Raw genomic sequence first — 57,113 nt, 5'->3', positions numbered from 1 at the left:
GCGGTAAGGCTTATCCAAGTTGTTACCCAGTGGATCCACCAGGAAAAGGGCGTTGTAAGTGGACGTGTCCTGCTTTTCATCGGCCTTGGGATCTTTGGAATAGGCCCCGGTGATCAATGGACGGCCCAGCGGCTGCAGCCCCGAAATCAGGATCTGTGCGTGTTTGCGGTCCAAAAGATGCTGATCCAGATAATCGGGGAAGGCCGTTTCCGGCCAGATCAGGATGTCGGTCTGTGGATACTTTTGCATAGCAGCAAAAGACAGATCCAGGAACTTGCGGGTGATGACTTCCTGATAAGCGCGGCCCTGTTCGGCATAGATCTTTTCCAGATTGCCGATATTGGCCTGAACCACAGTGGCCTTGGTTTCGCCGTCAAACTTGTTCCAGGCTTTGCCGTGCCAGAAGCCCCAGCCCACCAAAGCAGCAAAAGTCAGTGCCAGCAATGACAGGTGACTTAAGGCTTTTTTGACAAAGCTTTGTTTCAGCCACACGTAACCCATCCAGGCGTTGAAAAGCAACACCACCGCGGAAAGCCCGTGGAAGCCGACCAGATCCGCCAGGTGATACATCGGAATTTTCGACCAGATCAGAGTGTAGCCAAGATGCCACTCAAAGATCACCGGCCAGGTTCGTTCCAAAAGGGCATGCAAAAGAGCGATCGTAAACAGGGTCTGCCCGCCGGAAAGCTTGAATCTCAGGCGCAGCCAGGTTCCCGCCGCCACGGCCACCGGGATATACAAATGCATAAACGCACAAAAAAGCAGCAGCGCCAGATAAGACACGGCCCACGGAAGCTGACCGAATTCATGCGCGGTGTAGGCGATCCAGTGAAAACCAATCAAGGTCAGAATGAATTGTGTAACCCATCCGGCCCAGAAAGATTTCTTCACCGACGAGGATTCTTCGGTCACGTAAATCCACAGAGGCGTGTAGCAGAAGATCAGCGCCCAAGGAGGAAACGGAATGTAACTTGTGCCGACGAGAATTCCGGAGAGAATCGCCCAACGAAAATCGTAGGCTTTATGCTTGAAAAATTGAAACCATCTCTTCATCATGGTATTAGTAACATAAAGAGTGAGTGAGTCCACGTGAAATTGAAGATCAGATGCCCATCATGCGCGAAATTGTACGAGGTTGAAAACGACGACATCCAGACGGAGTCGCCGCTGTTTCAGTGCATTTCCTGCGAGGGTCGTTTCAGTTTCGAATATCCTCCTCAAGATCCGGCGAATGTGATCTGTTTTGCAGTTTCTCTTGAGGCTGAAGAGGCATCAACTGCCGAATCCGCTCCAGAATTGGAGAAAAGTGAGCTTGCTCTTGCTGCTAAGCGACAAGAAGATCATGTGATGGAGCCGGGGGCTCATGAGATGAAGGGCTGCCCAAAGTGTGGGGCATTGAACGGTCGTCGTGCGAAAGAGTGTTACTCTTGCCACGTGATCTTTGAAAAGCTGGAAGGCCTGCCTAAGGATCCTTCCCTGAAAGCTCAGCCAAGCCTTGTGCGCAAGTGGAAGAACCTGGTTGAAAACTTCGACAATGAATCCCTGCATGACGAGTTCATCCGTTCTTGTCATGAACTGGATGCTTTGCGTTTTGCTATTTTGAAGTACGAAGACCTAAAGACCGCTCAAGGTGGCGATCCTCAATGTGATCAGATGATCGCGCGTATCAACTCTTTGATGATGGTGGGGTTGAGCCAAAAACCTACGGCAAAAGATTCAGCGATGAAGCCGAAGTGGAACAAGTACATGTACTGGGGTCCGTTTGGTCTGAGCGCGCTGTTGATCCTGTTGGGCATGATCAACCTGGGGCACCGCAACCTGATCGGGGTGGGCGTGGCGCTAGCGTGTATGGCGGCGGGTTTGATCGTCATGATCAAAGGCAAAATCTCCGCCTCCGATTTCCTGGATTAAAAAAACAAAAGGCTCCCATCGGGAGCCTTTTTAGTTTTTCTTTATCAATTAATTAAAGACAATAGTTGTTTTCGTTGAAGTAGCGGCGGCACAGCGATGTTCCGTTTTGGCAGTCTGATGGCGTGTTGGATGTGTAGGATCCTGTGCGGGAGCAGTTTTTGGTGCCGCCGTCTTTGATCTCAGCCACGAATTCGCCAGAGGCTGTGACTTTGCCGTTGGATGTGATTTTGTATCTGACAGTGTTTGTGCCTGGATCCAGAAGCGGGCGTTGCAGCAAGGTTGCAATCCACAGGTTGATGGATTTCTTGCTTTGGCCTTTGGCGCTGTCGTAATCAACAGTTTTGGTTCTTTGTGATCCGTCCTGGTGCAGAGCTGTCAGCGTGACCGAGTCACCTTTAATGCCCGCCGGGCCGACGAAATAGTCGTATTCTCCCGCTGTCAGAATTTCTTCGCGGCAGATGAAAGAGCCGTGGGATGGACCGCCTGGGTTGTTCCCGAAGCAGTGGACGACGATTCGTCCTTGAGCAAGAACAGCTGTTTTTTGATTTCCGTTTTTGAAGCCGACTTCGGCGTGGGCAGACAGACCTAGCAAGAAAATGAATACTGAAATTACCGATTTCATAAAGTTCCCCCTGTGCAATCAAGTCTGGCACGATCCAGACTTGAATTGCAAGGCAGGAGCGACTTTTACGGCACAGGGCAAAGATTGTCTTTTTGGCAGTGTATGATTCTGTCGCGCAACTGGGTCATTTCATCCAAGTTGTGCTCTAGCTCCACATCAAAGCCCACAGCTTTTCCGCCTTTTTGCGATACAGAGATGAATTCACGCACATACTGGAATTTGTCGTAAGCGTACTTTTCCCCGGTGGAGGTGTTGATGAACTCCAGGGGAGCCCCCGAACCCAAATGAGTCAGGAAGCGTTTGCGTTGTTGTTTGGCTTTGGTCAGGCCGTTTTTCAGGTTGCTGTAACATTTTACTTCGCCCACCATCGCAACTTTCTGAGTGTTGTGATCCATCAAAACCATGTCCAGTTCGCCCACGGTGCGACCTTTCAGGTTGTAGGCAATGCCCACGATCACTTCATATTGGGGAGCAGGGTATTTTTCCGAAAATTCAGCACGCGCGACTTCCTCGCACACGGCTCCTGGATCACGATAATGACGGGCCTGATTGCGGATTTTTTCGAATGTTCCATCTAGGTCTGCAAAGGCAGAAGCGGATGAAAGCAATAACAGCAGAACGACAACAAACTTATTCATGGAATGCCCCCGAATGGCGGCAAGTGTGCCACAGGGTGGGACTGAATCCCAGTGGTGGATGGGACCTGGGAAAAACCGACAGGCCTGTCCAGATTGTTGACAGTGAAAGACATAAAAAAAGGAGCCTCGTGGGCTCCTTTTTAGGCGGGAAGGGAGATATTAGAACCCTTCGGTTTCCTGTTTTGTACCGAGTTTGCTTGGGCGAACTTTGGTGCCCATGGCATCGATCAGAGACCGGCCAAAGTGACTCATCTCTTTGGCGGTGGCATCAACGCCGTCTTCAGCCGCGCGGGAGTTTTTGTCATTGGGATCCCCACTGAAGCTTTTCATATTGGCGGTGTTCACCGCGATCACACCCGTGGCACCCACGCCCTGATCCAGGATGGTCAGTGCTTTATACAGATTCAACTGACGGGATGTGCGGGTCTTGGAAGCCAGTTGTGACTGGGCATCGCCCGTAGCCAGGATGTATTTTTTCACGTCACTGGCAGAGAAAGACTGTTTGTGCGCCATCACCAAAGCAGCTGCACCTGTCACAAATGCGGTGGCTTGCGAGGTGCCGGTCATATAACCGTAAGAGTTCCCCGGTAGGCAGGACAGAATGTTCTGGCCGGGAGCTGCGATATCCACAGTCTCGACACCATAATTGGACGAAGCCAAGACTTGCGTGCTGGGGTCGATTGCCGTGACTGAGATGATGTTGCTCAGTTTATAATCGGCCGGGTAGTAGTGATGCTGATCCGAGTTGGATCTTTCATTCCCCGCAGCGGCGACAAAAAGGATTCCCTTTTTTTCGGCTTCGGCGATGGCATCGTGTTCTTCCTGTGAAAACTCAGTCCCACCACCGGAATAGTTGATGATGTGCGCGCCCATTTTCACTGCATAGCGAATGGAAGCCACTGTGTTTTTCAAGTTGTCCGTGCCCGGAACTTTCGGGTCATAGTATTTTAGAATCATCAGGCTGACTTCCGGAGCAATCCCGGTGATGCCTTTGCCGTTTCCGGCCTCTGCGCCGATGATGCCGGCGATATGAGTGCCGTGTCCGTGGTTGTCATCCAGTTTTGGATTGTTGGAAACAAAGTTCCAGCCATAGACGTCATCCACAAAACCATTGCCGTCATCGTCAATGCCGTTGGTGGCTTTGTCGCGGCCCATGGAATCTTTGCCGGTTTCACCCGGGTTGCGCCAAAGGTTGCCCGCCAAGTCTTCGTGTTTGATGTCGATACCCGTGTCGATCACGGCAATCACGATGTCACGACTGCCTTTGGTGACGGACCATGCGCGAGCCGCATCGGATTTTTTCAAACCCCAGGCCTGGCTGATGGCGGGATCGTTGAAAAGCGCACTCGGTTCATCAATGACCTTGTCAGTCTGAGAGGTGATGAAGGATTTTTCCAGAGCGCGTGTGCTGTCTTTTTTGGAGCTTTGAGAGCGGGAAGGGGAATGTTCTTCTGTGGAGTACAGGTATAGACCCAGTCCCCCAAAGAACACCAAACCGGTACAGCCAGCTGCAATAATCATCTTGCGAGAAAACATGAGGTATGCCCCTTTCGCCACAAACACTTATCGGTATTTAGCTCGGCAGCATAAGGTGGAATTGACAGGGTCTCAAAGTGATACAACTATTCATCAAGTTTGATTTCAAAGGCATCAGCATCCCAGGCCAGAAGCAGGGTGCTGTCGTTCCGCCGATAGAGCTCCAACCCGTTACCGCTGCGGACGAAGTCGGGCCCCCCGGGGTTCAGATCGCTGTGCTGTTGCAGGTCTCCGCCCTTGGTGGCGGAGATTGAATAAAGTTTGTCATTGGATCCGCTAAAGCCCAGGAAGAACAGTCTGTCTCCCAGGATGACCATTTCATCGACATCTTCCATGTCAGTTTCGGCACGAAGATCGCTGCCATCAGAAGCTGTGGAGTAAATTTTGCTTCCGCCTTCTTCGCCGTTTTGGATGATAAAGAACAGACGGTCTCCGGCACTGGCAACTTCGTTTTTCTTCCAGTTATAGCCGTTCCCTTCTGGGCGCAAATCTGCCAGGATTGTGAACTGGTTTTGGGTTGTGTCGAATAGAAAAAGACTGTTTCGGTCGTCTGAAAGGGATTCGTCCATTTTAGCCAGTACCGAGCTTCCTGCGTACAGGACTCCAAAGCTGTAGTTGTCGGCAAACGCGGTGATCTTGGTGATTTGTGAGTGATCGTCACTGACCCAGTGCAGTCCGGATTCAGTGTTCGAAGACCAGTTGACGTAAAGCCGTCCGTTAATGGAATGGATTGAGCCGACATCTGAGTTTGCGGTGTTGCGTGTTGGAAAACGTGAAATGGAAAGATTGTTTCCATTTGTATCGGTTTCCAGGAAGAACAGCTTTCCAGCTCCGGCAGAAGTGGAGGCTGTACGTGCGGTGAAGTACAGCCTTCCGTTATGCACGGTCAATCCACCCACGTCGTCGCTTCCGGTTGTTATGAAGTTTGTGACCTGTTCAACATTTGTGGCATCCAGGTTCATGCGAAAAAGTTTGAAGCGACTGGAACCAGAATAAAGGGTGAAATAAATCTTGTTTCTGTATTCGACAAATCTATAGGAACCAAACATGGGAATGTCATCCAGCGTGGGGTTGACATTTGCGACAAGACGGAAATAAGTCATGGCTTTATCTGAAACATAAAGGCCCATTCGGTCGACTGTTGGTTTGTAACCAGCATAAAAGACCAGATCGATATTCGGCATTACGGCGATTGCCTTTAGGAAGTCATAGTTTGTGGCGCGGCTGTAAACCAGCTGAACTGAGCTGTCGGATTGGCGTAAGTAAGATTTGGACGAGGAGTAGTCCGCAGCGCCGATTGAAATAAGGTCCATCTGATAGGGACCTCCGGATTCCCGAGCTTCGGATTGGCTTCCCACCTTTTTTCCTGCGCTTCCAAGCTGCAATTGGGTGATTTGGTATCTTGCCATCGACAAGTCAAAGGTCTGTCCGTTGTTAAATTGAATGGAAAGTGTGCCCGTCGTGATGTCTTGCAGGGACACCGACACGGATGTCGCGGAGCAAGTGCTGTTTGGCATCGGAGACAAAAATGTGCAAGCCGTTGCAGGTGAGGGTGTAGTGATGTCTCCGGCAGTTGGGGAGAAGGCTACTTCCCCCGCAGGGTTGAAGTTTGGTATCGGTGCGCTCAGTGCAGGTTGGGGCGCATCGTGGTAAGGATGTCGGATGAAAGGTTTGATATCCGTCAACTCGGCAGGGGCCGCTATCGTCGTAACGTCACCAAGACCTTTGGCAGTTGCGGTGGTTATGGCTGCAGGCGACGCCGAAGGAGCGAACAACGGTGAGTCGTTGACGGTAATGGGTGTGATTCCTTCATAAGTGGTGTGGATCAGCTTGCCTTCAAAGTTTAAGGAAAACAGTGTCGGTGGTGCTGTGTTATCCATTTGTGAAAGCTTGAAATTCTGCAAAGAGGCATCCAAGGAGCAGCCACAAAGCGAAACCAAAAAGAGTAATGCCAAAACGATACAAAGTTTACTCATACTATACTTTTCGACGATTGAACGGCTTGTCTTGAATAAAATTCATTTTTTTATGAAAACTTGATCGTTTTTTGAGTGCGTGTTTCAAAATGATATTTGTATGTGAATGGACTGTAATTATACAAAGAGCCCTTCTTCGTAGCAGCAGTAGAATTAAAGCCAGCCCTGTCTAAACCGAAGAGAAGAACATGAAAAAGTTTAGAATGTTTCTGACCTTCAGCGCTTTGTTCCTGATCTCGTGCAATCAGACTGTGGAGTCAGGTGAGCTGGATTTAGGAAGCTTGAGCGAAGACGCCACCTTCCACAGTCAAACCGAAACCGGAACCTCTTCCGGCAGCGAATTTCATTACGTTAAAATGGACCTGAAAGCCAACGGGGACTTCGAGCAAACCGAAGCTTTGTTTGACCAGACGGGGTCTGGAACCAGTTGCCTTCTTAAAGGCACTTGGGCTGTTGAGCCGGGCACCGTGGATTCGGAAGTTGGCAACGAGCTTGTCGTCACGGTGACAGAGCTGAATGGCGGCGCTGTGGCGCTTGAAAAGCGTTACGACCTGCGCGAGCTGAGCTATCAGAGTCTGAAATACAAATGGAACGAAAATTCGGACCTGTTGGATCTGACCAACACCTTGTATGCAGACTATCCCGAATACACAGCCGCTCAAGCCGGTCTTGTGACCGACACTTTCTGCAATCGCTAGTTTTGAAGAGTGATCATTAAAACAAAAAAGCCACCTTGTCGGGTGGCTTTTTTGTTTGAGTTTATCTGGAAAGCTTTAGCAATTCTTCCGGGAACAGCGAGCCTTTGTCCTGATGAAGCAGTCTTTGATAGAAGACGTAATTTCGCATTGTCAGTTTGATGTAAGATCGGGTCTCTTCGTACGGAACCTCTTCAATGAATTCCACGGAATCATCACGGTAGCGGGTTTTCAGCCAGCCGCGGATGGCGCTGTCGTTGGCATTGTAACCGGACACTGCCAAAATGTACTGATCCTTATACTTGCGCATCAGATTCTTCAATTCATAGGCCCCCAGCGGGACGTTGATTTCAGGCTTGTACAGGTCCAGAGCCTCGCCATAAGGCAGACCGTTTTGTTTGGCTAGCTGCTTTGCTACGCTGGGCAGAAGCTGCATCAGGCCGAAGGCATCCACGGGGCTGCGCGCTTCTGGGTTGAAGGCGGATTCCTGACGGATGATCGAGAAAATGAATTCCTGCGGAATTCCGCTTTTTTTGGAAGCAGCAGCAATGATATCGCCATACGCCTGCGGGAACAGCAGATCCGGATGGTCATTTAGCAAACGATCCTTCACCTGAGGTTCCAGCGCCCCAATCGCCGAGAACAGCGGCAGGTAAAGACCGGAGCGGGCATAGCCGGAAGACACTGCAAGCCAAGTCTTTTCAGAAGTGACATTGCGTTTTTTCAGATCGTCCACGGCGATGTTCAGGATTTTTTCCGCGAACGGTTTTTCGTTCACGGCAATCAGCCACTCCGTCGTCAAACGGGTTTGTGCATCCAGTTCTTCAACTGAAAACAGGCTCAATCCCTGCAGTTCGTTCACATCCACTTTCAGTGGCGGGAATTCCCAGCCCAGTTCGCGGTAGGCCAATACGCCATAGTAACCCAGAGGATCTTCTTTGATCAGGGTTTGCAGTTCAACTTGCGCCTCGGGAGCTTGATCCAGCTTCTTCAGCGTGCGCGCCAGCCAGAATCGGGCGCGCGCCTTGTCGGAAGAATCCTTCACCAGATCCTTCATCTGCTCAAGGCTGCTTTTCGCCTCGGGCCATTGGGAAAGCTTGTAGTAGTTCCAGGATTTCAGCCACGCGATCTTGTCACGCAAGCCCGCAAAGCTGACAGGCTGCTGATAGCTGGCTTCAAAGTATTCCAAGGCTTTCTTGAAATCTCCTTTTTCTTCGTCGATGCGACCCAGGATGAAATAAACCTCATCCATCGGATAGGACCCACGAAGCAGGCGGTGAGTTTCATTCAATACTTTCACCGCACGGGACGTTTGGTCTTCGGTCCACAAAGTTTTTGCAAACAGAACTTGAGAGTCATGGAAGCGGGCAATCGAACGGCGGTCTTTTTTGTTTTTCTGGAACTGAGTCTTGGACCAATTCACAACATCGGCCGTCGCATTGATGTATTCCGTGCGACGCTGAGCCACTTTGTAAGTCTGACGGATGTTTTTCAAAGCCTGGAACTGTTCATCCGCAGTGGCTTCTTTCGCCGCCAGAATTTTCTTATAGGTCGCCAGAGCCTGATCAAATTCACGGTGGAAACGATAGTCCGAGGCCACAGCGCTGAGGTCTTTGTACGCCGGAAGCGGGTTCAGGCGCGGAGAGTTTTTATAAAGCTGGGTTTGAATGCTTTGAATGTCCTCTTTCAATTCGAGCTTCTGCGCGATCAAAAGGGCTTTCATGTAGTATTCTTCTTTTTTCTTTTTATTGGATTCAGCGCGGGCTTTTTCGATATACGCCGGCAGGTCGTCCTGAAGTTCTTCAGAAGCCAAAGCCTCTTTCAGTTTGATGTCGATGTAAAGTTCGCGGTACCACGGCGCCACGTTTGCAGGCAGTTCTGCCAGGGTGTTGATGCGCTCACAGGACTCATAGGCACGCAGCAAAGCCAGATCATGCAGCGGGAACTCCGGGATCAGGGAAAGGCGGGTGAAGCCCGCGCAGGCCTCTTGGGGCTGCTTATCTTTTTTGGCCATGGAAACGGTGTAGGTCTTCCACCACAGAATATTATTTTCGTTAGAGCCGACTTCCAGTTTTTCCAGATCAGAAATTGGAGCAGATCTCCACTTTGCCATAAAGTTTGGCAATGGCGGAGTCAGGCGCTTGTCGATACGGGAATCAAAACGCGAGGTGGTCGCGCAACCAAGAATCACAGAGAAGAATGTCAGGGCTAGTACTATACGAGGCATACCAACAAGGGTATGCCCATTCAGAGGAAGAAACAACCCCGCAGGGCGGAAAGCCATTCTAAAGTAGGCTTTCCGCTGCACGCGGTCTTGCAGGTCGTCTTAGAAGCGACCGCGCTGAAGAGCTTCGATACGAACTTCCAGAGGAGGGTGAGTCATGAACAATTTGGCGATTCCACCTTTGTCGCGGTTGGAAATCATCAAAGTCGCAGTCTGACCTTCTTCCGGTGGAATTGGCAGATCATACACGGAACGCAGTTTTTGCAAAGCTGCGACCATGCTGTCGCGGGAGGAATACTTCGCGCCGCCGGCATCCGCACGGAATTCGCGCTGACGAGAGAAGTAGTTCACCACGATAGAACCCAACATTGTGAAGGCGATATCGCCCAGGATCGTCACGGCAAAGCGCACGATCTCGCGGTATTTTTCATCCACGTTGGCAGCCACAAGGCCCGCCAGAATACGAGAGAAGAACATCGCAAAGGCATTCACGATACCCTGGATCAGAGTCATGGTCACCATGTCACCGTTGGCGATGTGGGCCACTTCGTGAGCCAGAACGCCGTCGACTTCTTTTTCATTCATTCTCTGCAAAAGTCCGGTGGAAACCGCAACCAGAGAATTCTTTTTGGAAGGACCTGTCGCAAAAGCGTTGATGTCCACGGATTCGTAGATACCAACCTCTGGCATTTTAGGCAGTTGAGCGCGTCTAGCGAACTCATGAACTTTGTTTACCAAGTTGCGAAGTTCCGGATTTGGATTGTTGGCGTCGATGATTTTCACGCCATGGAACATCTTCGCCATCCACTTGGACATGAACAGGGAGATGAACGCGCCACCCATACCCCAAACGGCACAGAAAGCCATCAGGAACGGAATGTAAGAGTTAAGTCCCGCCATGCCCAGGAAGCGGCTGACGATAGACCAAACAATCCCGATCGTGACGATCACAAGGACGTTCGTTAATACAAATAGACCAATACGTTTCAAAAATGCCATTTATGCACTCCTTCTAGAGTCACCATTAATAATGATAACTCTAAAAGGAATGTCAATGCCATCACGTTGTGACAGGTTGTTTTTGATTTTTTTGACCGCTTCCGCCAGTGGGGGTGGTGCTAAAATGGAACTTGAGCAAATCCTTTTCGAGTTCAACACTTACGCGTCCACCGTCAACAAGACGGCCGAAAAGAAGTTCGTCCACCAAGGCTTTCTTCAGGTTTTCGTCCACGCAACGAGCCAAAGGACGCGCTCCGTAAACCTTGTCATAGCCCTTTTTCATTAGCCACTTAATCACATCTTGAGAAACGTTCAGTTCCACTTTTTTCTCAAGCAAAGTCATTTTCAGCTCGTCCACAAATTTCTGAGTGATACGGATGACCATATCTTCAGAAAGATCGCGGAAGGCCACCACGGCATCCAGACGGTTGATGAATTCTGGCGCAAACGCTTTTTTGATCGCATCCATGGACAAAGACCCACGGTTTTCATCGATCAAACCAATGGTGCCACGGGACGTTTCAAGGGCACCGGCGTTGGAAGTCATCACCAGAACCACGTTCTTGAAGTCAGCCACGCGACCATTGCTGTCGGTCAAACGACCCGCATCCATCACTTGCAGCAAAATGTTGGTAATGTCCGGGTGCGCTTTTTCAATTTCGTCCAGCAACAGAACACAATAAGGATGTTTGTTCACGGCTTCCGTCAACAAACCACCTTCTTCATAACCCACGTATCCCGGAGGCGCGCCGACCATACGGGCGACGGCGTGCTTTTCCATGTACTCACTCATATCAAAGCGTTCAAAGTGAACACCCATGATGGTCGCCAGCTGACGGCAGACTTCGGTTTTACCGACACCCGTAGGGCCGGTGAACAGGAAGCTTCCGATCGGTTTGTTCGGACGGCCCAGGCCGCTGCGCGCGTACTTGATGTTCGCAACCAGGCGGTCAATGGCTTCGTCCTGACCAAAGATAAGGGCTTTGAGTTTTTTATCCAGATCACGCAGCTGCGTTTTTTCACTTGAAGAAATGCTTGCCACCGGAAGGCCGGTCATTTTTGCAATGACCTCTTCGATTTCAGGGACGCCAATTTTGATATCTTCCGCGTTTTCATATTTCAGGCGGAAGTATGCCCCAGCTTCGTCCAAAACGTCGATGGCTTTGTCCGGAAGCAGTTTTCCGTGAATATGTTTCTGGGAAAGTTCCACAGAGGCTTGAATGGCTTCATCTGAATAAGAGACCTGGTGGAACTCTTCATAGGATTTGCGCAAGCCTTTCAGGATTTTCACGCAGTCTTCTTTGGACGGTTCGTGAATGTCGATTTTTTGGAATCGGCGATTCAGCGCACGGTCCTTTTCAAAGTACTGGCGGTATTCCGTGTGGGTCGTGGAGCCAATACAGCTGATATCCCCGCTGGCCAAGGCCGGCTTCAACAGATTCGAAGCATCCATCGAACCCCCACTGGTCGCACCGGCACCCACAATCGTGTGGATTTCATCGATGAACAAGATGGCGTTCGGATGTTTTTCGATCTCTTTGACGACGGCTTTCAAGCGTCCTTCAAAGTCACCGCGGAATTTGGTGCCCGCAAGCAGGCCGCCCAGATCTAAAGAGTAAATAACGGCATTTTTCAGTTTTTCAGGAACCTGGTTTTGCACGATCTTTTGCGCCAAACCTTCCGCGATGGCGGTTTTACCCACGCCGGGTTCGCCGATCAAAAGCGGATTGTTTTTCGTGCGACGGCAAAGCACTTGAATGGTTCTTTCAATGACATCTTCACGGCCAATCAAAGGGTCTAACTTTCCTTGTTTGGCGCGTTCGTTCAAGTTGACGCAGAAACTTTCAAGCGGGGAGCCGCGGGTTTCATCTGCGCCTTCAGCCTGGTATTCGGCCGATCTTGGTGCGGAGGCCGACGGGATGTCGTGATCTTTTCCGTCTTTGGTGATCCCGTGAGAGATAAAGTTGATGATGTCAAACTGGGTCAACCCTTGGCGAGCCAGAGCAAAAGCTGCGTGGGAATCCTGTTCATAGAACAAAGACACCAACAGGCTTCCTTCAGAAATCTGATTGCGTCCGGCGCTTTTCATCTGAATTGCCGCACGCTGAATCAGTCGATGGCAGGCGAGGGTGAACTCAGGGGTCCAGGATTCAAAACCTCCATAGGATCCCAATTGTTCATCGGTAATTTGGGGGATGCCGACCTTCAGGTGATCGCGCAGATCCTGTTTTAGTTTCTGCACATTGACTGCGCAGGCTTCCAGAATTTCCACCATCACGGGGGATTCTGACAGGATGAGGAGTATGTGCTCCAGAGTCACAAATTCGTGTCGGTTGCGTTTGGCGAGTTCCGTGGCTTCGGCGAGCTTGCGCTCAAGTTCTCGGCTCATCATGCTTCCTCCTCCAGTGTGCTCTTTAGGGGGTACTGATTGAGTTGCGCGAATTGGTTGACCTGCATCACCTTCATCTCGGCAATCTCAAGGCTGAAGACCCCTGCGACACCTGCACCCTTCTTATGAACATCTAACATTATTTCAGTGGCTTGCTCTTCTGTTTTCGCAAAAAAGCGACGCAATACAAGGACGACAAAGTCCATGGGCGTGTAGTCATCGTTGAGTAGGATCACCTTATACATCTTCGGAGTGTCTAGTTTTGGGACAAGCTGGACGCCCGCTTCCCCCTCGGGAGATGCAAAAGGATAGTTGCTGTTGCTGTCTTTTTTATTGTTACCCATGTGTTTATTCTACCTTATGACTCAATTTGAGCACTCTTTCGTGTCTGGCAAGTCTAGCAGAGTGAAAAAAGCTGGTTATAGGTCGAGAGTGCTACGTGTCCCTTACATAATAAACATGAAACAAATTACTCAGTCTTATTCGAGACAGGACCTTGATTTCACCATTCGAATTTGACACACTTATGTGGGTAAACAGTTAGTAAAAGAACCATGGAGGTCTTTAAATGTTTTCAGTTAACAGAAAATCTCAAAGCGGTTTCTCGCTTGTAGAGTTGATGGTCGTTGTTGCGATCATTGGTATCCTGGCGTCCATCGCCATTCCGTCTATCAACAAGTACATGGCGAAAGCTCGTCAGTCTGAGGCGAAGACAAACTTGTCTTCTCTTTACACTGCAGAGAAGGCTTTCTATGCTGAATACAATACGTTTGATAGTCGCTTCTCTGCAGTAGCGTATACTCCAGAAGGGCAGTTGAGATATAATATCGGATTCAATGCTGCTGGTATAATTGCCAATGCCGCGAATGGTTTCAATACAACAATTACCAATGCCAACTTTAAAGCCGCTGGTGCTGGTGCTGCTGCTTATTGCGGAGTAAATGGTGCCTTCCAAAATGGTTGTACAGTATTGCGTGGAGCGACTGGGGCGAATAACCCTGATATCGCAGCAGGTATCTGTACAGCAGGTGGTGGCTCTGCTCATCCTGCGGCTTGTACGACGGCAGCAGCAACGTTCCGAGCTGGAGCTGCTGCAGTAATTCAATCGGGTGCTGTGGGTGAAGACCACTGGTCCATTGATGACTCTAAAGTTATTAGAAATACTAGAAATGGTATCTTGTAATTCTACGAAGTATTCTTTTTTGTCTTTTAGGAAGATCCCAAGTCTTGTGCTTGGGATCTTTTCTTTTTCTCTTCTCGTGATTTCTTTGCGGAATTTTCCGCCTCAATCTCTAAATCAAGGTGCTTACATTGCCCCGCCGCCGATGCTTGAGCGGATGTCTTTCGGATATTCTGAAGTGATCGCCGATGTGCTATGGATACGAACGATTCAGGATCTGGATTATTGTGAAAAAAGTGTCGGGGAAAATATCTGTGTGGGAGACTCTTGGTTGTACAAGATGCTCGATACTATAACTGAGTTGTCTCCGAAGTTCCGAATTGCCTATGCGGCTGGTGGATTGGCTCTAACAGTTATTATTAGTGATATCGACGGCGCTACCAAGATTTTTGAGAAAGGGGTTAAGGAGCTTCCCCAAGATTGGCCAATTGCCTATCGTGCAGCTTATCACTACATGTATGAAGTAAAAGACAATAAAAGAGCAGCCGATCTTTTGGTTCAAGCAGGGAAGAATGGCGGCCCTCCTTGGTTTCTTACTCTAGCCGGTCGTTTGTATTCAGATGCAGGCAATCTAGAGCTTGCAGAGTCCGTTCTTCAGGACATGATCAACACTGAGCAAGATCCGGTTTTGATCAAACGCCTTCAAGACAAAATTCAGTCAATAAAACAGAAGTAGACCATTCTACTATCTAGAAATTTTGTATTACATTGCTATGACTTCACACTCGTATAAACATATAAAAGATTATAAATCTAATGATGTTTTATATTGGGGGGCGGGATTCATGAAGATTATAATGATGTTAGTGATGATATTAGGGGCAGGAGATTGGGCGCAGTCTGCTTCGTGCGAGCAAGAAAGGGCAGAGGCAATTAAGTCTTTTCATGAGTTGTCTTGTACCAGTGATCCGGTTTGTCAGGAGAGTCCTGGCTACAAATCCTGTATGTACTATTCCGCTCCGATGATAGTTAGGTACGATGAGGTCAATGAAAAGGTCTACTGCACATATACGTGGACATATGACTTGTGGGATTCTCAAAACAATCCGCCGAGCTTTCCGCCTGTGCATGATTCGGGTGCCGGTGAAGTGGGGATTCATGTCTCTCCATGTATAAGTGAGCCATTAGCCTATCCACGTCGCACCTCGGCTTCTGGTGGCGGTGGAGGGCGGGGTGATAGCGGTCCGCCGGGAGCATGCCAAAAAAGTGGCTCCATTGTAGATGTTGAAAATCAGACTTTGACTGAGGAAGTTCCGGTAACGGGTACTTTTCCAATGGTGTATCACTCTGCTTATCAAAAAGGTATTTCGAGTGACTTCAAGATCCGATTTATTATATCGGAAAGCACTCCTCGTGACTATATACAATCATTCAATGTGGTGCTGAAGAGGGGGGCGGCTACCGTTGATTCTGCTTCCTTCTTAAATAGTGTTGCGAACCAAACATACGAGTACACTTGGAATGGCTTAAATGCCTCTGGGACTGCGCCGGCGATATCTGCAGAGTTTATGCTGCGAGTTTCGGAGGTTTCTCCAGCGGGAAGTTATCCAAATGATTATACGATCGTTCTCAGTCATTGGAATGCGAAAGAACTGGGACTTGGGGGATGGATTCCTAAGCCCTTAAAGAGATATGACTCAACGTCGAAGCGCTTATATAATGCAATGGGGGGATATCAACTGGTCGTCGCGCAAGCTTATGGAAGTGGAAGTTGGCTCGTGCCGGACTCGAATGGTCAGGTTGTTTACATCTTCAATTCCGAAGGACGCCATCTTTACACGAAGACAGGACTTCTTGGTGGCGATATCTTTTCTTTCCAGTATAACGTGAACGGACAGTTAACTTCAATTTTAGAACCATTTGGGCGAGTAACGACTTTCAATCGAAATGCTTCAGGGGAACTTATCTCCATTACAGCTCCTAATGGGCAGAACTCTCCAATTAATCTTGATGCTAATGGTTTCATTGACTCAATTGTAAGCCCTAGTAGTGATACATATGAAATGTCGTATTATAGTTCTGAAGGGCTACTAAAGACCTTTGAAAAGCCTAATGGCGAGTTAAGTACTTTTGAATACGATTCAAATGGCATGATCACCAAAGACATTCATTCTGGTGGGTACTTCTTTACACTTGTGAAGAATTTGAATTCTAACTTTGCCTATGATGTTTCAACCGTAAGCTCTTTGGGCCGGGTGGCTCAGGTCCAAACGACGGTTGGCTCGGACGGGACTGTTGCCCGTACTACAATTTCTGAAAAAGGCCTTGTTGGATCTAGCTCCTTTGTTCCGTCCTCTTTGTCCGCGACGCGTAGCGATTCGAATGGAGGAAGTAGTCGAAGTGCAGTGTCTGTGGATGATCAGCGCTTTGGAAGTGCGGTACGTTTTCCTCAAAGTGAAATTATTAGCCTTTACGGCGGTACTTCTAGTAGAAATATTGACCGCACGCAGAATATATCTTTATCAGATCCTAGCAATCCATTTTCTATTACGGCATGGCAGGAAGCTAGTCAGCTGTCAGGAACAAACACTCAGTCAACGACGGTGTTCAATCCATCCACCCAGCGGTTCACGACGACGACTTATCTTGGAAAGACGTCTGAATGGGGAATCGATACCTACGAACGTATGATTTCTTCAAAAGTTGGTAGTCTTAATCAGGTTAGTTTTATTTATACGAATGAAAATTTGACTTCCATAACTCAGGGGACTCGCACGACCTCTTTGGGATACAATACACTCGGACTGATTGAGAGTATATCCAATCCGCTCAGTCAAACTACGTCATATGTTTATAATTCGGCGAACCGAGTTGTATCGCAAGTCTTGCCTGACAGCCGTGTCGTTGGTTTTTCATATGATGGAGTTGGGAATTTGACATCTGTGATTCCCCCGGGGCGACCTGGACATGTTCTTGCGATTAATGCCCATGGTTTGATGGGAGCGTATGAGCCGCCAGGGTTGAGTGGGGTTTCAGTGGTGAATACCACTTACACGTATAATCTCGATAAACAACTTATGGGGATTGTTCGGCCTGATGGAAGCTTTGTAAACTACAACTACAATGCAGCTACAGGTGTATTGGAAAGTGTCGAAACTCCTGCGGGTTTCTACTATCACAGCATGGATACCGTGGTAGGTCTGCCCTCCTATATCAGCGATCCTTTCGGTAATGGCACACAAATAGGCTACTTCGGTAGAAATCCAGCGTCCTATACGGTATCTAATGCAACCGGTAATTTCTATTATACTCCAACTTTCGGTGCGGGAAATCGACTGGAATCTGACACGGTTGCAGGGCCAATGGGGGCGGCTTCGACTATTGCCTACCTTTATAACGACGACGAAGACCTAAGAAAAGCTGGCGACGTCAACCTAACCTACAACGTTCCTAACGGGCAGTTGACGGGAACGACGATGGGTTCAGGAACCACAGGCTTCACCGATACCTACACTTACAACAACTACGGCGAAGTGACGGGCTATCAAGCAAAACGCGGAACCACGGTCATCTATGATTTGACCCTGAACCGCGATGCTATGGGGCGCATTGACGGCAAAACCCAGGTGATGAACGCGGTCACCGACAATTACGTTTATACCTTTGATAGCACCGGTCGCTTGACTCAAACTAATAAGAACTCTGCGACAGTTGCCACTTACAGCTATGACAGCAATAGCAACCGCAACGGCGGAACCATCGGAGCACAACCAACCACAGCTACTTACGACGACCAGGACCGCCTGCTGACCTATAACACCTTGTTGTTCACCTACAACGCAAACGGTGACTTGCTGACCAAAACCAACAGCGTCACAAGTACGACGACCCAATACGTTTACGACGTGTTCGGCAATCTGACTCAAGTGACCCTGCCATCGGGGGCCGTGATCACCTACGAGATCGATGCCTTGAACCGCAGAACTGGGAAGCTCGTAAACGGAGTCGTGCAGAAACGCTGGATCTATATGGATCAGTACAGAATCGCAGCCGAACTGAACGCGGCGGGGACTATTACAAAGCGTTTCATCTATGGTTCAAAAGGAAATATTCCTGATTACATGATCGCATCCGGAGTGAAATACAGAATCATTTCCGATCACCTCGGATCACCACGTCTAGTGGTCAAACAATCCGATGGTGCAGTAATCCAAAGAATGGACCACGATGAATATGGTAGAGTGATTACTGACACCAATCCAGGCTATCTTCCGTTTGGTTTTGCTGGGGGACTGTACGATCATCAAACGAGCCTAGTAAGGTTTGGAGCTCGTGATTACGATTCAGAAGTTGGGCGGTGGACGTCAAAAGATCCGATTCAGTTCGAGGGCGGCGATACAAATTTGTTCGGGTATGTCACTGGGGATCCTGTTAATTGGATAGACACAACAGGTTTGCATGCAGTTTGTGATGGTGTAAATTGTCCAGTTCCCAGCCGAATTGTTCCCGGTGGTGTCGGAGTGATTTCGGGTAGTATCGGTTCTACATTAGCCGAGCTTTGTAATCCTTCAAGTAAGAAAGAAAAAACTTGTGAGCAACTAAGAGATGAAGGGTATAGGATTTGTGCAGAACGATATCGTGAAGTACATGATGGAAGTCAGGGGAAGTGCTTCCAACAGGTGACTAATGACTATATTCGTTGTATGAAAATGAAATGATAAAAACCAGTTGTTCTTCTATCCATGGCCAGCATATCGTTACTTTCTTTGTCGGTGGGACCAAAGGGCTTGCCGGCACTTATTTATTCTCCGAATCGACTTTATTGTTCGGACAAGAGAATTTGGGAGTAAATCTAGTTGAAATTGAGGATTCAGAGTTTGAAGGGGCAATTTTGGGGCAGAGCCCTCAGATAATTAGTTTACTGAAGAAGCTTGGCGAGCAAGGTTCTGAGAGCTTAAGTGCAATAGAAGTTTTGATTTCGGACGAGCAAGTGGATTTGGTTGTCGAGTTTGATAAAAAGTGGATTCATCCGTTTCGTGTAGTTCTTCTGCGGGACGTAATTGAAGGAAGCTATGGATTTACCCTGGAGGTGCGAGAGTTTGAAGCTCCGACTGGTATGTATGGTTTGAAGCCTGAGTCCGCGTCATTTATACGGGTGAAGGTGGGGAAAGAGTTTCTGCAAAATAGATCTAGGGTATTAAGTCCGCATTTGATTAATCATTTTGATGATAGTCGATACGTGGATACACAAATTCCATTCTTTCTTTTGATGTCTCTGCTAGCAGGAAGTGCTGAGCTTTCGGGCTCAGCAGGGAAAAAAGAGTAGTCGTTGCTCAGTAGCGATCTCCGACTGCAAGTTTGTAGCCGCATTTTTATCTGGATTCTTTTTCTGGCGATAACACACGCTTTATTAAGCAGCTCCAATCTTACTTTAAGCTTTATCCCAGCGCGCTGAAGTTGATCCTGTAAAGACAAGCCGATAAGCATTTTCGGTGAATATCCCAGTTTCTTTGCAAATGTTAGGGCTCTTTCCGATGAAACGAACTTATGACCTTGTGCAAGCTGTGAAAGATGGGCACTAGTGATGCCAATTTTTTTGGCCATTTCGTCGGAAAGGCGAATGGTTTGCAGGGTCGCGCCAAAGCTCGCAGGTTCGCCGATGCTTTTATCCAGAAATTTAAGCGCATCACTTCTTTTAGTACTCATGTTTATTTACCTCTAGGACTTCCACGAATTCAACAGTGCCATCAGTACGCAGAATATAGATGGCCCGAAAGCCTTGTTCGGTCGAATGGATCGTTGCCCAACAGCCGCCCCACGGACACCACGTCTAGACGCCCCGCGCACCCGAAAAACTCCCTTCAGGGCCCTTGGCGCGGAGCTTAGCCCTTGCGTAAGTTCCGCAGCCGAGCCCCTGTCCCCCTGCGCCAGCCACCCCAAAACAAGAACGAGCGAGGACTGTCCGAAGCGAAAGGGCTAAGCTCCGCGCCAAGGGACCGTCTGCCGAGGAAGTTTTTTCGAGGAAGCCTTGACGGGCGTGGTTTTGACACCCTATTTTGTCATATTCATCACGAAAAATAGCGCACAACGTTAGGTTCCATAAACTATGGCTGGCAAAAGAGATTACTACGAAATTCTGGGCGTCGAAAAAGGCGCTGATCAGGACACCATCAAAAAAGCTTATCGCAAACTGGCGATGCAGTTCCATCCGGACAAAAACCCCGGCAACAAAGAGGCCGAGGAAAAGTTCAAGGAAGCCGCAGGGGCTTATGAAGTTCTGAGCGACGCACAAAAACGCGCGCAGTATGATCGTTTTGGTCATGACGCCTTCACTCGTGGTGGTGGCGGTGGTGGTTTCACGGATGCAGAAGACATCTTCTCGCACTTCGGGGATATCTTTGGCGACTTCTTTGGTGGCGGCATGGGCGGCCAGCAAAGACAGCGCAGAAACCGCAATGAACCGCGCCGCGGCTCCGATTTGCGCTACGTGACCGAGATCACGTTGAAAGACGTTATCACCGGCATTGAAAAAGAAATCGAATTTGATACCGACAAAAACTGCGACGAGTGCAAAGGCACCGGTGCAGAAAAAGGCTCGCAAGTCAGCACTTGCGGCACGTGCGGAGGTTCCGGCCAGGTCGTGCGCCAGCAGGGCTTCTTCGCGATGGCTTCGACATGCCCAACCTGTCATGGCCAGGGCACCGTGATCAAAAATCCGTGCAAGCCGTGCAAAGGCAAAGGCCGTGTGGCTGAACACCGCAAGATTCGTCTGAACATCCCGGCAGGGGTGGACACGGGCACACGTCTGCGTGTGGCGACGGAGGGTGAGGGCGGTTACATGGGTGGTCCTCCGGGCGACCTGTATGTTGAAATCCGCGTGAAACAACACAACAACTTCGAACGTCGCAACGAAGATCTTTTCGCCGAGCTGTCACTGCCTTACGTGCAGATGCTTCTGGGCGCAGAAATCGAAGTGCCGACCGTCACAGGCAAAGCCAAGCTGGAAGTTCCTAAAGGCACTCACCACGGTGACAACGTGAAGCTTGTTGGTGAGGGATTGCCTTCTCTAAGAGGCAACCGCCGCGGTGATATCTACTTCACTGTGAACGTGCAGTTCCCAGAGAAATTACATAAAGACGAAGAGAAGCTTTTGCGAGAAATTGCTAAGGCACGCGGTCTGAATGTGACCTCGGAAGGTGGCTTCTTCGGCAAGAAGAAATAGGATCCCGCAAAAAATTGCGGCCCCGGCGCAGAAGGGTTACGCCAGGGCCTAGAGGGGTCTTGTTTTTGTTTTGTTTTAAGAGAGGAGCGAGGTCACATCATGCCTTCAGCTGCCTCATAACACGAGTTAAAACCCTGTAAGACATTGAAATTATTCATTAAATAATTGTCATAAAAAAGTGAGCCCACCAGCTTGACGAAATCACGGGCGGACACACATTTAAATTGCTGAAAACAGCTAATTTTAAGGAGATTTAGGTATGGGTAAAATTATTGGTATCGACTTAGGAACGACGAACTCATGCGTCGCGATTATGGAAGGCGGCGAGCCTAAAGTTCTCGTGAACGAAGAGGGCGCTCGTACCACTCCTTCAGTTGTCGCTTACACCAAAGACGGTGACCGCTTGGTTGGCCAAATTGCCAAACGTCAGGCTGTAACCAATCCAGAGAACACGATCTATTCTGCGAAACGTTTCATCGGCCGCAGATTTGAAGAGATTCAAGAAGAGATCAAATTGGTTCCTTACACTGTTGTTGCCAAAGGCAATGACTGTGCGTTCAAGGTTCAGGGCAAAACCGCTTCTCCGGAAGAGATCGGTGCCGCTGTTCTTGCGAAACTGAAAAAAGTGGCAGAAGACTATTTGGGTGAACCGGTTACAGAAGCGGTTGTCACCGTTCCAGCTTACTTCAACGATGCGCAAAGACAGGCGACAAAAGATGCCGGTCGTATCGCGGGTCTGGAAGTAAAACGTATCATCAATGAGCCGACAGCGGCGGCATTGGCATACGGTATGGATAAAAAGAAAGACGAAAAAATCGTTATCTACGATTTCGGTGGTGGTACGTTCGACGTTTCCATCCTTGAAGTGGGTGACGGTGTTGTTGAAGTTCGCGCAACCAATGGTGACACTCACCTGGGTGGTGACAACTTCGATACAGTGATCCTTGAGTGGCTGATCACTGAGTTCAAAAAAGATCAGGCTATTGATCTTAAGAACGACAAAATGGCTTTGCAGCGTCTGAAAGAGGCGGCTGAAAAAGCGAAGATCGAACTTTCTTCCGCTCAGGAAACTGAAATCAATCTTCCGTTCATCACGGCGGACCAGTCCGGTCCTAAGCACTTGCAGACTCGTCTGTCTCGCGCGAAGTTTGACCAGATGACTGAAGATCTTGTGAAACGCTCCATGGAGCCTTGCCGTAAAGCTTTGGCCGATTCCGGTTTGAAAGCTTCTGAAATCGACGAGGTTGTCCTGGTGGGTGGTTCCACTCGTATCCCTGCGATCCAGAAAGCCGTTAAAGACTTCTTCGGTAAAGAGCCAAACCGCTCTGTGAATCCGGATGAAGTTGTGGCGATCGGTGCCGCAGTTCAGGGTGGCGTTCTTGCGGGTGACGTGAAAGACGTTCTTCTGCTGGACGTGACTCCACTCAGCCTGGGTATTGAAACCCTGGGTGGCGTGATGACGACTTTGATCGAAAGAAACACGGCGATTCCTTCCAAGAAATCCCAAGTGTTCTCGACTGCCGCTGACAATCAACCTGCTGTGGACATCCACGTCCTTCAGGGTGAGCGAAAAATGGCTGGCGATAACAAAACTCTGGGCCGTTTCGAACTGGTAGGCATCCCACCAGCTCCACGTGGTGTTCCGCAAGTTGAAGTGACATTCGACATCGACGCCAACGGTATCTTGCACGTATCTGCTAAAGACATGTCTTCCGGCAAGTCCCAGCAGATCAAGATCACGGCTCAGTCCGGTATGTCTGAGGACGAGATCAAACGTGCGGTGGCGGACGCTGAAGGTCACGCAGAGGAAGATAAACGCAAGGCCGAGGCTGCAACACAAAGAAACAACCTCGACAACCTGGTTTATCAGACTGAAAAACTGATCAAGGATTCCGGTGCTCAGTTGCCAGAATCTGAAGTGAAGTCTGCGAACGAAGCGGTTGCTGAAGCCAAAAAGATCCTTGAAAACAAATCTGCCTCTGGCGATGAGTTGAAAGGGGCCTTCGAAAGACTTCAGAACCTGACGCACAAACTGACTTCCGAGCTTTACAAAAAGCAAGGGGCTCAGCCAGGTGCTGAAGGTCAGCAGGCTGACGCAGCTGACGGCGGCGATGCTTCTGCGAATAAAGGCGGCGACGATGTGATCGACGCTGACTACAAAGACGTAAACTAATCAGGGGTCATTCCTGAAACTAAAAGCCGGGTTGGAAACAGCCCGGCTTTTTTTATGTCGAAAACCCGGTTTTGTGATTTAATGACAGTATGGAATTCAAAGATCTGTTTTCTCAAGCCGTCGCAAAGAACTTCCGCCGCGGGGATGTGGTGTATCGTGCTGGTGAAACCCCTCAGAATATTTATTTTGTCGAATCAGGCCTGGTGGGCCTGGGGTTGTGGGGTGAATCCGGCAAGGATCATCTGGTGCGCTTGTTTCGCGAGGGCCAGATCTTTGGGCATCGCAGCCTGTTTGCCCATGAACCCTATCATGCCACCGCCACGGTGATTGATGACAGTGTCCTTCGTGTCATGAATAAAAACGAAATGCGCCAGCAGATGAAGGGCAACTGTGAACTCGCGGAAAAGCTGTTGGAGACTTTGGCGATTGAACTGCGCCGGGCCGAGGCCAAGCAACTGACGTTGAGTGAAAAAGACGCTCCGGCGCGCATTGCTGAAGCGGTGGTGTACTTAAAAGAACTTCATCCTGAATACTCGTGGACCCGGCAAGAGATCGCCGATTTCTGCGGGACGACCACACCCACCGTGATCCGCACTCTGGCCCGCTTCGTGGAAGACGGGCTGATAGAGCAGCGCGGGCGGGAAATCATCATCCTGGATAAAAAGAACCTACTGGCGCAGGGGTAACTTCAAATACCGTGTGCCATTTTCCTCCGCCGCCGGCAGCTGGCCCGCGCGGATATTCACCTGAATGCTTGGTAGAAGCAGTTTGGGGGCCGCCAGCGTGGCATCACGCTCTTGGCGAAACTTCACAAAGTCTTCCTTGCTGGTGTGACCCTTCAGTTGGATGTTCTGGTTCTTTTCCTCATTGACGGTGGTTTGATACATCAAAGCGCGGCCGTTGGGTTGATAGTCATGACCCACAAAAATCCGGGTGTTTTCCGGAAGGGAATAAATTTTTCCAGTGACCGAGTCGTAAAGATTTTCAGCACTTCCCGCCGGGAAGTCGCAGCGGCCCGTGCCGGAATCAGGCATAAACAGCGCATCTCCGGTAAAGATCGCATCCTCAATCAGATAAGACGCGCACGCAGGCGTGTGGCCCGGAGTGAACAGAGTCTTGATTTTCAGCGATCCCGCCTGCAGGACTTCGCCTTCTTTTAGCAGGATGTCAAAGTCAGAGCCCGAGGTGTTCAGGTCATTCATATTGAAGACCTTCTTGAACACCTTTTGCACTTCGGTGATGCGTTCGCCGATGGCGATCTTGATGTCCGGGAAGAAGTTTTTAAAAAGCTGAGAGCTGGACAGGTGATCCGCATGGGCATGGGTTTCCATGACATAGTGAGGATGCAGTTTCATCTCTTTCACAAACGCCACCACCGGATCCATTGATTTTGTTGAGAGTTTGCCCGATGCCGGATCGTAGTCCCATACGGGGTCAATCACCACGGCATCCCGTGTGTCCTGGTCATAAACCACATAGGTCAGTGTCGAAGTGACGCTGTCAAAGAAGTGCTGAATTTGCAGTTTCATGGAATACCTCCTGCTGAAAGCCTGTCTCAGGTTTCTGGCTATGATTCATTATAGAACAAAGACCTGCCCCTGAGTTATGTCCTGGGACATCAAAGAAGGTTTTTCTTTATGTCCCCGGGCATAACACCCAGACCGAGGATAGCCTTAGGATGAAGTCCTGTGAAGCCAAATAAGCGAGGACTGCTATGCGTGAAATAAGCTGTGAACAACTGAAAGAACGAATGAACGAATTCCGTTTGGTGGATGTGCGCACTCCCGAAGAATACACCGGGGAGCTGGGTCATATTGCGGGCACCGAGCTGCGCCCGCTCGGCCCTGAGCTGCTGGATTTTTTGAAAACCCTGAACCCGTCCGAGAATATTGTCTTTGTTTGTCGGAGTGGGGCAAGATCAGGGCAGACCACACTTCTCAGTGAAGAGATGGGATTCACCAGCACCTACAACATGGTGGGCGGAATGTTACGCTGGAATGAAATGGGATTTGCAGTGACTAAAGGAGCAGGAAAATGATGAACAGTATTTTGATGGCGTTGGCTGGTGGGGCTTTGATTGGTCTTGCGGCCTCGTTGATGTTGATTTTAAACGGTCGGGTCACGGGTATCAGTGGCATCGTGAATGGATTTATCGGCGATGTTCGCAAGGATCTGTGGCGAGGTGCCTTTATCCTGGGGCTGTTGATCGGCGGACTGGTGTTGGGAGCTTTGCAACCAGATATGTTCGTGAACACCTCGGGCCGATCCGTGGGCGTGGTGCTGATTGCTGGTTTGATCGTGGGTTTTGGCACGGTGATGGGCAGTGGTTGCACCAGTGGCCATGGCGTTTGCGGAATAGCGCGCTTTTCTGTGCGCTCGCTGGTGGCGACCGCGACGTTCATGATTTTGGGAATGCTGACGGCAACACTCTTTAAGGCACTGGTGGGAGGCTGATATGAATAAAACATCTATGAAACAAACCGCGGCCGCTTTTGTGGTGGGCTTGATCTTTGCGATTGGACTGGGAGTTTCCGGCATGACTCAGCCCCAGAAGGTCATTGGTTTTCTGCAGCTGGGTGAGGGCTGGGATCCGTCACTTATGTTTGTCATGATCGGAGCTATCCCGGTGCATATGCTGAGCTACCGTTGGATGAAAGGGCATCGCACGCCTTTGTTGGATACTCAGTGGCACGTGCCGGCGTCCAAGGAAATCACCCGGCCCCTGGTGGTTGGCAGTGCTTTGTTTGGTTTGGGCTGGGGCTTGGGTGGATTTTGCCCGGGTCCGGCGCTGACGTCTGCTGGAGCCGGTCAGGAAATGGCAATCTATTTTGTGATCGCGATGTTTGCGGGAATGGGGCTGTATCGCCTGTACGCCCGCTTTACTGTGAAAGGGTGAGGTGTTTTTTATGGAACTGTTGGGTTATTTTGGCGCCAGTCTTGTCGGGATTTCTTTAGGTCTTCTGGGCGGAGGCGGTGCAATTCTGGCAGTTCCGTTGTTTGTATACTTCTTTTCACTGCCGCCGTCTTTGGCCACGACTTATTCGTTGTTCGTGGTGGGGGTGTCGAGCCTGATCGGCTTTGTCCGGAATTTCCGTCAGGGACAGGTGGATGTCAAAGCGGGTGTTTATTTTGCGGTGCCTTCTTTTATTGGTGTGCTCTTGGTGCGTCGCTGGTTGCTGCCCGCCATTCCAGTTCAGTGGGTTTGGGGCCCGGTTTTGTTTAACAAAGAAGTTGTGATTTTAAGCTCCTTTGCCGTGGTTATGGTGATGGCCGCTTTGGCGATGTTGTTGCCAAGAACTTCTTCGGCGCAGGGGCCGGTGGCTCCCGCTGCGTTTGCTTTGAAGGCCTTGGGAGTCGGGGCCGTGACAGGCTTTGTGGGGGCCGGTGGTGGTTTTCTGATTGTGCCTTCGTTGGTGCGTATGTCGGGGCTTCGTATGAAGGTGGCGGTGGGAACTTCTTTGGGGGTGATTGCCGCCAATTCACTGCTGGGTTTCTTTGGCGATCTTTGGGCCCGGACACCGATGGACTTCGGTTTGCTCTTGCGGGTCGGTGCTCTGGCCGTGGCGGGAATTTTTGTTGGCTCCTACTGGTCGCAGCATACATCCGAGGCGCGCTTAAAGCCGGCCTTCGGGATCTTTGTTTTGCTTTTAGGTGGAATTATCATTGTGCAACAGATGCTTAATTAACACATTTAAATACTTTCCTGGGCGTTAACGTTTGACCTCATTCTCAGTTGATTTACGATTAAATCCATAAGAGGTGAGTATGCACAAAGATCTTTATCCCGTAGACGCTGAAGTGGCGAAACACGCCCTGATCAACGAAGTAAAATACAAAGAAATGTATGAACGTTCGATCAAGGACAATGAAGCCTTCTGGGCCGAACAAGGCGAGCGACTGGATTGGATCAAAAAGTGGGACAAGGTCAAAGAAGTCAGCTTCAAAAAACCTGTCAGCATCAAATGGTACCTTGGTGGAAAGCTGAACGTGTCCGTCAATTGCGTGGACCGTCACCTAAAAACCCGCGGCGATAAAACTGCTCTGTTGTGGGAGGCTGACAACCCCTCGACACCTTCACGCAAAATCACTTACAAAGAACTGCATCTTGAAGTCTGCCGCTTTGCCAATGTCCTGAAAAAAATGGGCGTGAAAAAAGGCGACGTCGTCACGATCTATATGCCGATGATTCCGGACACGGCAGTGGCGATGCTGGCGTGTGCGCGAATCGGTGCGGTTCATTCTGTGGTGTTTGCCGGTTTTTCGCCGGATTCTATTTCAGATCGCATTCTGGATGGACAATGCAAATTTGTCATCACCGGTGATGCGGGCTTCCGCGGCAGTAAAGTGGTGGCGCTGAAAGAAAACATCGACAAAGCGCTTTTGAAAACACCGGATGTGCAAAAAGTTCTGGTTGTGAAATATGCCGGCACCTCTGTCGACATGAAACCGGGCCGCGATCTTTGGTATCACGAAGAAGTCAAAACTGTCAGCGACCAGTGTGAACCGGAACCAATGGATGCGGAAGATCCTTTGTTTATTCTGTACACCTCCGGTTCCACTGGAAAACCCAAAGGGGTGATGCACACCACGGGTGGTTATCTGGTTTATGCCAGCATGACTCATCAGTATGTCTTTGATTATCACGAAAATGACATTTACTGGTGCTCGGCCGACGTGGGTTGGGTGACTGGCCATAGCTACATTGTCTATGGACCGCTGGCGAATGGTGCGACCACTTTGTTCTTTGAAGGGGTGCCGAACTATCCGACACCATCCCGTTTCTGGGAAGTGGTTGATAAACACAAAGTCACAATCTTCTATACTTCTCCAACCGCGATACGTTCTTTGATGCGTGAAGGGGATGGTCCGGTCAAATCAACGTCAAGAAAAACTCTGCGCTTGTTGGGTTCTGTCGGGGAGCCGATCAATCCCGAAGCCTGGGCTTGGTATCACGACATTGTCGGTGAAGGGCGCTGCCCGATTGTCGATACATGGTGGCAGACAGAAACCGGCGGCATCCTGATCACTCCGCTGCCGGGCGCGATTGCGCAAAAGCCGGGGTCGGCAACTTTGCCGTTCTTTGGGGTGCAGCCGAAACTTCTGACCAACGAAGGTCAGGAAATACAAGGACCGGGCGAAGGTGTGCTGGTGATTGCGGATTCCTGGCCGGGCCAGATGCGCACGGTGTATCGCAATCACGAACGTTTCGAAGACACTTATTTCTCGAACTATCCGGGGTACTATTTCACCGGGGACGGCTGCCGGCGCGATCAGGATGGGTACTATTGGATCACGGGCCGGGTGGATGATGTTATCAATGTTTCCGGTCACCGTTTGGGGACGGCGGAAATTGAGTCTGCGCTTGTGGCCCACCACAAAGTGGCTGAAGCCGCCGTGGTCGGATACCCGCATGATATCAAAGGGCAGGGGATCTATGCTTTTGTGACTCTTAAGTCTGGTGAAACCGCCAGTGAAGAACTGCGTAAGGAGCTGATTCAGACCGTACGTAAAGAGATCGGTCCTATTGCGACTCCGGATCTGATTCAGTGGGCACCACGTCTGCCGAAGACCCGTTCCGGCAAGATTATGCGCCGAATCCTTCGTAAAATCGCCGAGAACCACCCGGATCAACTGGGGGATACGACAACCTTGTCAGAGCCAGCAGTGGTCCAAGAACTGGTGGACAATCGCATGAACCGGTGATAGCTTGCGCGTCATGAACACACGTATGATGACCCTGATTTTGATGGTAGTTGCAGCGGCTTTCAGCCGTTTGATCCCTCATCCTTGGAACTTCACCGCGATTGGTGCGATGGCTTTGTTTGGTGGGGCTTACTTCCCATCCAAAAAACAATCTTTGTTGATCCCGCTGGCAGCGCTGTTCATCAGCGATCTGGCTTTGGGTTTCCATAACACCATGTTGTTTGTATATCTGGGCTTCACTTTGGTGGTGATGCTGGGTTGGGCTTTGCGCGATCAAAGAAGCGTTTTCAAAGTGGGCACTTCCGCTTTGGTGACAAGCTCGGTGTTCTTCCTGATCTCCAACTTTGGTGTTTGGGTGATGGGCACAATGTACGCTCCGACTTTCAACGGCCTGGTGCAGTGCCTGGTTGCTGGTATCCCGTTCTTTGACAACCAGATCTACGGAGATTTGTTCTTCTCTGGTTTGTTGTTCGGTGGCTATGAAGCCGTCAAAAAATACGCGCCTGAATTCGTCGGCGCTCCTGTAAAATAAGACAGTGAAACTGGGTCTTCATCGTCCGGTTCTGGACGGTAAAGTGAACTTCCCGTTGTGTCTGGCCCCGATGGTGGGTCTGACTCACGTGGCTTTGCGCGAAGTCATGCGCGACTATCTTCCGGCCGAGGCTTACACCATCTGGCCGACCGAGATGCTGAATTCCCGCCGTATTCCCGGCGAAAATCTGCAAACCACACCTGAAACCATGCGCGCTGCTTACGAGCCGGGCCTGGTGCCACAAATTCTTGGCAACGAAGAAGATGCCATCACCGAAAGTGTCAAGCGCCTGGTGGAATGGGGTGCGGAAGCCATCGACATCAACATGGGCTGTCCGGTGCAAAAAGCTTTGAAGCACAATTACGGTGTGGCGTTGATGGGGGACCCGGCCTATGCCGCCGAAGTGGTGCGCATGACCGTCAAAAATTCCACAGTGCCCGTCAGTGTAAAGCTGCGCGCGGTGGGCAGCACGAAAGAGTTCGACGAACTTTTGACGTTTGTTTCAGGGCTTCGCAACTCGGGCGCGGCGTGGGTGTGTCTGCATCCAAGAACAGCGGCCCAAAAGCGCCGGGGTTCTGCCGACTGGGAGCAAATCAAACAACTTCATAAAGCGGTCGATTTCCCTGTGATCGGCAACGGTGATGTGCAGACGGTTGAAGACGCTATCAACATGCTGAAGGAAACTGGCTGTGACATGGCGATGGCCGGTCGTGGCTTGGCTGCGCGTCCGTGGATGATGTGGCAGCTGGGTGAAGAGCTGGGGTTTGCGCCACCAGCGGGGAAAGAAGGCCTGAAGGCTCCACGCACTTCCGAAGAAGAGGGTGCAGAATACGGCAAATGTTTGCTCAAATTGATTGAGCGATGTCGGTTCTATTTCGGTGATGATCTGGCGATGCGCAAAGTGCGTTTCTATGTGCGCACCACAAGTGTGTGGCTGCCATTTGGTAACACGCTGGTCGGTGTCTGTGCGAAGGCCCGCACGGCAGATGAAATGGTCGCAGGGGTTACAAAGTTCTTCGAAGGCTCCGTGGAGATGAGTCTGCGCACGGAGCTTCGTCAGTAGCCGTTACGGACGGCCCGGGAATGGCGGCGTCGGTGGACGAGGGATGTTTCTGAACGGATCTTCCTCACCCCAGGCAGACACCTGCACTTTATAATTCTTGTCAGAAGTCCAAACTTTCAAAGTTCCGCTGGCTGGGCCGGGGAACGTATTCCAGTAAGTCACAAAGATTTTGCAGGCTTTGCCCGGAACAAGCTCTTTCGGGCAGTTGTCCTGAGCGCTGAAACCCATGCCAGATATATCCCAGACAATTTTCGTCAGGTTTTTCTCTCCGGTGTTTTTCAACTCCAGTGATCCACGAGTCACACCGTTGTAAGGTGCGCGGCCCAGGGACATATAGATGATTTCATCCTGAGGGATTACCGCATCAATTTGCTCAGCGTGAGCGGCAAATCCAGTAAGCACTAAAGCAGCCAGTACCAAAAAATTCATGAGGACTCCTTTTGTTAACTTTGTTGATTTTTAGGCGGCTTAATCAGCCAGCATCGGCATCAATTTGCCTTCTTCATCCAAAGCTTTTAAATCCGTGTAACCACCGATCAGTTTGCCATTGATCATGATGATAGGAACGGTTCTCCAGCCGGTTTCGGTTTTGATTCTTTCAATTTCTTCAGGTTTGTCGGTCAGATCGACGATATCAAAGGCAATGCCTTTGTCTTCCATGAAGTGAATCGCGCGATCGCAGTAAGGACACGGGTTTTTCTTGTAGATTAATACTTTTGCCATAATTCTTTTTGACATAGCTAAGAGGGGGAGACAAGGTTTCATCTAAGATGAACTGCCTGCTCTGTCATTCGCCCCATTCAGCGCCCTTCAAAGTGGATAAAAAGCCCGTCCGCAGCTATTTTCATTGCGCAGAGTGTGATTTGATCTTTATGGATCCCGCAGAGCGTCTTGGGCCCCAGGAAGAAAAGCTGCGCTACGATGAGCATGAAAATCAAAGCAGCCCTGGATACCTGGCGTTCTTTGAACCCCTTATCAACAGCATTGAAGAGCATTTTAAAGCCGCGGGTGTCATGGGTTCAGCGCTGACTTCTTTGGATTTTGGATGTGGGCCGACAGCGCTGCTTTCGCAGCTATTGAATCTGCGTGGATTCAAAACTCACGATTATGATTTGTACTATCGTCCGAATCAGGATGAACTTCGTAAGACGTATCATCTGGTGACTAGCACCGAAGTGTGGGAACACTTATATAACCCGCGTACCGAAATCGAACGCATGTTGCGCCTTTTGAAGCCGGGTGGACTCCTCGGAGTGATGACTTCCGGTCATCGTGGTGAGGCTGTCTTCCATGATTGGCACTATCGCAGAGATACGACTCACGTCGTATTTTTCTCAGAGCAGACCATGAATTGGATCGCCCAGACCTATAAAATGCAGCTGATAAAAAGCCGAAGCCCGTACTGGATATTCCAGAAATTGTTCTAGCCTTAACGGGTGATACAATAGTTGCCGACTCAAAATGAGAATTTTTTGATCACCTTTTGACCTAAGACCCATATTCCGAAGAGATAGGTGAGGAATATGAGTTGGGTCTTCACATAATTGTCACCATCTTAACAGTATTCGGGACTAGTCCTGCAAAAGCCGCATCGGATGTGGCGTTGGCGATGGCTTGTATTAGTCAGTCGCAATGTTCTGATCAGGTCAAAAAAGTTCAAAAACAACTGCAGTGGAACTGCGAAGTTGAAATCAAATCCCAAAACTGCGCGAAACTTTCTGAAGAGCATCCCGATTGGGCGCCACTGATGCGCAAGTGTGATCTGAATTCACAGTGCCTGGAACAAAAAGAATACATGCAGAAAAAAGCTCTGGCTTGTTTGCGTGGATATAAAAACGCGATGGTGGATCTGGGAATTTCTTTGAAAGACATGACCGTGTCTCTGGCCGGTTTGGTAGAGGACAGCTGGGAATCCATCAAGAAAAACAACCGCGAGCGCGCGGCGTTTCTCAAGCAATGCAACACCTCTCTGTCCTGCAAAAAAGATCTGGTGAAAGACGATCATCGCTACAACAAGCTTTCTGATGAAGAAATCAACAAACTGCCAGCATCGTTCCTGTACGTGCAGGCTCAGGATATGAAAGCCTACATGTCCTCTTTGGAACGGGTGCGACCGAAACCCTATGTGCCCATTGCCGAGCGCTCTCGTGATGACACTGCGATGACTCCTGAACAGAATCAGAAGCTTGAAAGTCTGATGAACATTGCAAGTTCCAAAATCCAAGAACAGTACGACCGCTATATGTGTTACAACGCTTTGGCCCGTGAAGAGCTGGAGTGTTACGCCATCGGCACAGTGGTGGACCCGACCCTGCTTGCAGGCTATTTCGTCAAAGGGGCCCGAGCGGCCACAGCCGCGGGCCGACTGATGAAGACTGAAAAAGAAGTGCATGCCGCTGCTGAGGTGGCGGCTGGTTCTGCGAAGATTTCCCGCAGTGAACTGACGGGACGTTATATCAGTTATTCTCCGACCAGTGTGGAGCAGAACACCGCCTGGATTGCTCGGGCTGAAAAAGGGGCGGATGCCAAGGTCACCTTCCTGGATGTGGAAAACAGCCAGATGAAATATCTGAACGACAGTCTGAAAGACAAAAACCTTGTGACGGGGCTGACGAATTATCACAAGGAACTGCTGTTTGATAATATCAAGGCGCTGGAAGCTGCAAATCCAGGACTGGTCATTGATAAATACTCTGACTTCAAGTCCTCGCGTTTTGCCTTTTCGGGCAAGGTGCCGAAGGACATTGAAGAACAGCTGGAAAAAGTTTTTGACAAGACCAATGCCGATTTCAATAAAAAGCTGAAAGAGTCCGACGCCCTGAAGTCTGGCACTAAAACCGAAGATTGGTTCCGCGCAGGTATTGGCAACTCGGCGGACGAAGCCAATATGGCGGCAAGGTATTCACGACAGCTCGACAAGAATGAAGTGCAGAGTTTTCGCAAGGATGGTTTAAAAACCACCATGCAACAGAAGATCACGTCCCTTGAAAAGCAACGTCAGGAACTGCGCACGGAAGTCAGCGGCACCGGCCTGTTGGATGGAAAAACCTTTGATCAGGATGTGTTTGATATCGTCCGCAAAGGCAAAGGGGACACCGCTCAAGTGAAGCAGGCTTTGAAGAACCGATATGCATTAAGTGATATCTCTTCAGGCACTGTGCAAAAACTGCAGTCCTATGTGAACGCGACAGACGAGTTTTCACCAGGGATCTATATTCCAAAGCGGGAGATCGCGCATTTGAATGCAGCTGATCAGGGTGGGCTGTCCGTGGATATCATCGGACTTGGTTCGGCCAACTTAAAAGGCACGGCTGAAGCATTGGCTGCTTCGTCCAGCGTGAACAAAGCCCTTGAAACAACCCGTGCAGCGGAAAAGGCAGTCACCAAAAAGTTCAATGATCAAAAAAAGCAGTTCGAAGATGTTCTGACTCGCGCAGTGCCATCTGGAAAATTGAAATCTCTCTGTTCAGGAGATGACTGCGTGGCCGTGGCGGTGAAGCCTTTGAATCAGACAGAAAAGCAGGACATCTTGAAGGGGCTGGCGAACACGGATTACTCGGGGAGCTACAGACTGGCATTCATCCCGGATGGCGTGCGGAATGTGTCTGCACGCAATGCTTTGGCCAATCACGGGGAATCGGTTGAAAAGATCCTGCGCCAGTCCTTGGGCTCTGAAATGGAACCACGAAAACTCAAGGGCCTGACATTCGGCGTGGACATGCGGACTCAGAATCTGAACGAAGGCAGTGTCAAATTACTGATGGGCGAAGCCAAAGGTGTCAACTTGACTGCCAACGAGCGCAGACGCATCCAGGAAGCCTTCAAAGAGGCCATCCAAAAATTCAACGCCACCTCCTCAGCCAACTACAACGCTCTCCCTTAAAAGGTGCCTGCTGGGGCACCCTCCACAGGGGGGCCGTCCCCAGTTTTTCTGGCTACAGCGCAATAACTTGTCTGAAATACATTTATCCTGACAACTTGGACTGAGCTATCGTGAAGGCCTGAGGCCTTGATGAAAAGACTGATCCTGTTGATCTTCCTTGTTGTGAACATGTTTTGCCCATTGGCAGGGGCCGAGGACATCACGTGGATCCGTTGGGATGATCCGCCGATTTTTGTTTTCAGTGGTCCGTTCAAAGGGCAGGGAGTACTGGACACCGTGGAAGGCGAGCTTCGCAAAAAGCTTTCCCAGTATCAGCACAAGACCTTGGAAGGCACGGTGCCTCGGGTTTTGAAGGAAGCAGAAGGTAAAAACCAAATCTGCAACGCCGGCTGGCTGGATACACCCGAGTGGTCCAAGCTGTTCTATTTTTCAACGCCCGTGTTTGTGATTCCCGCCAATGGGATCTTGCTGCCAAAAAGCCGACTGGCCGAGGTTCGAAATTTGGCGCCTTATTCGTTGCAAAAGTTTTTGGATTCAAAGAAATCCTGGAAGCTCGGGGTCGGTCGCCTTTACGGCGAGGGCATCGACGAAGTGCTGATCAAGAACAACTATCAGAAAAACCCTCAGGTGATCACCATTGCCACCAGTCTAAGGGTGCATAAGATGCTTCATGCCAACCGCATTCAGTACACCTTGGGCTATCCGTTCGAGGCGGTTTATTACAATGAGCTTTTAAACAGCAAGACCGATTCGGTGGTGCACATTCCGGTGACCGAAAATTCCGCCCGGGTGGAAGTGGTCGTCGCCTGCCCCAAAACACCCTGGGGAGCCAAAGTCATTGCCGATGTGGATCGGGCCCTTCAAAATAAAACCTTGCTGGAAAAATTTGAAAAAGGTGTGGACCGTTGGCTCAGTGCTGAGGACCGGGAAAAGCTGGCTCCGGCCCGTAAAGAATTTTATCGAAAGAACTATCCGTCGCTCAAGTGATCGACACCGCACAAGGCGTGCAGCTTGGCTTTGAACTCTGTTGGCTTTTTAAGAACTTTGATTTCATCAAAGATCGCCTTGGCTTCCTGATTTTTCAGGGACAGGGCTTTGAGCCATTGTTTGGAGCGGGACACGGCAAAGTAGTCGTTGATGTACAAAGTGCTGGATTCAAAGAACTGCGGCAGCAGGGGTCGGGCGCGTTCCCAGCTCATGTCTTCCACGGGTTGCTGATTCAGGCTTTGTTTGATCTGGCTAAAGATGAACGGATTGCTCATGACTCCGCGGCCGATCATATAGTCTTCGCACTGGGTGACTTCAACGCAGCGGTTGAAGTCCGCCACATTCCAGATTTCTCCGTTGGCGATAAGCTTTATTTTGGTCTTTTCTTTGATCTTCGGGATCCAGTCCCAGTAAGCCGGTGGTTTATAACCATCAGTTTTGGTGCGGCAGTGAACCGTCAGCCAGGTGGCATTGGCTTCTTCCACGGCCTGGGCGATTTCCAGACACTTGGTCGGATCGTCAAAGCCCAGACGGATTTTCGCAGTCACTGGAACATCCGCGGGAACAGCCTTGCGAACAGTGTCGACAATGTTAAACACGCGATCGCAGGATTTCAAAAGGCTCGCGCCGCCATCATGACGATTCACGGTTTTTGCCGGGCAGCCGAAATTAAGATCCACACCCAAGGCGCCCAGTTTTACTGCGCGCTGGGCATTCAAAGCCAAGGGTTCGGCCTGGCCTCCCAAAAGCTGTACAAAGACCGGCGTGCCCCAGCGGGTGCGCGATCCGGTTTTCAGTTCGGGGCAGTTTTTATAGAAAACACTTTCCGGATGCAGACGGTCGGTGACACGCAAAAATTCGGTCACACACTGATCAATGCCGCCCAGGCGCGTGAGAGTATCACGCATCACCCAGTCGACAACGCCTTCCATCGGAGCCAGAAACAGTTTCATTCCTAAGCGCCGCCCAGTTTGGTCAGAATATCAAAATGCTTTTTTTCAACAGGCTGAATGGAAAGGCGGGAGCCTTTTTGCAAAACCAGCATGTCAGCCAGTTTTGCGTTGTCGCGCAGCTCAGGCAGACTGATATAGTTTTTAAAGTGCGCCACGTATTCCACCTGCACACAGAACCAGATTGGTTTTTCTTTGGTGGCTTTCGGGTCAAAATATTCAGATTTTTTATCGAACTGCTCTTTGTCCGGCTCGGCCACCTTGCTGATACGAGCAATGCCAGCCACTCCCGGAGGAGTTGCGTTGGAATGATAGAACAGCACTTCGTCGCCGACTTGCATGTCTTTCATCATGAAGTTGCGCGCCTGATAGTTGCGCACACCGGTCCACCAGGTCGTTTTGTCTTTCTTCAGTTGATCCAAAGAAAAGACATCCGGTTCTGATTTCATCAGCCAGTACTTCATTTGGTTTTCTCCGCTTTGATTTTTCCGGATTTGAAGAACCATTCGCCCGCTTGTTTGCGGAACAGGCTGACTTCGTGATGGATGAAATCTTCATCATCGACATTGTAGTAGGCTTTGAACTCGACGGTTCCTTTGGTGCCCTTTTCTTCGGCGTGAACAATCTCAAGCTTCAGGAACTTCGCACGTTCCGCCCACTCGCGGTTGGCCTCTTCGTCAATTTGATCCAAAGTCTGAGGATCTGTCGTATCCTGCAGGTACTCCATTTGATTCTTGGCAAAGGCGCTGTAACGAGCGCGCATCAAAGCTTCGGCTGTTGGCGCCAAAGCCTTACCAGAGTGATAAACACCACAACATTCAGAATAATTTTTCTCAGAACCACAAGGACATTTCATAGCCCGCGAAACTACCAGAATTCCCCCTAAAAGGTACCTGCTTACTTTTTCCGAAGCATTGCGTTATTTGGCTTGTGGGGGTGCCCTTCCAGAGGGGGGCTGCTATCGTTTTGGGGTGAGGTGAAATGATGGCGAAGTGGGCTTTGATTACTGGGGCAAGTTCGGGAATTGGCTGGTCAACGGCCGAGGCGCTGGCAGCGCAAGGGTTTGATATTTTCGTGACTGGCAGACGCTATGAAAAACTGCAAGAGCTGGAAAAAGCCATCAAAGCCCGTCATCCCAAGACTCAGGTGAAGCTGGCTTGTTTTGACGTGTCGGACCGTTTCGAGGTCAGTGAATTCGTCAAAGCTCACAAGACTGAAATTTCTGAGGTGGAAATTCTGGTCAACAACGCAGGTCTGGCTCGTGGAGTTGAAAAAATGCAGGACGCCTCTTTGGATGATTGGGAGGTCATGATCGACACCAACATCAAAGGGCTGCTCTTCATGACCCGCGCCGTGGTGGAACACATGGTGAAAAAGAATTCCGGTCATATTATAAATTTAGGCTCGGTGGCGGGTCGCTGGACTTATCCAGGCGGTGGAGTTTACTGCGCTACCAAGTTTGCTGTGCGTGCATTGTCTGAAGGACTGCGCATGGATTTGCTGGGCACCAAGGTGCGTGTCACCAACATTGAACCGGGCATGGTGAATACAGAATTTTCTGTGGTTCGCCTGGGGGATCAGGCCAAGGCCGACAAGGTCTATGAAGGCATGACTCCGCTGTCGGCTCAGGATATTGCCGAGACGGTTGCTTGGTGCGCAGCCAGACCGGCCCATGTGAACATTCAAGAACTCGTGATTTATCCCACAGATCAGGCCCATGTCGGCCAGGTCGCTCGCAAAGGAGTGTAGTGATGGCAGAGGGCGGATTCAGAATCGAAAAAGACACCATGGGTGAAGTGAAAGTTCCCGCAGACAAGTTCTGGGGAGCACAGACCCAAAGGTCCACAGAAAACTTCCGCATCGGGGGCGATCGTTTCCCGCGCGAGATGATCCGGGCCTTGGGTGTCTTGAAGAAGTCCGCCGCTATCACCAACGAAAAACTGGGCCTGCTTGATCCGAAAAAAGCCTCGGTCATCGTGAAAGCTGCTGATGAAGTGATCGTCGGCAAACTCGACGCCCATTTCCCGCTGGTGGTGTGGCAGACGGGTTCAGGCACACAGACCAACATGAATGCCAACGAAGTTATCGCCAATCGTGCAATGGACATGATGGGCATCAAACTTCCCAGCAAGGAAGTTCATCCCAATGATGACGTCAACAAAGGCCAGTCGTCGAATGACACATTCCCCACCGCCATGCACATTGCCGTGGGCGAGCAGATTCATCACCGTCTGATTCCGATGCTGGAAAAGCTGCATAAAGCACTGGAAAACAAACAAAAAGAATTCAAAGACATCGTGAAAATCGGTCGCACCCATTTGATGGATGCAACCCCCCTGACCCTGGGGCAGGAGTTTTCCGGTTACAGCACGCAGGTGAAACATTCCATCCAGCGCGTGAAAAACACCTTGCCGCATCTGTATGAGCTGGCTCTGGGCGGGACGGCGGTGGGAACGGGTTTGAATACGCATCCAAAATTTGCGGTTGAAGCCGCTGCTGAAATCGCTCGCGAGACGGGGATTGCCTTTGTTTCGGCTGAAAACAAGTTTGAAGCCCTGGCGGCCCATGACGCTTTGGTGGAGGTCAGCGGGGCGCTGAACTCGGTCGCGGTGTCCCTGATGAAAATTGCGAACGACATCCGCCTGCTGGGTTCCGGCCCGCGCTGCGGGATCGGGGAGCTTCATTTGCCCGAAAATGAACCGGGAAGCTCCATCATGCCGGGCAAAGTGAATCCCACCCAGAGCGAGGCCATGACCATGGTCTGTGCCCAGGTGATGGGAAATCACGTGGCCGCCACAATTGGCGGGGCGACGGGGCATTTTGAGCTGAACGTGTTTAAGCCTGTCATTGTGTTCAATGTTCTGAATTCCGTGCGCCTGTTGGCGGACGCGGCAGAATCCTTCACCGACCACTGCGTGGTGGGCATTGAAGCCAACCGTAAACAGATTCAGAAGCATCTGGAGCAGTCTTTGATGCTGGTGACGGCACTAAATCCTCACATTGGCTATGACAACGCAGCCAAAATTGCCAAAACTGCCCATAAAAACGGCACAACACTGCGCGAAGAAGCCATCAATCTTGGACTGCTCTCTGGCGAAGAATTTGATAAGATAGTAAAACCGGAAAATATGGTCGGCGTCCGCAACAGCGGGCAGAGCTGAAGCGGCGGCAGCCGCGTAAGCTGAAGCAGTACTGGAGTAACTTGAATGAATTCTCTTTTGGCAAAAGCGGACTGGATGAATCGTGACGACATCAGACCCTATGTGTTTGTTCGTCCCGAAAATCAGATCGCTCAGCCGGGTTCTGTGCATCGCAATGACTGGTTCACTCAGTCTCCGGTCTTCAAAAACCCTCTGGATGTGAAAGAACTGGCGTTTGCCGATCGTATTTACTCTTTGGAAGAGCGGGCCTTCGGGCCGTCAAACATGGCCATGCCTCGCTGGGTCTTTTATGACTGTGCGGTGATGCCAGGGTTTGTGGCGGGCTTTGCGGCTCGTCCTTCGGCCCTTTCTAAGGCGGCGCGTGAGGCGCTGGACCCCAAAAAGTTCCCGGCCAGCCTTTCTCCGATCAAATCCTCCGGGGTTCTGAAAGAGGTTGAGTCCCTGGATGACATGGACTGGATACCCTTGTCCCTGTTTATCATCATCCCGACGATGCATAAGGGCGAGTGGGTGGCGCACAATCTGTGCTCTGTGAACTCTCTGTTGCCGAAAGAGGAGCAGTTTTACGGTCTGGGTTTCATGTCCAAGGCCTTTGGTCTTTGGTACGCCAACGTGGAGCAATGCTCCGGGATGACCCAGTGGGGGAGTCCGGCTTTGAAGCTGCACTCGCATTATGGTCATTTAGAGGTAATTGGGGCTTACGCTCCGGTGCATTCTCATGCTAAAACTATTACTTACCGCGTACAGGTAAATACCCAGTGCTGGGAAAAGTTCTTTAACAAGGAACCGGACCTGGCCTTTCTGGAAAACTACGGACCGACGGGCACGTTCATCGATCCGAAGCAGGAAGTGAGTATGTTGAACTTCCAGCAGCGCATTGAGCGCGGAGAGGGCCCTTTCTACCTGAGTGCAGGGGAGATTGCCCAGAAGAAGCTCGACGAACAATTGATGATTTATAGTTTGAAACAACAATACTAGATAGGAAGATACACATGTCCATGAATACCCTGCCACCGGTCGCGAAGTCCTTTTTTGCGTTCTGTAAAAAATGTGATGCTGACAGATACCATGTAGTTCTGGCGCACACGACGGCGACTTCCGCAAAGATCAAGTGCGAGATCTGCGGTTCTCAAAAGACGTATTCTCTTCCTAAAGCTCAGACTAAAACTGGCAAGCCTTTGACAGGTGCTGCGGCGAAAAAACGTGAGCAGACAATGAGCTCCCGCAAGTCCAGCCATCGCAACGAATACGAAATGCTGATGTCCAACGACGCAGCAGCGACAGCGACTTACAACATGAAGGGCAAGTTCGAAAAGAACACCAAGCTGCAACATCCTAAGTTCGGCCTGGGCTTCATCAAGGACGCTTTGACTGATAAAATTGAAGTTGTGTTCGAAGACGAAGTTCGTACTTTGATCCACAACCGTCAGTAATTTTTATAGAATCGAAAATTAATGGATTGGTTTAAGGGGCTCAACCCCGAACAACAAAAGGCCGTGAAGCACAACTTCGGGCCTTTGTTGATTTTGGCGGGTGCCGGTTCAGGCAAAACGACGGTTCTGGTTTCCAGGACAGGACGACTGATTTCAGAGCGTGTGGCACAGGCTCAGGAAATCTGCGTGCTTACTTTTACCAACAAAGCCGCGCGCGAGCTGAAACATCGCGTGGGCGCAAAGCTGGGAAGCTCTGGCTCGGGCATGTGGGCAGGGACCTTCCACTCGTTCGGATTGCAGATTTTGCGCCGATTCCACAAGCATGCGGGGCTTTCTCCGTATTTCGGCATTGTTGATCAAAGTGACTGCAATGCCATCGTCAAAGATCTGATCAAAGACATCAAAAACTCGGGCAAAGACAAGTTCGATGCCGACAAGATCCTGAACATGATCAATGACCGTCGCACGGGCATGGCCCCGCAGACGGAAGCCTTTGACGAATATCACGAGATGGTGGAAGTCCTGACACCGAAATTCACCAAACGCCTGGAGCATCTGGGGGTTGTGGATTTCGAGGGGCTTTTGATCAAGCCTATTACGTTGTTTAAAGAAAATCCTGAAATCCTGGAAAAAGTGCAGGGCATGTTCACGCAAGTGATGGTCGATGAGTTCCAGGATACCAATCGTCTGCAGATGGATCTTATCGCGCAGATCGTGAAAAGCCACAACAACATCGCGGTGGTGGGTGACGACGATCAGTCGATTTACGGCTGGCGTGGGGCGGAAGTGAAGAACATCCTGAACTTCCCCCAGGAATTCACACCGTGTGAAGTGATCAAGCTTGAACGCAACTATCGTTCCTCCGCCGAAATTCTGGCGGTGGCGAATGCGGCGATTTCCAAGAATAAAAACCGTCACGGCAAGATCCTGCGCCCGCAGGTTGCTGAAGACACCGGTCAGTTGCCAGAGTTGTTCATTCTGGATCGTGAAGAGGACGAGTGTGAATTCGTCGTTACCGAAATTCTGAATTTCCAAAGACAGGGCTATTCCTACAAGGACATGGCCGTGCTTTATCGTTCCAACACGCAAGGGGGCTTGATTGAGTCCTCGTTGCGTCGTGCGAACGTGCCCTATCATATCTCAGGGGGCACTTCGATCTTTGACCGTCGCGAGATCAAGGACCTGATGGCTTATCTGAAGCAGGCTTTGGCTCCGAATGAAGTGTCCCTTCGTCGTATCATCAACGTGCCTTCGCGCGGAATTGGTGACACTTCCATCGAGAAATTGAGTGAATTTGCACTTAAAAAACGCATCAACTTCGTCGATGCCTGCCGTTTCTGGCAGGAAGCGGGAGTGCAGGACAAAGCCGGCGCCGCCATTGATGATTTGATGATGTTCATTGAAAATCTTCCGAAAAACATCCTCGATTTCCAGGTGGGTTCTTCACCAGGGGCGAAGATGGTTCAGATCTTCCAGGATATTGGTTACCGCGAATACGTTTATGGAACGGCCGCGGACCCCACCAGTGCCGAAAAAAAATGGATGGTCGTCGAGATTCTGGGGCGCATTCTGGATTCATTCCTGGGCCGTCGTTCTTATGACGTTGAAAACATCAAGTCCTTCGTGGATTGCATGCTTTTGCGGGATGATCTGTCCGAAGAGGAACTGGAAAACAAAGTTCAGCTGATGACCTTGCACGCCTCCAAGGGGCTGGAGTTCCCGGTGGTGATTTTAGCGGGCCTTGAAGAAGACCTTCTGCCGCACAAGAACCTGGGATCTGACATCGATGAAGAACGTCGTTTGTTCTATGTGGGTGTGACCCGCGCAAAAAAGCGTCTGGTGATGTCGCGCTGTCAGCAGCGCAAGAAGAACGGCGCGGTTCGTCCGGTGGCCCCTTCCAGATTCCTGCTGGAACTTCCTAAAGAGCTTTACACTGAGTTTCCTCTGGGCGCTCGACCTGTGGTCGGGCAGGAACGTGAGGATTTAGTTGCAAGTTTCCTGTCGAAACTCGACAGCAAGCTCGGAACCAACAAGAAATAGCGAGTTCCTCTCTAAATATGAATCTATTTTGATCTGAAGAATGAGTGACGGTCACTTTCGTGACCGGGAGCTAAGGATACTGAGCAAAATGCCGATCAAAAAGCTGTAAAAGTTTTCTGAGAGGATTCCATGAAACGTCCAACGCCCACCCAAGCTGAAAGCCCTTTCGGGTTTGATGAGTTCTTTTTCTCTGTCACCGACAAAAGAGGCGTTATCAAGTACGGAAACGATGTTTTCGTTCGTGTCAGCGTGTATCCGAAGGAATCGATGTTGGGGGCTCCGCACAGCTTGATTCGTCACCCCGATATGCCTCGCGCGGTATTTAAGGAGTTCTGGAACTTCCTGAATCAAGGAAAAGCCGTTGGTGCATATGTTAAGAATCTGGCCGGTAACGGCAGTTACTATTGGGTGTATGCTTTTGCATTTCCGATTGGTGATGGATACCTGTCTGTCCGCTTTAAGCCCTCTTCTGAATTGTTTTCGGTTGTGCAGGGGCTTTATGGTGAAGTCCTGGCTTATGAAAAAGAACACACTTTGGAAGAGTCGCATCAGTATTTGTTGTCGAAGATCCAGCAGGCGGGCTTTCCTGATTATGAGAGCTTCATGATGAAGGCGGTGATGGAGGAGCTGAAAGCACGTGCTGCGCAGGTGCTTGAGTCTGAATCACGATCTTCCGGAGCTAATGGCGCCGGGCAAATCGCCGCTGTGACAAATGTCACCACCCGCAAGCTGAATGATGTCTTTGCTAAGCTGCGGGATTTTCAAGGGGCCAATCAAAGTCTTGATAGCGCCATGGGCCGGTTGGATCAGGGGTTTCAACAGCTGAAGTTTATTTCCATCAATATGAAAATCGCGGCTGCCAAATTTGGCGAGATGGCGGCAAGTCTGGGAGTGGTTTCCCACGAATTTTCAGTGTTGTCGGGCACTATTGAAAAGCACCTGGGAGGTCTTTCCGGGTTTGTTGAGGAATTGTCTAGTGTGATTCAAAAGTGTGTCCTGCGTGCGGCGGCCCTGAATGTGCAGATGCTGATGGTGGACTTTTTTGTTCGCGAATCCATCGCCAAGCTGGCAACTTCAGAAAACGCTTTCGACGAGATGCTGCAGAATCAGAAGGCCTTTTCCGATCTTTTCGCCCAGTATTGCCAAAATCTCGATAAAGAGTTTTCCGAACTGAAAAAAAGCCTGTCTGCGATTTCCTATGAGATGCTGGAAGTGGCCAAGTTCGTGACCGGACTTGAAGTTGTTCGTCAGATGGGGGCGATTGAGTCGGCGCGAACAACTGAGATTAGAAACAGTTTCACGCACTATCTGGAAGCAATGGATGATTTTATTCAGTTGCTGCGCGAAAGCACCGGTGAAATCGGCCGGGGTGTGACTTCCCTGGCCTCAAATTCCGAATTCATTGTGTCGTCCATTCGGAATATTTCAGGAAATGTGGACCAGATCTTTGCTCTTGCTTCCTCGCAAGAGCAGCAGAAAGCCGGCTAATCAGCCTTTCATGGCTTCTTTGAATTCCGGCGGCAGCGGGGCTTCAAAAGAGTGTTTATAGCCATTGATCATCACGGTCATGCGCGCGGCGTGCAGGAACATGCGTTTGGTTTGGTAAATATTCGCCATTCGCTCGTTGTACTTGGGGTCACCATAACGAGTGTCACCCACGATGGCATGACGGATCAGGGTCGTGTGCTTGCGGATCTGGTGCTGGCGACCGGTGATCAGACGAACTTCCACGAAAGAAAAATACTTGTTGGCTTCAAGGACTTTGTAAAGCGTGCGGGCATCCACGCGGTCTTTTAAAAGGCCCTGCGGATTTTTGCGTCCTTCAGCCTTGTCGGAAATAGGTGTGTTCCATTCCTGCCAATCGGTGCTGACAGGCAGTTCGCCACGCAAAAGTGCGTAATAAGTTTTTTCAACTTTGTGTTCTTGAAACTGCCCGGAAAGATTGGCGGCGGTTTCGGCATCCAGTCCCACCAGCAAAAGGCCACTGGTTTCCTTGTCCAGACGATGTACGGGGTGAATGTCCTGATAGGTTCCCGGTGTCAGTTGCTTTTTTAGAAGTGTGCGCACATCGGGTGGGTCATTGTGAACAGAAACGCCCGAAGGTTTGTTGATCACCAGCCAGTGTTTGGACTTTTCAAGGATGGGTATTTGGATCGGTGCGGACGGGCGGCTCATGGGATCTCCTTCAGGATTTTCTGCACCTCTTCCGGGGGCAGATCCTGAGTGGTCAATGGACTTTCAAACAGGGCTCTTTCTTTACGGGAGATCGCCAATGAATGCACGGAAATTAAAACAATCAGGTTGAACAGGAAGCCGCCCCAGCTCAGGAACAGGAAAAAAGTTCCCATAAGCAGGATGTTCTTTTCATAAGCTTTCAGGTTCTGCGCTTCAGCACCCTCGGTGAAGGGCTCGACATCCGAGCGGGACTCGCGCCAGTAAAGTCCGACTTTTTGCAGGTTGTTTTGCAGCTGTCGGTACGCAGGGGCTTTGACCTTTTTTCGGTGCATCCACAAGTGCAGTCCGGTGACGGAAGCCGAGGGAATCCAACCGATGACATAGGCGGCGGCAAGTTCGGGTGCCATAGAGGTCCTTTCAAGAGCTTTTAAAGCATATTCCGGTGGCTGATTCTTAGCAAGCCTGGGCCCGGGGGTTTGAGGCAGCAATGGGTTGCGGGGCAAAATACAACAAGGGAGGTTTCTATGAATCCGAACATCAATGAGTTTCTGAATTTTCTGGATAAAGAGGACGATACGGATTATGGCGACTTCAAGCGCGAAGTGGATCTGCATTTAATGCAACTGGCAGAGTCCATGCGACCCCTAACTAATGAGCAGGTCCTGCAGTTGCGCCGAATGCGCGAGCAATTACTCTGGTCTTATAAAGATGATATCGAGGAAATGCGCTCCCTGTTGAAGCAGGAGGTCAGTCACCTTGAGGATTTTGGACCTTCCTAGATTTATCGCGCTGCGTGTTTCCAAGCGGAAAGCCCCCTTGTAGGCTTGAAGGACTGACGGAGGTCCTTCATGTCCACTTTGGCGCAACAGGAGTTTTGTATTACTCTCAGCGATTTGGCCTCGTTTATGGAGATTCCTCCAAATCAGATCAAAGCCAAAGCTGAAAAAACTCTGCAACGAAAGATCAAATCCCCATGGCTGCTTCCCGAAGAAGCCCGTCAATTGCTGCTGGCTGAAGGTTACAAATATCCCCATAAGGTGATTTCCATTCAGATGCTCAAGGGTGGGGTGGCGAAGACCACGTCTGTTCTGAACATGGGCCTGCGAGCTGCGATGTATGGCGCACGTGTGCTGTTTGTGGATTTGGATCAACAGGCCAATTTGAGTTTCGCGCTGGGGGTCGAGGACGAGTCCCTTCCAGTATGGGTGGACATCGTCGAAAAAAAGAAAAGCATCGACGAGTGTGTGCGCTTTATCGAGCCGCATGTTGATTTGATTCCGTCCAGTCTGAACAATTCAGTATTGGACCGGGTGTTGCTGAATTCCAACCGCAACTGGTCTTTGGCGGTGAAATCCCCGCTGGAGAAAATCAAACACCGTTATGACCTGATTCTGATCGACACCGCACCAGCCCTGAGCGCCACGAATACCGCTGTGACCGTGGCTTCCGACGAGGTGATTTTGCCGGTGAATCCGGACAAGTTTGCCTTTATGGGCCTGCAAAAGAACTTAAGCGAACTGGAAGACATCCGCAGCGACTTCAGTCTGGAGTTCTCGCGTAAAGTTCTCTTTACCAAGTTCGATGGACGTGAGAAGTTCAGTCATGAGCTTTTACAAAAGTGCATAGAGTCTTTTGAAGACTCGCTGATGAAGGGTTATATTCGAACCTCAGCCGAGGTGAAGAACACCGTGCGCTCCGGTAAAAGTCTTTATGCCGGAAAGTCTCCGATCAAAGCCGACTATGATTTTGTAACCCGCGAAATGTTGGGATTTGTTTAAAAGGAAGTAAACATGCCAGAGATCAAACATTACGACGCAAAGAAGAAGCATCATCATCCAAAAAAACGCCGTCCTCACCACGAGGCCCAGGCTGAAATCGACGAAGCCACTGAAATTCGTGGTGACGCCGAAGAAATCATCGATGAGGCTCACGCTACGATGAGCGAGGCCCAAACAACGATGGAAGCCGCTGATGAAATCAACACCGAAGCGCAAAACGAAGGCGTAAAAGCGGATGAGTCCATGCGTGAAGCCAAAAAAATGGTTTCCGAAGGCGCGCCGATTTATTCTGAGGACACTGTGGATTCTGATATTCACCATGCAGAAGAAAAAGTTCACCTGGAATTCTACGGCAGTGAAGTGATCCGCCAAAAAGCACCGAAAGTGATGGAAATCGCTGACACCGTGGCTGATGAGTGGAAAAAAGACGGGCAGTTTGAAGGTTTGCCAGTTGGAAACCCTATCGCCCAGATGGCGGCCGCAAAAGCTTTGCGCACAGCCAAGGATGTTGATAAGAAGCTTGAAGAAAAAGGCGTCTATGCCATGGCTAAAATGGGCATCGACCTTATCAAATCAAAAATCGAAAAAAGAAATCACTAAAGAATGTCCCGAGAAAAACGCATCCGTGAAATCCTGACCCAATCCCTGGCTCCTCAAGAGCTAGGGGTGGAAAACGAAAGCCACATGCACTCAGTGCCACCAAACAGCGAAACTCATTTCAAAGTTTTGGTGGTTTCTGACTCATTTGAAGGCAAGTCTCGTATCGACCGCCAGCGCATGGTTAACGATCTATTGAAGTCGGAACTTCAAACAGGCCTGCATGCTCTCACACAAAAGGCTCTAACGCCGACTGAATGGGCAACACAAAAAGACACTCTGAACTTCGTGTCCCCAGAATGCCTGGGCGGCAGCAAGCACGACAAAATAAACTAAGTGCATCGGTTTTTTTGGTGGGGCGTTCTCGCCTCTCTTTAGATGCATACTCCTCGACTGCAAGACCACATCACCAATGTAAGTACTTGAAATACGAATATCGTACACAAGTTCAAAAGTAGTACAAACCACCAATTCCACGGATGTTTGAACTCCGAGCGAGCACGCATGTAAAGTCCAATAGCGGGTAGCATTGTTACGATGAAGGGAATCCAGGCGATAGGTTTACCGGTGATATCTACTTTTAAAATGTCTGCAATATAATTCTCAAGAAACCATATGGATACGACAGCTATGACTATAGCTAAGACAAATCTAAAGGCGTGCGTCCAGAATGGTTTAGAGTTGTATGTTTTCATATAAACAAAATTAGTTTATAACAGAGCCTGGTTCAAGACCAACAAAACATTCTTAGGCGCGAAGGACCCTTTTTTCCTTTTTCTTTCTTCGAAGCAAAATTGCCTTAAGGGCTGGGAGGATCCGGCAGGAGAGGGCCTTTGCCGGCGCCACGATGGCGCGAACCAGGCGTAGCCTGGCGGCAACTGAGCCCGGACGGCGTGCCCCGGAAGCCGGGTTCTCCCAGCCCTTAAGGCAATCCCCGCATCAAAGACAAAAGGAATTGAAAGGGAGTTATTCGTCGAATTGATTCAGTTTGGACTTAAGCTCGCCAAGAAGGCGTTTGACTTCCTGCAGCTGCTCTTCGTCAGGAGAGACTTTGTTGGCAGCCTCTTCCGTCAGAGTTTCCCAAGTGTTCAGGGCGTGCTTCAGGTCGGAGTTCAGGTTGCTGAACAGGGATTTTTTGGACGACGGCTCACGCTTCTCCGGTTTTTCCGGGGAATTCGGCGTGTCAGTATTCGAATTTTGCTGCCGCTCTAGGTTGCCGCCACTCATTAAATGCTTATTTCTGTCCGTAATTTAAGCTCAGTGCTTATTTTTTGTGCCGGAAAACCGGCTTTCTATCAGAAGCGCATCCTGCGCTAGGGGCGATAGTGTGATAAATGGAACTCCATTTGACAAGCGTTTTCGGGCTGGTAAATTACTTCGTTTATAGACGAAGTCAGGGCCGAATCCGGTCTTTTTAGGAGTGTGACGTCATGTCTCAAGAGATTATCTACACAATGAAGGGCGTAAGTAAAGTATATCCTCCACAAAGATATGTGTTGAAGGATATTTATCTTTCTTACTTCTATGGCGCCAAGATTGGTGTTTTGGGTCTGAACGGCTCTGGTAAATCCACTTTGCTCAGAATTATGGCAGGCGTGGACAAGGACTTCCTGGGTGAAGCTTTCCCTTCCAAGACAATGAAAGTCGGCTATTTCGAGCAAGAGCCTCACTTGGATGAAGCACTGACAGTGAAAGAAAATATCTTCGCTGGCATGGGCGAACTGCCGAAAGTAATGAAAGAATACAACGCGATCAACGACAAGTTCTCGGACCCGGATCTGGATCCGGACGAGATGAACAAGCTGATCGAAAAGCAGGGTGCTCTTCAGGAAAAACTGGAAGCCCTGGGTGCATGGGACGTCGATCAAAAGATCGAAATCGTGATGGATGCTCTTCGCTGTCCAGATGGGGATCTGCCGGTGACGAACCTTTCCGGAGGTGAAAAACGCCGTGTGGCTTTGGCCCGTTTGATCATGTCTGAACCAGATATTTTGCTTCTGGATGAGCCAACGAATCACCTGGATGCGGAATCTGTGGCGTGGCTTGAACAATATCTTTCCAAGTTCCCGGGAACTGTTATCGCAGTTACGCACGATCGTTATTTCCTGGATAACGTGGCTGGCTGGATCCTTGAGTTGGATCGCGGTGAAGGTATCCCTTGGAAAGGGAACTACACTTCCTGGTTGGAACAAAAAGACAAACGTCAGGCGAACGAAGCCAAAGATCAGGCTCGCAAGGCCCGTACTTTGGAAAAAGAATTGGATTGGATCCGTCAGGGCGCCAAAGCCCGTCAGGCAAAATCCAAAGCTCGTATCTCGAACTACGAAAACCTGTTGAAAGAAGCTTCTCCGGAGAAAATCCAGGAGATGTCCATCTACATCCCGCCAGGACCTCGTCTGGGCGATATCGTGGTGGAAGCACACAACATCACCAAAGCCTACAACCACAAAGTTCTTTTGGATGACGTGAGCTTCACGATTCCAAAAGGGGCGATCGTGGGTGTGATCGGTCCGAACGGTGTGGGTAAATCCACGTTGTTCCGTATGATCACAGGCAAAGAGCAGCCAGATTCCGGCACATTCAAAGTCGGTGACACAGTGAAGATCGCTTACGTTGACCAGACTCGTGAGACTCTGGATCCGAACAAGTCCATTTACGAGGAGTTGTCCGGTGGCGCTGATGTGATCCAGTTGGGCACGCGTGAAATCAATGCGCGTCAGTACGTTTCGTGGTTCAACTTCTCGGGTTCTGACCAGCAGAAAAAAGTCGGTCAGTTGTCCGGCGGTGAACGCAACCGTGTGAACATGGCAAAAATCCTGAAGCAGGGTGCGAACTTGTTGCTTCTGGATGAGCCAACGAATGATCTGGACGTCAACACCATGCGTGCGCTGGAAGAAGCGCTGCTGGAGTTCGGTGGATCCGCCGTGGTTATCTCGCACGATCGTTGGTTCCTGGATCGCGTGTGCACGCACATCATGGCCTTTGAAGGTGATTCCAAGATTGAATTCTATCCTGGAAACTTCACCGAATACGAAGAAGATCGTAAACGTCGTCTGGGCGAAAATGCCGGTCCGAAACGTGTTCGTTTCAAAATGGTGTAATAGCTGATGAAAAATCAGTGGGTGAGAGCAGGGTTATTCCTGCTCTTTCTTTTTGTTGCATCCAAGGTGGTACCGGCCGGTTCCATCGATCCCTGGGGGCTTTTCCGTCCTCAGAAGATTCTTTTTATGTTTTTTGCCCTGTCAGCGCTGCAGGTGATGGGGAAGGTGTTGTCATCCTTTGTTGGTCATCGGGCCGGAGTTTTGATGACGGGATTCTTGGGCGGGATACTTTCCAGCACGGCCACAACGGTCCGCCTTGTCAAAGACAGTCATGATGCGGAAGGGTCGCAAAGTGTTCGAATTGCGGCAATGCAGGCGGCAATCATTGCGATGTTGTTGCAAGCAGTGGTGCTGGTTGGCGCAGGCAGCGTGGAAGCTCTACAGACTGTGTCTGTGCATTTTCTCGTTCTGTTCCTGATAACTCTCGCGATGGCCGTTATTCTGTGGCACCGGCAAAGTCGTCCGCGAAATATGGTGACTGCCGACGAAAAGGTCTTGGATGTTTTAGAGTCTTTGAAGCTGACAGTTTTTATTGTCCTGATCCTGGCGGCCAGCCGGGGAGCGCAAACCTGGTTGGGTAACGACGGCCTGATGGCGTTGACCTTTTTAGTGTCGTTGTTCGAAGTTCACGGGTCTTTGATTTCCACAGCTCAGCTGCTCGCGGCGGATCAGGTCAGTCTTGCTCAGTATGAAAAGCTGGTAGAGATCTCTTTGCTTGCAAGCTTTGTTTCAAAGCTGGTTTTGATTGCGACCTTGTCCAGTGCGCCGTTCAAAAAACGGGCTGTCGTCAGCCTGATGCCTGCTGTGCTGTTTTTGCTTCTGCATCTTTTGGGCTGGATTCACATTTAGTTCTGACACATGTACACGACGCGAATATCGTAGATTGCATCTCCCGTAGTTGCGAAGTCCGTAGTGAATCCAAAGCCCCCATTCGCATTGGCTGTGCATGTGCCTGGGCATCCGGGGAAAACGGATTCATTTGGATTTAACGCAGCCAGGTTGTTTTCTGAACCCGAAACAACACCTTTCGAAATGTAGCCTACACAGGTTGAATTTGGAACTCCGTTGGTGCATTCCCCGGCGGTCCAGTTATGAACATTGTAAGCCGCCACTGTTGTTCCTGTCTGAGTCACGTAAGAACAGACAGTCATTCGTCCGATAGGAGCACTGGTTCCGATCTTTACCGCGCCGTTGACTTCCAGCTTGGCCGTCGGGTTGGTTGTACCGATGCCGACATTGCCGTTGTGGTTGATGACCATTTTCTCGGAAGCCCCTGTGGCACCATTTGTGGTGGTGTGGAAGGTGATCTTCGCACCACCAGCCGAAGTGGTATGGGCTTCAGTCGCATAGAAGTTCACGGCGGCATTTCCACCGTTTTGGTATTGAGTGCCGTTATAAGCAAAGGCTGTCAGGCTGGTGATGGCCTGGCCGCTGGAGACCGCAAGTGGAGAAGCAAGGGTTCCGGCACTTTGATACCCTGAGAATGTTGCTATTTCCACCGTACTTGCGACCAGAGCTGAAATGCGGCCGCCGACATCGGTGCCTTCACCAATGGCCTGAACACCCGCCCGATGGGGGTGAACCGCAGAAGATGGCACCCGGGTCACGATTTGCAAAGGGACTGTCGGGGTGGTTGTGCCAATACCGACGTTCCCCGCACCTGTGATACGCATGCGTTCGGCATCAGTACCAGCAGAGGCGGTGAAGAATCGCAAGTTTCCGTTCACGGCTGTGGCAAAGTCTGTTTCAGCCGAAGAAGAAATGCGTGCGCTATAGGCGTGTGCGGTATTATCCCATCCGCGGAACGCCAAAGTTCCGATAGTGTCGTTGGCCAAAAGTGGATTTCGGGTCGCGGTTGTACCGCGGGAACGAGTCAGGCTGATTTGCGGAAGGGCTGTTTCGGAGTTGACTCCTTCCAGATAGATGTCGTCACCATAGTCAGTGCCATCACCCACGATATGCAGTCGGCGGGTTGGGGAGGTGGTGCCGACACCAATCATTCCGTCGCTGGCCAGGCGCAGTTTTTCAGTTCCGTTCACGCTGAAGCCCAGTATGTTGGTTCCCGGGAACATTCCTGAGGTGCTGTATCCACCAAAAGAATATGTCGGATTGGCGGCATTGAAAGATCCGCCACCCAAGCGCATCAAAGGCCCGAAAGAACCATTTAAAGTCAGGGAGGTGGCGCTTAAATCCATGGCCAGATTTCCACCGGAAGTGAATTTCATAATTCCGCCACTATTGGAAATGCCTGTGGATGGGCTGCTTGAGAAGCTTATCGAAGGCGCATTCCAGGCACCATCCGCCAGGTATATCTTTCCGGCGCTGGTGATATTGTAAGACGCCATATTTAGATGGGCGGTCGCGGTGTGATTTCCAAGATTGTCACCCACGGACGGAAGCAGTGCCGCCGGGACTTTTCCAGTGCCATCCAGCTCAACCAGATTTCCAGCGGCAGTCCCGAAATCCTTGGTGGAAGCCGTGCCCAAGCCAGATACTTGCGTGTTGCTGATGGCAATATCCGAACACGAGAACGTGTCGGTGATCGCACTCCAGTTCAAAGTCTTATTGGCCGTGGCGCAGGCCGTCGGCATCTGGGCATTGCCGGTCACGGTGGACCGAAGCTGTCCGAATCCAAAATACTGATTGTTCCACTTGGTATTGTCGTAAACCAGAACTTGTCCCAATAGCGGTGTCGCAGAGGCCACCGCCGTGCCTTGGATCTTTTCAACTTTGGTGTTGCTGAGTCCCGCCGTTGAAGTCACATCACCAGCGACATTCGGAATGTCTGTGGCCGTGGCGTTGGAAGCCGCGGTGACAAGTCCTTTGGCGCTGACAGTCACCCGGTTGTAAGTCCCGGCAGTCACGCCAGAGTCATTCAAAGAAATGACCGGAGCGGTTCCTCCCGAACTTGCAATCGGAGCCGTGGCCGTCACACCGGTGACAGTGCCTCCGCTGGAAGTGACGGTTGTCCAGGACAGCTTTCCGGCCCCATCCGTTTTTAAAAGTTGTCCGTTCGTGCCGTCGGCGGCAGGCAGTTCATAGCTGCTGTTGCCCGAAAGAGCAGGGGCTTTCAGTTCCACATAGTTAGCCCCACTGTACAGACGCACACCGCTAGAGGTCTGAATCAGGCCGCTGGTGTTGATGGCGGTGGAACCCCCGATGGTGCCGGAGGTGATCGCACTGCCAGAAACTTTTCCGGCAGTGGATATCGTCGCAAGTTTGCTGTCTGCAATGGCCGCGGCGGCTGAGATGTCTTCATTCAAAATGGTTCCATTCAGAATTTTACCCGTGGTCACGGCATCGTCCTGAATCTTGGCGGTTGCAACCGTATTATCGTTCAAAGTGACTGTGGCCGCCGGACTGCCAGCCGAGGATACCGCCCCTGTCAACGAAGTGATGGCTCCCGCGGTACCTGAGTTGTCATCAGCCGGGGCCCAGTTGGTCCCGTCAAATTTCAAAACTTTTCCGGAAGCCAAACCGGTATTTACAACCGGGGTTCCCTTGATGCGATCCACGGAAGTCGCGCTTTGTGTACCGGACACATCCCCTGTCAGATTGCCAGTGAAGCCCGCAGAGCTGCCTGCAATATTTCCAGAAACATTAGCGCCGGTCACCACGGGCGCTGTGCACTCGAAGGTTCCAGCCGGAGCAATATGGCGAAGGTAAGTCCCGGCACCACAAACTGGCAAAGAGGCTTTAGCCACAAAGTCGCTGGCCACATTTGAGCCCAGCTTCAATGCGCTTTGCGCCAGCTTGGCGTGACCCGCATAGGGAACCGAGCGGATTTCGTTGTCTGGAGTGATCAGCTTCCAGCCCGTGCCGTCGTGGAACTGCACACGCAATAGTCGTTTGTCGTCAGCAACCGGAGTATACGAACCGCCACCTTCACAAGGAATGGCGACCGAGTTGTCAAAGCTGTCCAGTAATTTAAAGCCCGCCGCTGCCGGGTAGTTTTTGGTGCCTGTGCCAATAGGCACATCGAAGACTCCAGAGGAATTGCGCATGTCGATGGCGCTGGAAGTTTCGCGGTAAAGCACGCAGGTGCCGGTGGGGTTGGTGATCGAAAACTCGAATTGGACTCCGTTGACTTCAAGGGCTTCGCCTTGAGCGTTTCGTATGCGTCCCTGATAGGTGAGTGAACCTGGCGTGGCTAGAGCCCACGATGAAAGAAAAAGAACTGTGATTCCCGTGACGTACCGTTTTCTCATGGAATACTTATCGGATCATTGTGTGCACGGATTCAGGAAATTTGTGTAGTTCTTGGCAAGGCGAGGGTTTTTATAGTCTTAAGTTGAGACAACTACAGAACGGTCTTGGCCAGTGGCATCTTCAAAACCACGCGGGTGCCACTGGGGGCAGAAGAGCTGGTTTCTTCATTTGAGAATATTTCAATGGTTCCATCCATCATTTGCAAATATTCACGCACCAGCGGCATTCCATAGCCGGTGCCTTTTTCCCCTTGAGTCCCGGGTCGAGTGGTCTGGGAGTTCAGGTTGAAGATATTGGCGAGGATTTCTTTCGGGATGCCGATTCCATAGTCGCGGATCTCGATGATCACTTCGGTTTCAGTTGGATAGGCGCGCAGATCAATGCGCTCGCCAGGATGAGAGAACTTGATGGCGTTATTGATAAGATTCTGCAGCACTACGCTGCTCAGGATGGTCTTTTCACCATTGATAGGCATGCGGTCGCGGGAGATATCCAGCTGCATCTTGATGCCTTTTTGCTGGGCCGTGGCGACGGTGTTTTCATAAACCTCGTTCAGCACCATGGTCAGGTTCAATGGCTTCAAAGGCATGGCGGCTTTGCCGTCTTTCACGGACTTGAGATGTCGCACCTGTGCCAGCAAGTTGACGATGTCATCCACGGCGCGCTCGATTTTATCCAGCTCCTGGGCGCCGGACAGGTTTTCCTCCCGGTCCTCTTTGGCCTTTACCAGATTGTAGGTCATCGAAGACAGGGTGTTGGCGATGTCATGAATCAGAACACGAAGCAGGTTTTCGACATCGAGGTTCTTTTCCTCGAGGTTCTTCATCAGGGTCTTTTCCCCACGGATGTAATAGTGGGTGTTGAAGGCCGAGAACAGCAGGAAGACAACGACATTAAAGAGCTTTTCGCGGTTATAGTCGCCGTATTCAGCAATGACGTTCGGGCCGAATCCCTGGGCGCGGGCGAACCAGAAGAACCACAGGATCGCAAAGACGATCAGATAGCCGCCAATGGCCCCAGGAACACCGACCAGGATGCCGCAGACCAAAGGGATGGCCGTCAGCCAGAAGATGCCTGGAGCCTCAATTCCGCCCGATAGGTAAAGTAGATAGGCCAAGATCAAAGAGCACATCGTGCCCATAACACAGGCAGAGATCAGATAGTTTTTAAGAAATCTCAGGCACGCTTGTGGAACAATCAGCAGCACCACCCAGATCGGGATCAGGGCTGAGTTGTAGTCGGCGACCTTATATTGGAAATTGAATTTGATTATATAGACAAGCGAGACCAGGAGGGTCAAAGAATAGATGACCTTGAAATAGGTCAGTCGTTTCTTATAGGCATCCTCAGATGTAAAAGTCAGGTCTCGCATGGTGCTTTTTATTCCTGGTTGCTTCCATTATGCAATATCGGCGAGGAAACAAAAGGCCTAAGGGTATTTCAGCAATGTAATCTATGTTTAGCTGAAAATTGTTTGTTCTACAGTGAGACAAGCGGGCGCAAAGTCTCGTAGTGCGCTTTCAACTCTACGAACTGCGGGGCGTTTCCACCATGGTCGGGATGCAGAATCATGGCGGCTTGGCGGAAGGCCTTTTTCAATTCGCCTGCGGTAAAGCCGGCTGGAAGGTCAAAGATCCAGCTTTTCAAAAACTCGTAGGCCTGCTGTTGTGACGGGGAAAAGTTATGAGCTTTGCGTTGTGGACGAACTTTGGGGGCCGGATATTGTCCACGTGGGGAGTTGAATTCTTTGCGACCAACCTGACCCATCAGGAAGGCAAGGTGGGAGGGGTCGGCATTCAAAAGGCTTTCTTCGGAGGCGTTCACGAAGGGTTCGGAACCCATTTTCTCTCTGAGAATTTGCTTGAAGCTTGCCTGAAAACTCATGCTGTTCTTATCGGTACAAGGGGTAAAAGCCTCAGTCCAGAAGGTCACTTCCCAGCGAAAAACGGACTTTTTTAGAGGGGAAAAGGGGGCTTTCCCTAGGGGAAAACACCGT

General features: G+C 50.4%; 52 protein-coding genes (1 of these 52 running past the window's edge). 31 read left to right on the top strand and 21 right to left on the bottom strand.

What is annotated here, in order from left to right:
- Positions 1-1,056, bottom strand: partial view of an apolipoprotein N-acyltransferase gene (gene lnt, locus ACNQKP_RS17565; RefSeq protein WP_226987953.1) — the 5' portion only. The gene continues 555 nt to the left of window position 1, outside the view; the window shows 1,056 of its 1,611 coding nt (coding positions 1-1,056); its start codon is at positions 1,054-1,056; its stop codon lies beyond the left edge, outside the window.
- A 33-nt stretch (positions 1,057-1,089) separates the two neighbouring features.
- On the opposite strand from lnt, the gene ACNQKP_RS17560 reads away from it, so the two are divergent.
- On the top strand, positions 1,090-1,911 hold the full coding sequence (locus ACNQKP_RS17560) for a hypothetical protein (protein ID WP_417866496.1): 822 nt from the start codon (positions 1,090-1,092) through the stop codon (positions 1,909-1,911).
- A gap of 52 nt (positions 1,912-1,963) precedes the next feature.
- Here ACNQKP_RS17560 and ACNQKP_RS17555 read toward each other — a convergent pair whose 3' ends face one another.
- The 4 genes from ACNQKP_RS17555 to ACNQKP_RS17540 all read right to left on the bottom strand — a co-directional run bounded on the left by ACNQKP_RS17555 (position 1,964) and on the right by ACNQKP_RS17540 (position 6,683).
- Positions 1,964-2,533, bottom strand: a complete 570-nt coding sequence (locus ACNQKP_RS17555; protein WP_038451228.1) for a hypothetical protein — start codon at positions 2,531-2,533, stop codon at positions 1,964-1,966.
- A 65-nt stretch (positions 2,534-2,598) separates the two neighbouring features.
- Positions 2,599-3,171 carry a hypothetical protein gene (locus ACNQKP_RS17550; RefSeq protein WP_417866494.1) on the bottom strand — a complete coding sequence of 191 codons (573 nt, stop codon included), beginning with the start codon at positions 3,169-3,171 and terminating at the stop codon, positions 2,599-2,601.
- A gap of 159 nt (positions 3,172-3,330) precedes the next feature.
- Positions 3,331-4,707: a S8 family peptidase gene (locus ACNQKP_RS17545; RefSeq protein WP_417866492.1), complete on the bottom strand. Its 1,377-nt coding sequence runs from the start codon at positions 4,705-4,707 to the stop codon at positions 3,331-3,333.
- An 86-nt stretch (positions 4,708-4,793) separates the two neighbouring features.
- On the bottom strand, positions 4,794-6,683 hold the full coding sequence (locus ACNQKP_RS17540; RefSeq protein WP_417866490.1) for a hypothetical protein: 1,890 nt from the start codon (positions 6,681-6,683) through the stop codon (positions 4,794-4,796).
- 188 nt (positions 6,684-6,871) lie between these two features.
- Here ACNQKP_RS17540 and ACNQKP_RS17535 point away from each other — a divergent pair, with 188 nt between their 5' ends.
- On the top strand, positions 6,872-7,381 hold the full coding sequence (locus ACNQKP_RS17535; protein ID WP_417866488.1) for a hypothetical protein: 510 nt from the start codon (positions 6,872-6,874) through the stop codon (positions 7,379-7,381).
- 61 nt (positions 7,382-7,442) lie between these two features.
- On the opposite strand, the gene ACNQKP_RS17530 is transcribed toward ACNQKP_RS17535, so the two are convergent.
- The 4 genes from ACNQKP_RS17530 to clpS form a co-directional block, all read right to left on the bottom strand.
- The gene (locus ACNQKP_RS17530) at positions 7,443-9,605 is read right to left on the bottom strand and encodes a transglycosylase SLT domain-containing protein (protein WP_417866486.1); all 2,163 of its coding nucleotides are present in this window, start codon (positions 9,603-9,605) and stop codon (positions 7,443-7,445) included.
- Between the two features lie 99 nt (positions 9,606-9,704).
- The gene (htpX, locus tag ACNQKP_RS17525) at positions 9,705-10,601 is read right to left on the bottom strand and encodes a protease HtpX (protein WP_011163785.1); all 897 of its coding nucleotides are present in this window, start codon (positions 10,599-10,601) and stop codon (positions 9,705-9,707) included.
- A gap of 61 nt (positions 10,602-10,662) precedes the next feature.
- Positions 10,663-12,993: an ATP-dependent Clp protease ATP-binding subunit ClpA gene (clpA, locus tag ACNQKP_RS17520; protein ID WP_417866483.1), complete on the bottom strand. Its 2,331-nt coding sequence runs from the start codon at positions 12,991-12,993 to the stop codon at positions 10,663-10,665.
- Positions 12,990-13,334: an ATP-dependent Clp protease adapter ClpS gene (gene clpS, locus ACNQKP_RS17515; RefSeq protein ID WP_011163787.1), complete on the bottom strand. Its 345-nt coding sequence runs from the start codon at positions 13,332-13,334 to the stop codon at positions 12,990-12,992. The genes clpA and clpS overlap by 4 nt, the downstream gene beginning before the upstream one ends.
- A gap of 224 nt (positions 13,335-13,558) precedes the next feature.
- On the opposite strand from clpS, the gene ACNQKP_RS17510 reads away from it, so the two are divergent.
- The 7 genes from ACNQKP_RS17510 (at position 13,559) to ACNQKP_RS17480 (ending at position 24,191) form a co-directional block, all read left to right on the top strand.
- Positions 13,559-14,173 (top strand): type IV pilin protein, encoded by a 615-nt coding sequence (locus tag ACNQKP_RS17510; RefSeq protein WP_417866481.1) that lies wholly within the window; start codon positions 13,559-13,561, stop codon positions 14,171-14,173.
- A gap of 46 nt (positions 14,174-14,219) precedes the next feature.
- Positions 14,220-14,846 (top strand): hypothetical protein, encoded by a 627-nt coding sequence (locus tag ACNQKP_RS17505; protein ID WP_417866479.1) that lies wholly within the window; start codon positions 14,220-14,222, stop codon positions 14,844-14,846.
- A gap of 109 nt (positions 14,847-14,955) precedes the next feature.
- A complete protein-coding gene (locus tag ACNQKP_RS17500) occupies positions 14,956-18,828 on the top strand; it encodes an RHS repeat domain-containing protein (protein WP_417866477.1) in 3,873 nt (1,290 codons plus the stop codon).
- Positions 18,825-19,436 (top strand): hypothetical protein, encoded by a 612-nt coding sequence (locus ACNQKP_RS17495; RefSeq protein ID WP_417866475.1) that lies wholly within the window; start codon positions 18,825-18,827, stop codon positions 19,434-19,436. The genes ACNQKP_RS17500 and ACNQKP_RS17495 overlap by 4 nt, the downstream gene beginning before the upstream one ends.
- 780 nt (positions 19,437-20,216) lie before the next feature.
- Positions 20,217-21,332 (top strand): molecular chaperone DnaJ, encoded by a 1,116-nt coding sequence (gene dnaJ / locus ACNQKP_RS17490; RefSeq protein ID WP_011163794.1) that lies wholly within the window; start codon positions 20,217-20,219, stop codon positions 21,330-21,332.
- A gap of 259 nt (positions 21,333-21,591) precedes the next feature.
- Entirely contained in the window at positions 21,592-23,505 is a 1,914-nt protein-coding gene (gene dnaK / locus ACNQKP_RS17485) for a molecular chaperone DnaK (protein WP_417866472.1), read from the top strand.
- Positions 23,506-23,594: 89 nt separating this feature from the next.
- The gene (locus tag ACNQKP_RS17480) at positions 23,595-24,191 is read left to right on the top strand and encodes a Crp/Fnr family transcriptional regulator (RefSeq protein WP_417866470.1); all 597 of its coding nucleotides are present in this window, start codon (positions 23,595-23,597) and stop codon (positions 24,189-24,191) included.
- On the opposite strand, the gene ACNQKP_RS17475 is transcribed toward ACNQKP_RS17480, so the two are convergent.
- Positions 24,174-25,034, bottom strand: a complete 861-nt coding sequence (locus ACNQKP_RS17475) for an MBL fold metallo-hydrolase (protein WP_374035295.1) — start codon at positions 25,032-25,034, stop codon at positions 24,174-24,176. The two genes, ACNQKP_RS17480 and ACNQKP_RS17475, sit on opposite strands and share 18 nt — an antisense overlap.
- A gap of 185 nt (positions 25,035-25,219) precedes the next feature.
- Between ACNQKP_RS17475 and ACNQKP_RS17470 the strand changes: the two genes are divergently transcribed.
- The 7 genes from ACNQKP_RS17470 to ACNQKP_RS17440 all read left to right on the top strand — a co-directional run bounded on the left by ACNQKP_RS17470 (position 25,220) and on the right by ACNQKP_RS17440 (position 30,803).
- On the top strand, positions 25,220-25,543 hold the full coding sequence (locus ACNQKP_RS17470) for a rhodanese-like domain-containing protein (protein ID WP_417866468.1): 324 nt from the start codon (positions 25,220-25,222) through the stop codon (positions 25,541-25,543).
- Positions 25,540-25,959, top strand: coding sequence for a YeeE/YedE family protein (locus ACNQKP_RS17465; protein ID WP_011163800.1), 420 nt, complete (start codon positions 25,540-25,542; stop codon positions 25,957-25,959). Before ACNQKP_RS17470 ends, ACNQKP_RS17465 begins: the two co-directional genes overlap by 4 nt.
- A gap of 1 nt (position 25,960) precedes the next feature.
- Positions 25,961-26,401 carry a DUF6691 family protein gene (locus ACNQKP_RS17460; protein WP_417866466.1) on the top strand — a complete coding sequence of 147 codons (441 nt, stop codon included), beginning with the start codon at positions 25,961-25,963 and terminating at the stop codon, positions 26,399-26,401.
- A gap of 10 nt (positions 26,402-26,411) precedes the next feature.
- Complete coding sequence (locus ACNQKP_RS17455) at positions 26,412-27,191, top strand: sulfite exporter TauE/SafE family protein (protein WP_417866465.1); 780 nt, start codon at positions 26,412-26,414, stop codon at positions 27,189-27,191.
- Positions 27,192-27,270: 79 nt separating this feature from the next.
- Complete coding sequence (gene acs, locus ACNQKP_RS17450; protein ID WP_417866463.1) at positions 27,271-29,208, top strand: acetate--CoA ligase; 1,938 nt, start codon at positions 27,271-27,273, stop codon at positions 29,206-29,208.
- Between the two features lie 13 nt (positions 29,209-29,221).
- Positions 29,222-29,740: a DUF6580 family putative transport protein gene (locus ACNQKP_RS17445; RefSeq protein ID WP_417866461.1), complete on the top strand. Its 519-nt coding sequence runs from the start codon at positions 29,222-29,224 to the stop codon at positions 29,738-29,740.
- 4 nt (positions 29,741-29,744) lie between these two features.
- The gene (locus tag ACNQKP_RS17440) at positions 29,745-30,803 is read left to right on the top strand and encodes a tRNA-dihydrouridine synthase family protein (RefSeq protein ID WP_417866459.1); all 1,059 of its coding nucleotides are present in this window, start codon (positions 29,745-29,747) and stop codon (positions 30,801-30,803) included.
- Positions 30,804-30,806: 3 nt separating this feature from the next.
- Here ACNQKP_RS17440 and ACNQKP_RS17435 read toward each other — a convergent pair whose 3' ends face one another.
- A complete protein-coding gene (locus tag ACNQKP_RS17435; RefSeq protein WP_417866456.1) occupies positions 30,807-31,232 on the bottom strand; it encodes a hypothetical protein in 426 nt (141 codons plus the stop codon).
- A gap of 39 nt (positions 31,233-31,271) precedes the next feature.
- The gene (locus ACNQKP_RS17430; protein ID WP_417866454.1) at positions 31,272-31,526 is read right to left on the bottom strand and encodes a glutaredoxin; all 255 of its coding nucleotides are present in this window, start codon (positions 31,524-31,526) and stop codon (positions 31,272-31,274) included.
- A 47-nt stretch (positions 31,527-31,573) separates the two neighbouring features.
- Here ACNQKP_RS17430 and ACNQKP_RS17425 point away from each other — a divergent pair, with 47 nt between their 5' ends.
- The 3 genes from ACNQKP_RS17425 (at position 31,574) to ACNQKP_RS17415 (ending at position 35,673) form a co-directional block, all read left to right on the top strand.
- On the top strand, positions 31,574-32,230 hold the full coding sequence (locus ACNQKP_RS17425) for a class I SAM-dependent methyltransferase (RefSeq protein WP_417866452.1): 657 nt from the start codon (positions 31,574-31,576) through the stop codon (positions 32,228-32,230).
- Positions 32,231-32,412: 182 nt separating this feature from the next.
- Complete coding sequence (locus ACNQKP_RS17420; protein ID WP_417866450.1) at positions 32,413-34,686, top strand: hypothetical protein; 2,274 nt, start codon at positions 32,413-32,415, stop codon at positions 34,684-34,686.
- 129 nt (positions 34,687-34,815) lie between these two features.
- Positions 34,816-35,673 (top strand): TIGR02285 family protein, encoded by an 858-nt coding sequence (locus tag ACNQKP_RS17415; protein WP_417866448.1) that lies wholly within the window; start codon positions 34,816-34,818, stop codon positions 35,671-35,673.
- On the opposite strand, the gene ACNQKP_RS17410 is transcribed toward ACNQKP_RS17415, so the two are convergent.
- The 3 genes from ACNQKP_RS17410 to ACNQKP_RS17400 are packed head-to-tail and all read right to left on the bottom strand — an operon-like array spanning position 35,655 to position 37,479.
- The gene (locus tag ACNQKP_RS17410; protein ID WP_088565760.1) at positions 35,655-36,626 is read right to left on the bottom strand and encodes a tRNA dihydrouridine synthase; all 972 of its coding nucleotides are present in this window, start codon (positions 36,624-36,626) and stop codon (positions 35,655-35,657) included. The genes ACNQKP_RS17415 and ACNQKP_RS17410 overlap by 19 nt on opposite strands.
- Before the next feature lie 2 nt (positions 36,627-36,628).
- Positions 36,629-37,087, bottom strand: a complete 459-nt coding sequence (locus tag ACNQKP_RS17405) for an EVE domain-containing protein (protein WP_011163811.1) — start codon at positions 37,085-37,087, stop codon at positions 36,629-36,631.
- Positions 37,084-37,479, bottom strand: a complete 396-nt coding sequence (locus ACNQKP_RS17400; RefSeq protein WP_417866445.1) for a YchJ family protein — start codon at positions 37,477-37,479, stop codon at positions 37,084-37,086. Before ACNQKP_RS17400 ends, ACNQKP_RS17405 begins: the two co-directional genes overlap by 4 nt.
- Before the next feature lie 125 nt (positions 37,480-37,604).
- Here ACNQKP_RS17400 and ACNQKP_RS17395 point away from each other — a divergent pair, with 125 nt between their 5' ends.
- From ACNQKP_RS17395 to ACNQKP_RS17370, 6 genes are all read left to right on the top strand, one after another.
- Positions 37,605-38,372 (top strand): SDR family NAD(P)-dependent oxidoreductase, encoded by a 768-nt coding sequence (locus tag ACNQKP_RS17395; RefSeq protein ID WP_417866443.1) that lies wholly within the window; start codon positions 37,605-37,607, stop codon positions 38,370-38,372.
- Between the two features lie 2 nt (positions 38,373-38,374).
- Positions 38,375-39,784, top strand: coding sequence for a class II fumarate hydratase (gene fumC / locus ACNQKP_RS17390; RefSeq protein WP_417866441.1), 1,410 nt, complete (start codon positions 38,375-38,377; stop codon positions 39,782-39,784).
- 45 nt (positions 39,785-39,829) lie between these two features.
- Positions 39,830-40,762, top strand: coding sequence for a hypothetical protein (locus ACNQKP_RS17385; protein ID WP_417866439.1), 933 nt, complete (start codon positions 39,830-39,832; stop codon positions 40,760-40,762).
- Positions 40,763-40,776: 14 nt separating this feature from the next.
- Entirely contained in the window at positions 40,777-41,217 is a 441-nt protein-coding gene (locus ACNQKP_RS17380) for a hypothetical protein (protein ID WP_417866437.1), read from the top strand.
- A 21-nt stretch (positions 41,218-41,238) separates the two neighbouring features.
- Complete coding sequence (locus ACNQKP_RS17375) at positions 41,239-43,257, top strand: ATP-dependent helicase (RefSeq protein WP_417866435.1); 2,019 nt, start codon at positions 41,239-41,241, stop codon at positions 43,255-43,257.
- Between the two features lie 129 nt (positions 43,258-43,386).
- Positions 43,387-44,745, top strand: a complete 1,359-nt coding sequence (locus ACNQKP_RS17370) for a PAS domain-containing protein (RefSeq protein ID WP_417866433.1) — start codon at positions 43,387-43,389, stop codon at positions 44,743-44,745.
- On the opposite strand, the gene ACNQKP_RS17365 is transcribed toward ACNQKP_RS17370, so the two are convergent.
- Positions 44,746-45,432, bottom strand: coding sequence for an RluA family pseudouridine synthase (locus ACNQKP_RS17365; protein WP_417866431.1), 687 nt, complete (start codon positions 45,430-45,432; stop codon positions 44,746-44,748).
- Positions 45,429-45,839, bottom strand: coding sequence for a hypothetical protein (locus ACNQKP_RS17360; protein ID WP_417866429.1), 411 nt, complete (start codon positions 45,837-45,839; stop codon positions 45,429-45,431). Before ACNQKP_RS17360 ends, ACNQKP_RS17365 begins: the two co-directional genes overlap by 4 nt.
- Positions 45,840-45,956: 117 nt before the next feature.
- Here ACNQKP_RS17360 and ACNQKP_RS17355 point away from each other — a divergent pair, with 117 nt between their 5' ends.
- From ACNQKP_RS17355 to ACNQKP_RS17340, 4 genes are all read left to right on the top strand, one after another.
- Positions 45,957-46,211, top strand: coding sequence for a hypothetical protein (locus ACNQKP_RS17355; RefSeq protein ID WP_015090463.1), 255 nt, complete (start codon positions 45,957-45,959; stop codon positions 46,209-46,211).
- A gap of 69 nt (positions 46,212-46,280) precedes the next feature.
- Positions 46,281-47,210, top strand: a complete 930-nt coding sequence (locus ACNQKP_RS17350; protein WP_417866427.1) for a ParA family protein — start codon at positions 46,281-46,283, stop codon at positions 47,208-47,210.
- Positions 47,211-47,222: 12 nt separating this feature from the next.
- On the top strand, positions 47,223-47,810 hold the full coding sequence (locus tag ACNQKP_RS17345; RefSeq protein ID WP_417866425.1) for a hypothetical protein: 588 nt from the start codon (positions 47,223-47,225) through the stop codon (positions 47,808-47,810).
- Between the two features lie 3 nt (positions 47,811-47,813).
- On the top strand, positions 47,814-48,143 hold the full coding sequence (locus tag ACNQKP_RS17340) for a BolA family protein (RefSeq protein ID WP_417866423.1): 330 nt from the start codon (positions 47,814-47,816) through the stop codon (positions 48,141-48,143).
- A 630-nt stretch (positions 48,144-48,773) separates the two neighbouring features.
- Here ACNQKP_RS17340 and ACNQKP_RS17335 read toward each other — a convergent pair.
- Positions 48,774-49,034: a hypothetical protein gene (locus ACNQKP_RS17335; protein ID WP_417866421.1), complete on the bottom strand. Its 261-nt coding sequence runs from the start codon at positions 49,032-49,034 to the stop codon at positions 48,774-48,776.
- Positions 49,035-49,237: 203 nt separating this feature from the next.
- Between ACNQKP_RS17335 and ettA the strand changes: the two genes are divergently transcribed.
- Both ettA and ACNQKP_RS17325 read left to right on the top strand, forming a co-directional pair.
- The gene (gene ettA / locus ACNQKP_RS17330; protein WP_417866419.1) at positions 49,238-50,908 is read left to right on the top strand and encodes an energy-dependent translational throttle protein EttA; all 1,671 of its coding nucleotides are present in this window, start codon (positions 49,238-49,240) and stop codon (positions 50,906-50,908) included.
- Positions 50,909-51,034: 126 nt separating this feature from the next.
- Positions 51,035-51,757: a DUF4010 domain-containing protein gene (locus tag ACNQKP_RS17325; RefSeq protein WP_417866418.1), complete on the top strand. Its 723-nt coding sequence runs from the start codon at positions 51,035-51,037 to the stop codon at positions 51,755-51,757.
- Here ACNQKP_RS17325 and ACNQKP_RS17320 read toward each other — a convergent pair.
- The 3 genes from ACNQKP_RS17320 to ACNQKP_RS17310 all read right to left on the bottom strand — a co-directional run bounded on the left by ACNQKP_RS17320 (position 51,754) and on the right by ACNQKP_RS17310 (position 57,001).
- Positions 51,754-55,116: a beta strand repeat-containing protein gene (locus ACNQKP_RS17320; RefSeq protein ID WP_417866416.1), complete on the bottom strand. Its 3,363-nt coding sequence runs from the start codon at positions 55,114-55,116 to the stop codon at positions 51,754-51,756. The two genes, ACNQKP_RS17325 and ACNQKP_RS17320, sit on opposite strands and share 4 nt — an antisense overlap.
- Before the next feature lie 92 nt (positions 55,117-55,208).
- Positions 55,209-56,489 carry a sensor histidine kinase gene (locus tag ACNQKP_RS17315; protein ID WP_417866414.1) on the bottom strand — a complete coding sequence of 427 codons (1,281 nt, stop codon included), beginning with the start codon at positions 56,487-56,489 and terminating at the stop codon, positions 55,209-55,211.
- 107 nt (positions 56,490-56,596) lie between these two features.
- Positions 56,597-57,001: a J domain-containing protein gene (locus tag ACNQKP_RS17310; RefSeq protein WP_417866412.1), complete on the bottom strand. Its 405-nt coding sequence runs from the start codon at positions 56,999-57,001 to the stop codon at positions 56,597-56,599.
- Positions 57,002-57,113: the final 112 nt, after the last annotated feature.

It is taken from the genome of Bdellovibrio bacteriovorus, assembly GCF_048286975.1.
Taxonomy (GTDB): domain Bacteria; phylum Bdellovibrionota; class Bdellovibrionia; order Bdellovibrionales; family Bdellovibrionaceae; genus Bdellovibrio; species Bdellovibrio bacteriovorus_H.
This window is presented reverse-complemented; position numbering and strand designations above follow the sequence as displayed.

Excerpts from the sequence above, each read along its gene's own strand:
- ACNQKP_RS17555 (WP_038451228.1), bottom strand. The coding sequence starts at position 2,533 with ATGAAATCGGTAATTTCAGTATTCATTTTCTTGCTAGGTCTGTCTGCC.
- ACNQKP_RS17550 (WP_417866494.1), bottom strand. The coding sequence starts at position 3,171 with ATGAATAAGTTTGTTGTCGTTCTGCTGTTATTGCTTTCATCCGCTTCT.
- ACNQKP_RS17545 (WP_417866492.1), bottom strand. The coding sequence starts at position 4,707 with ATGTTTTCTCGCAAGATGATTATTGCAGCTGGCTGTACCGGTTTGGTG.
- ACNQKP_RS17540 (WP_417866490.1), bottom strand. The coding sequence starts at position 6,683 with ATGAGTAAACTTTGTATCGTTTTGGCATTACTCTTTTTGGTTTCGCTT.
- ACNQKP_RS17535 (WP_417866488.1), top strand. The coding sequence starts at position 6,872 with ATGAAAAAGTTTAGAATGTTTCTGACCTTCAGCGCTTTGTTCCTGATC.
- ACNQKP_RS17530 (WP_417866486.1), bottom strand. The coding sequence starts at position 9,605 with ATGCCTCGTATAGTACTAGCCCTGACATTCTTCTCTGTGATTCTTGGT.
- htpX (WP_011163785.1), bottom strand. The coding sequence starts at position 10,601 with ATGGCATTTTTGAAACGTATTGGTCTATTTGTATTAACGAACGTCCTT.
- clpA (WP_417866483.1), bottom strand. The coding sequence starts at position 12,993 with ATGATGAGCCGAGAACTTGAGCGCAAGCTCGCCGAAGCCACGGAACTC.
- clpS (WP_011163787.1), bottom strand. The coding sequence starts at position 13,334 with ATGGGTAACAATAAAAAAGACAGCAACAGCAACTATCCTTTTGCATCT.
- ACNQKP_RS17510 (WP_417866481.1), top strand. The coding sequence starts at position 13,559 with ATGTTTTCAGTTAACAGAAAATCTCAAAGCGGTTTCTCGCTTGTAGAG.
- ACNQKP_RS17500 (WP_417866477.1), top strand. The coding sequence starts at position 14,956 with ATGAAGATTATAATGATGTTAGTGATGATATTAGGGGCAGGAGATTGG.
- ACNQKP_RS17495 (WP_417866475.1), top strand. The coding sequence starts at position 18,825 with ATGATAAAAACCAGTTGTTCTTCTATCCATGGCCAGCATATCGTTACT.
- dnaJ (WP_011163794.1), top strand. The coding sequence starts at position 20,217 with ATGGCTGGCAAAAGAGATTACTACGAAATTCTGGGCGTCGAAAAAGGC.
- dnaK (WP_417866472.1), top strand. The coding sequence starts at position 21,592 with ATGGGTAAAATTATTGGTATCGACTTAGGAACGACGAACTCATGCGTC.
- ACNQKP_RS17480 (WP_417866470.1), top strand. The coding sequence starts at position 23,595 with ATGGAATTCAAAGATCTGTTTTCTCAAGCCGTCGCAAAGAACTTCCGC.
- ACNQKP_RS17475 (WP_374035295.1), bottom strand. The coding sequence starts at position 25,034 with ATGAAACTGCAAATTCAGCACTTCTTTGACAGCGTCACTTCGACACTG.
- ACNQKP_RS17470 (WP_417866468.1), top strand. The coding sequence starts at position 25,220 with ATGCGTGAAATAAGCTGTGAACAACTGAAAGAACGAATGAACGAATTC.
- ACNQKP_RS17465 (WP_011163800.1), top strand. The coding sequence starts at position 25,540 with ATGATGAACAGTATTTTGATGGCGTTGGCTGGTGGGGCTTTGATTGGT.
- ACNQKP_RS17460 (WP_417866466.1), top strand. The coding sequence starts at position 25,961 with ATGAATAAAACATCTATGAAACAAACCGCGGCCGCTTTTGTGGTGGGC.
- ACNQKP_RS17455 (WP_417866465.1), top strand. The coding sequence starts at position 26,412 with ATGGAACTGTTGGGTTATTTTGGCGCCAGTCTTGTCGGGATTTCTTTA.
- acs (WP_417866463.1), top strand. The coding sequence starts at position 27,271 with ATGCACAAAGATCTTTATCCCGTAGACGCTGAAGTGGCGAAACACGCC.
- ACNQKP_RS17445 (WP_417866461.1), top strand. The coding sequence starts at position 29,222 with ATGAACACACGTATGATGACCCTGATTTTGATGGTAGTTGCAGCGGCT.
- ACNQKP_RS17435 (WP_417866456.1), bottom strand. The coding sequence starts at position 31,232 with ATGAATTTTTTGGTACTGGCTGCTTTAGTGCTTACTGGATTTGCCGCT.
- ACNQKP_RS17430 (WP_417866454.1), bottom strand. The coding sequence starts at position 31,526 with ATGGCAAAAGTATTAATCTACAAGAAAAACCCGTGTCCTTACTGCGAT.
- ACNQKP_RS17425 (WP_417866452.1), top strand. The coding sequence starts at position 31,574 with ATGAACTGCCTGCTCTGTCATTCGCCCCATTCAGCGCCCTTCAAAGTG.
- ACNQKP_RS17420 (WP_417866450.1), top strand. The coding sequence starts at position 32,413 with ATGGCTTGTATTAGTCAGTCGCAATGTTCTGATCAGGTCAAAAAAGTT.
- ACNQKP_RS17415 (WP_417866448.1), top strand. The coding sequence starts at position 34,816 with ATGAAAAGACTGATCCTGTTGATCTTCCTTGTTGTGAACATGTTTTGC.
- ACNQKP_RS17410 (WP_088565760.1), bottom strand. The coding sequence starts at position 36,626 with ATGAAACTGTTTCTGGCTCCGATGGAAGGCGTTGTCGACTGGGTGATG.
- ACNQKP_RS17405 (WP_011163811.1), bottom strand. The coding sequence starts at position 37,087 with ATGAAGTACTGGCTGATGAAATCAGAACCGGATGTCTTTTCTTTGGAT.
- ACNQKP_RS17400 (WP_417866445.1), bottom strand. The coding sequence starts at position 37,479 with ATGAAATGTCCTTGTGGTTCTGAGAAAAATTATTCTGAATGTTGTGGT.
- ACNQKP_RS17395 (WP_417866443.1), top strand. The coding sequence starts at position 37,605 with ATGATGGCGAAGTGGGCTTTGATTACTGGGGCAAGTTCGGGAATTGGC.
- fumC (WP_417866441.1), top strand. The coding sequence starts at position 38,375 with ATGGCAGAGGGCGGATTCAGAATCGAAAAAGACACCATGGGTGAAGTG.
- ACNQKP_RS17385 (WP_417866439.1), top strand. The coding sequence starts at position 39,830 with ATGAATTCTCTTTTGGCAAAAGCGGACTGGATGAATCGTGACGACATC.
- ACNQKP_RS17380 (WP_417866437.1), top strand. The coding sequence starts at position 40,777 with ATGTCCATGAATACCCTGCCACCGGTCGCGAAGTCCTTTTTTGCGTTC.
- ACNQKP_RS17375 (WP_417866435.1), top strand. The coding sequence starts at position 41,239 with ATGGATTGGTTTAAGGGGCTCAACCCCGAACAACAAAAGGCCGTGAAG.
- ACNQKP_RS17370 (WP_417866433.1), top strand. The coding sequence starts at position 43,387 with ATGAAACGTCCAACGCCCACCCAAGCTGAAAGCCCTTTCGGGTTTGAT.
- ACNQKP_RS17365 (WP_417866431.1), bottom strand. The coding sequence starts at position 45,432 with ATGAGCCGCCCGTCCGCACCGATCCAAATACCCATCCTTGAAAAGTCC.
- ACNQKP_RS17360 (WP_417866429.1), bottom strand. The coding sequence starts at position 45,839 with ATGGCACCCGAACTTGCCGCCGCCTATGTCATCGGTTGGATTCCCTCG.
- ACNQKP_RS17355 (WP_015090463.1), top strand. The coding sequence starts at position 45,957 with ATGAATCCGAACATCAATGAGTTTCTGAATTTTCTGGATAAAGAGGAC.
- ACNQKP_RS17350 (WP_417866427.1), top strand. The coding sequence starts at position 46,281 with ATGTCCACTTTGGCGCAACAGGAGTTTTGTATTACTCTCAGCGATTTG.
- ACNQKP_RS17345 (WP_417866425.1), top strand. The coding sequence starts at position 47,223 with ATGCCAGAGATCAAACATTACGACGCAAAGAAGAAGCATCATCATCCA.
- ACNQKP_RS17340 (WP_417866423.1), top strand. The coding sequence starts at position 47,814 with ATGTCCCGAGAAAAACGCATCCGTGAAATCCTGACCCAATCCCTGGCT.
- ACNQKP_RS17335 (WP_417866421.1), bottom strand. The coding sequence starts at position 49,034 with ATGAGTGGCGGCAACCTAGAGCGGCAGCAAAATTCGAATACTGACACG.
- ettA (WP_417866419.1), top strand. The coding sequence starts at position 49,238 with ATGTCTCAAGAGATTATCTACACAATGAAGGGCGTAAGTAAAGTATAT.
- ACNQKP_RS17325 (WP_417866418.1), top strand. The coding sequence starts at position 51,035 with ATGTTTTTTGCCCTGTCAGCGCTGCAGGTGATGGGGAAGGTGTTGTCA.
- ACNQKP_RS17320 (WP_417866416.1), bottom strand. The coding sequence starts at position 55,116 with ATGAGAAAACGGTACGTCACGGGAATCACAGTTCTTTTTCTTTCATCG.
- ACNQKP_RS17315 (WP_417866414.1), bottom strand. The coding sequence starts at position 56,489 with ATGCGAGACCTGACTTTTACATCTGAGGATGCCTATAAGAAACGACTG.
- ACNQKP_RS17310 (WP_417866412.1), bottom strand. The coding sequence starts at position 57,001 with ATGAGTTTTCAGGCAAGCTTCAAGCAAATTCTCAGAGAGAAAATGGGT.